The sequence below is a fragment of the Granulicatella sp. zg-84 genome (assembly GCF_010892375.1).
Taxonomy (GTDB): Bacteria; Bacillota; Bacilli; order Lactobacillales; family Aerococcaceae; genus WM01.
Window position 1 is genome coordinate 1 of record NZ_WNJX01000011.1, and the last position, 57671, is coordinate 57671.

A 57671-nucleotide genomic window follows, 5' to 3' on the forward strand; every position below is an offset into this window, starting at 1 on the left:
GTCAATAATTTTTTTGTATAATAATCCATGAGAAATACCTCCTTGTTTAATTGTGGTGATTTAATCATACAGGTATTTCTCTTTTTTTGTCCACTTTTATATACAAAATCGTGTTGGTGGATTATTCCCACCAACACGATTTATTATAGAGCCATTTTTTTAAGAGATTCATGTTCATTCTTTTTTCTTATGAATATGGAAGCGGCGGGAGTCGAACCCGCGTCCAAACATATTGCCACAATCAATTCTACAATTATAGTTTATCTATTTATATTTCACTTCTTTTTAGCCAATAAACAGGCATTAAAAGTTGCTAATCTGATAAATCTCTTTTACGCACTCCAGATGTAAGTTTGTAACGTATCCCATTCATTTAAGACCTGTCACTTACTCATGGGAGAAGTAAGGCAGATCTTCGCTCACTGTTTTTTACGCAGCGAAAGCGAAAGAATTATTTTGTGTTTTGTCAGTTATATTTAAACTGTGATGTTTTAACGTAGCCATCGCCTACGAATTGCCTTAACTGTTCAAACTATGCCTGTCGAATCCGTAACGCCCCCAAGTTATATAAATTCATTATATAGGAAAGTCATTAAAAGTCAAAGTAAAAAGCTACCGTCTTTTTCAGATGAAAAATAAATGCGACTCTAATAAATGGTATTTATCATTTTGAAAATATAATGATATGTATTATGAACGATTATTTTTTGGTATCATATAAAAATGTGTGTATTAAAGAAAGATTTATCGCCTAATATAATAAATTTAGTATTGTTTTATCAACCAAACTATAATTGTTGTATAGTGTTGGAAGTTAGGAAATAAAGAAAAGTCTAACATTTAATCACTTTGTATCAACGTTGGAGTGAAAAATATTAGTTATTTTTATGGTATACTCAGAAAAAATCATAAACTTATAGATTATATATAGCTTTTTGTTTTGTGTAAATTTTAACATAATTAATTTGAATAAAACTATCTACAAGACAATGTAGGGTATTGAAATTTTATTTATTATTAAAACAGTATTTCATATTTTTATAAAATAAAAACGCTTGCGAAAAGTAGGATTTTGATGTATGATTTAATTAAATAAAGGCAAAAAAGCTTTTTTTAATACATAATGTGAAAGTAATCACATAGAAAGAAGGAAATTATGAAAGTTTTTGCAAGTCCATCTCGTTATATTCAAGGAAAGGATGTTTTATTTACAAGCTTAGATCATATTAAAGCATTAGGAACAAAACCACTCGTACTTTGTGATGATGTTGTATATGATATTGTAGGAAAAAAATATTTAACTGCATTATCAGAAAATGAGTTCAGTGCAACTCGAGTAGCATTTAATGGTGAAGCATCAGATAATGAAGTGAATCGTGTTGTAGCAGTAGGGAAAGCAGAAGGAAACGATGTTGTCATTGGTCTTGGTGGTGGTAAAACATTAGATAGTGCCAAAGCGATTGCTGATTTAATGGGAGTACCAGTAGTTATTGCACCAACAATTGCTTCAACAGATGCTCCATGTTCTGCTTTATCTGTTATTTATACAGATGAAGGTGCATTTGATAAATATATTTTCTATTCTAAAAACCCAGAACTAGTCGTTGTGGATACAAAAGTTATTAGTCAAGCACCAACACGTTTATTAGCCTCAGGTATTGCTGATGGATTGGCAACATGGGTAGAAGCTCGTGCTGTTTTACAAAAAAATGGTGAAACAATGGCAGGAGGTTATCAAACACTTGCAGGTATTGCAATTGCACAAACATGTGAACGTACATTGTTTGCTAAAGGATTAGAAGCAATGGCAAGTAATAAAGCAAAAGTTGTGACAAAAGCATTAGAAGAAGTAGTTGAAGCTAACACATTGTTAAGTGGTCTTGGTTTTGAAAGTGCTGGTTTGGCAGCTGCACACGCTATTCATAATGGATTCACAGCTTTAACAGGAGATATCCATCATTTAACACATGGTGAAAAAGTTGCGTATGGTACATTAACACAACTTGTATTAGAAAATGCTCCAAAAGAAGAATTAGATAAATACATTCATTTCTATCAATCACTTGGATTACCAACAACATTAAAAGAATTACATCTTGAAAATGCAAGTTATGAAGACTTATTAAAAGTTGGACAACAAGCAACTATTGAAGGGGAAACGATTCATCAAATGCCATTCAAAGTAACGGCAGAAGATGTAACGGCTGCTATTTTAGCTGTTGATGCTTACGTGACAAATTTAGCGAAATAAATGTGTTAATGCAAGAGCGATAAGGTTGGCTTATCGCTCTTTTTTTGGGTTCTTCTTCAAATCGTATTGGTCCAATACGATTTGAAGAAGAACCTTTTTATTGGCTAAAATAGACAATAATTCCATATTGTAAACGGATATGATAAGATACGTATAGACAGATTGATTTAAGAAAGGAATGTCATCATGAAAATTGAAGTATTTGATAAATTAGTGAATGAAACTGATGATTTTGATACTCGACAAGAAGTACAACGTGTTGAGTTAATTCTTGAAGGCTTAGGTAGTTTAGATAGTTTTGAAACAGCTTATGTGGTTTATGGAAAAGATGTATTTCCTGAAAAAGTTGAAACATTGATAAATGAACAAACAAATAACATTTTACCTCTAACATATATTGATGATGTGTTAGTGAAACAATCAGCACATTTAACAAATGAAGAATTTATAACACATAGTGGCATTGAATTTAGTATCGAAGAAGAGCATGAACATGATTGTAATGGAGGATGTTGTTGTGGACATCACCACTAATTTTAAAACGCCTTTATATGTGTTTGAAGATAAAATGATGATTTCTGAACAACTATACCAACCATTTGCTTGGGGAGATGTTTTTTTACGTGAAGTAAATCGTAACATTAACCAAACAATTTTACACATTTGGCCAATGCAAGATACTGTTATTTTAGGTATGCTAGATAGACGCTTGCCATATTGTGACAAAGGCATTAAACATATTCGCACGCATGGCTATCGTGCTGTTGTACGAAATGTGGGAGGATTAGCTGTTGTTGCGGATGAAGGGATTTTGAATTTTTCATTTGTGATACCAAAATTAAAATATGACAAATTCTCTATTCAAGATGGTTATTTATTTATGACAACATTTATTCAGGAATTATTAAAACCATATAAAGCATCTGTGGAGTATCGTTTAATTGAACATTCTTATTGTCCTGGAGATTTTGATTTAAGTATAAATGGGAAAAAATTCGCAGGTATTGCACAAAGACGATTTAAAGAGGGTGTGTCTATTTCTGTTTATTTAAGCGTGTGTGGTAATCAACAAAAAAGAGGAGAACTTATTAGAGATTTTTACGTTTCAGGTTTGCAAGACGAAGAAACGACCTTTAAATTTCCAGAGGTTCACCCAGAGGTTATGGCAAATTTATCCGATTTATTGGACGTATCATTGACCGTCAATGATTTAAAAATGGCGATGATCGATTTATTAGTATCTAAAAATGTTGATTTAAAAACTTTTCAAATAACAGATACTCTAAGAAAAGAATACCACTCTTTTTATGAAAAAATGATTGAAAGAAATAAAAAAGTATAAGACCTATTTGAAATGATTTCGATAGGTCTTTTTATATACTATTTAAAATTTGTGCCATTTCTTGAGGTGTTTCATTTGCACCCGTTTTTATCCAATAAAGGATAATTGCCTCCATGCTGGAGAAAAAAACCTCTTTAGCATATAGGAACGGAAGACTTTTATATTGTGAAATTTTTTGATGTAAAACAGGTGCTACTTTTAATAATTCTTCTAGGAATTTTCGGATTTCTATTGCTAAATGGACGCTTTGGTTCATAGATAATGCATAAATGAAATCAAAATTTTTCTTTAAATAAGTTAAAGCCTCGATAATAATATCAATTGTATGTTCATTTGGATTATCAATAAGAATAATATTAAATAGATTAGAGGTCAATTCTTGTTTTAATTGTTCTAATAAATCGTATTTATCAAGATAATGCAAATAAAATGTGCCACGGTTGATACGTGCTTCTCGTGTTATCATGCTGATAGTAATAGTTTCAAAATCATGTTTTAATAGTAATGTTGTAAAGACTTTTTTTATAAGGGTTTTTGTTTCTGTGTGACGTTGTTGCATTGTATCTCCTTTATATGAACACTTTGAAATGGATTGTTTATTGCTTTTTAGATATGCTGATTATATACTGAAGGTAGTATTAAATCAACATGTTGTTTATTTAACAGAAAGAGGATATAAATGTCTTATATTGAAATGAAGCATAGCTATAAACGCTATCAAGTCGGAGAAACAGAAATTATTGCAAATCGTGATGTGACGTTTTCTATTGAAAAAGGCGAACTTGTGATTATACTAGGTGCATCGGGTGCAGGTAAATCAACAGTATTAAATATTTTAGGTGGAATGGATACGAACGATGAGGGAGAAATTATTATCGACGGTATTCATATAGAACGATATTCAAAAAAAGAATTAACGACATATAGACGAGAAGATGTTGGTTTTGTTTTTCAATTTTATAACTTAGTAGGAAATTTAACAGCAAAAGAAAATGTTGAATTGGCATCTGAAATTGTTAAAGATGCTTTAGACGCACAAATGGTATTAAAGGATGTTGGTTTAGAAAACCGTATCCATAACTTTCCTGCTCAATTATCTGGTGGAGAGCAGCAACGTGTAGCAATCGCTAGAGCAGTTGCTAAAAACCCTAAAATTTTATTATGTGATGAACCAACTGGAGCATTAGATTATCAAACCGGAAAACATATTTTGCAGATTTTACAAAACATGGCACGAGAAAAAGGAACGACAGTTATTATTGTGACACACAATAGTGCATTAGCCCCTATTGCAGATCGAGTGATTTATATGCATGATGCGAGTGTGAAGAATATTGTAGTGAATGAGAAACCTAAAGATATTCAAGAATTGGAGTATTAAAAGGTATGAAAAGAAAAATATTTTGGAAAGATATTCGGCAATCGTTTTCTAAATCAAAAGGGCGCTTTTTGTCGATCATTTCGTTAATGGCATTAGGTTCTTTTGCTTTAGTAGGTTTAAAAGTGACAGCACCAGATATGCAAGTAACCGGGCAACACTATTTTAAAACACATCAAACGGCAGATATAAGTGTGTTAAGTGACTATGGTTTAGATAAGGACGACCAAGATTTATTAGAAACACTTTTTCAACAAGCGTTCATTGAATATGGTTATTTTAGTGATGTATTATTAAAAGATACGACTCAAACGTATCGCTTGCTGTCAAAACCAAAAAATATTTCACAATACGAGCTGGTTGAAGGGCGCTTGCCTGAAAAAGAAGATGAAATTGCTGTGTTTGATATGCAAAAAGATAAAGTGGCACTATCGGATACATTGACTTTTGAAGCAAGAGAACAAGATAAATTAAACAATCATACATTTAAAGTGGTCGGGTATATACGGTCAACGGATATATTATCTAAAGTTGATTTAGGTGTGACAACTGTTGGAACAGGAGAGTTATCTGCTTATGGTATTGTGACAGAAAAAGTATTTGACAGTTCGGTTTATATGATTGCGCGTTTATCTTACCACGATTTAGTAGGTGCCAATCCGTACCAAGAAATGTATTTACAAAAGGTACACGCATACAAAGAAACAGTGCAAACATTGTTGAAGCAACAACCTAAAAAGAGATTGGATAGTATCGTATCTAAGACACAAGAAATAATCGATGAAAAAGAAAGTGACTTAAAGAATGCTAAACAAACGTTAACAGATGCACATTCACAATTAGAAGATGCCAAAGAACGTATTGATGAGGGGAAAGAAAAGCTTGAACAAGCCAAAGAAACATTACAACAAAGGAAAATTCAACTAGATAATGCACGTGAAGAGCTTGCCATTGCTCAATTTCAACTTGATGAAACTTATCAAATGCTACAAGAAAAAGAAGTAGCACTTCAAAAAGCGATTGCTATTTTACCAAAAGAACAATGGGAACAACAAGCTGTACAATTAGAAACTGGAAAACAATCTTATGAACAAGGACAAGCCCAGTTAAATGAACAAATAGAGCAATACACAAACGGTGTATCAGAGTATGAGCAAGGACTAAAAACTCTTCAAGAAAAAGAAAGAGATTTATCGATAAATGAAGAATCACTTACAAATAAACGGCAAGAGTATTTTGTACAAAAACAAAAAGCGGATGTTGATATAAGTGATGGAGAACAAAAATTAGCAGATGCTAAAGAAAAATTGAGCGTATTAGAAGAACCTGTTTATCATGTGTATACTAGACGAGAAACACCGTGGTCAGCCGGATATCGTTCGTATGAAAGTAATGCAAATGTGATTGATGCTGTTGGAAATATCTTTCCCATTGTTTTGTATTTTGTAGCTGCATTAGTAACATTTACGACAATGACACGTTTTGTTGATGAAGAACGTTTGATTATAGGGACGTTTAAAGCATTGGGTTATACCGATAAAGATATTTATAAAAAATTTATAATATACGGCTTTACAGCAAGTATGATTGGTACACTAATTGGTGTTTTACTAGGGCATATTGTTCTTCCGAATGTTATTTATGATACGTATAGTCATAGTGTAAGTATCCCCAAAATTGAACTATATATTTATCCGGAATATATTTTCTTGTCATGCCTGTTAGCTTTCATTAGTGCTGTTTTACCTGCGTATTTAGTTGTTAAAAAAGAATTAAATGCTAAACCGGCACAATTATTGTTGCCAAAACCTCCTGTCGTATCGGGGGCAAAAATTTTATTGGAGTATGTAACACCTATTTGGTCACGTATGAGTTTTACACAAAAAGTAACAGCTCGTAATATTTTCCGATATAAAAAACGTATGTTGATGACTATTTTTGGTGTATCTGGTTCGATAGCACTTTTATATACGGGATTAGGTATTCGTTCATCCATTGAAGAATTGAGTACAAAACAGTTTGGTGATATTGTGATATACGATATGATTGTGGCACAAAAAAATCATATGACATCACAAGAAAAAATAGATTTATCTCATGCATTGTCATCTTCTGATGTGTCATCTTTTTTACCGACATATTCTCAAACATTGATAAAAGTTGCAGGAGTAAAAAAAGATGAACAACAAATAACAATGATTGCTGTTGATAATGAACAAAAAACAGCTTTTCAAGAGTATATAAAACTTCAAAATCGGCAAACACAAAAATCGATTGATTTAACAGATAGAGGTATTGTTTTATCGGAAAGATTGGCAATGTTACTAAATGTTAAGATTGGTGATACAGTTGTATTTCTTGATGAAAACAAAAATGAATGGAGCATGAAGATTTCAGGCATTACGGAAATGTATATGGGGCATTTTGCGTTTATTACGAAACACTATTATGAAGAAGTGTTCAATAAGCCATTCAAAATAAATGCGTATTTAGTGAAATCCATGGTTCATACAGACGAAAACATTCAAAAGAAAGCAACTGATTTTATGATGTTGAGTGGTGTCAAAGCTGTGGCACAAAATACAACGTATAAAAATCTCATTCAAACAGTTGTGACATCATTGAATAAAGTCATGTCGGTCTTGATTATATCGTCTGTGCTATTAGCTATTGTTATTTTATATAATTTAACTAATATCAATGTTGCTGAACGTATTCGAGAATTGTCAACGATTAAAGTATTAGGTTTTTATGATAAAGAAGTAACTTTATATATCTATAAAGAAACGATGTATTTATCTATTATTGGTGTTTTTGTTGGATTTGGATTAGGACATCTTTTGCATCAATATATTATTGGCATGGTACCACCAGATAATATTATGTTTAATCCAAATGTGGCAATGTATGTTTATATACTTCCTACTATTTTGCTGATACTACTACTCATTGGTTTAGGATATATTGTTCATCGTTATTTAAAAAAAGTAGATATGCTAGAAGCTTTAAAATCAGTTGAATAAATAATAAAAGAGGTGTTTTAGACGAACATCTCTTTTATCTTGTTGTAAAGTGGTATATACTATGTAAAGAGTAAAGAAAAAGGAGATGTAACATGAATAAATTTGCGATTATTTTAGCCGCAGGAAAAGGGACACGTATGAAGTCCTCGTTATATAAAGTTTTACATCATGTATGTGGAAAAGCAATGGTGGAGCATGTTGTTTCTCAAGTTGAAAAATCAGGCGTTAAAGAAATTGTAACGATTGTAGGCCATGGTGCTAATGATGTGAAAGATTTGATGAAAGATCGTTGTGTTTATGCGTTGCAAGAGGAACAATTAGGAACAGGCCATGCTGTAAAACAAGCGAAATCATTTTTAGGTGATAAAGATGGTATCACGATTGTGCTATGTGGCGATACACCACTTATTCAAGCAGAAACGATTGAAAAAGCAATGGCATATCATTTAGAAAAACAAGCGAAAGCAACCATTTTAACTGCAATTGCAGATGATCCAACTGGATATGGACGTGTCATTCGTGATGGAAATGGGCATGTTTTAAAAAATGTTGAGCATAAAGATGCAACAGAAGAAGAACGTTTGATTAAAGAAATTAATACAGGCACATATGTGTTTGATAATCGTGCTTTGTTTGAAGCGTTAGAATATGTTAATAATGATAATGCACAAGGAGAATATTATTTACCAGATGTGCTTGAAATTTTGAAAAACAATCAAGAAATCGTGACAGCTTATCAAATGGATTCTTTAGAAGAAAGTTTAGGTGTCAATGATAGAGTTGCTTTACAACAAGCGAATGTACTAATGCGGAAACGTATCAATGAACAACACATGAGAAATGGTGTAACACTAATTGATGCTAATGCGACATATATTGATAGTGATGTACAAATTGGCTCAGATACGATTATTGAACCAAATGTTTACTTAAAAGGAAAAACGGTGATTGGACAAAATTGTTTCATTGGTATGAATTCTGAATTAGTTGATATGACACTTGAAAATCATATCACGGTAAAATCTTCTTGTTTAGAAAAATCTTATATCCATTCTTTCTCAGATATTGGTCCAATGGCACATATTCGTCCGAATACAATTTTACATGAGCGTGTCCATGTTGGAAACTTTGTTGAAGTAAAAAATACAACGATTGGTAATGATACAAAAATGGGTCATTTAACGTATGTTGGAGATGCAACATTAGGTGAACGTATCAACGTTGGTTGTGGTACGGTTGTTGTGAATTATGATGGAAAAAATAAACATCATTCAACGATTGGTCACGATAGTTTTATAGGATGTAACGCTAATATCATTTCTCCGGTAACGATAGGAGATGGTGCGTTTATAGCTGCGGGTTCAACGATTACAAAAGATGTTCCTGATAATGCTCTTGCGATTGCTAGAGGAAAACAAGAAAATAAAAAAGATTATGCGACTAAACTTCCTTATGCGAAAAAAGATTAAAAAAAGTATGGTTTTTACTGGAAAAACGGTACCAATAGGAGTATTATAAGGGTAGTGTTAAAAAATAATTGTTATAATCGGAGGAATTCATAATGGTACATTATTCTGATCCAAAGTTGAAGATTTTTTCTCTAAGTTCAAATAGACCTTTAGCCGAAAAAATTGCTGAATCTGTTGGAGTAGAATTAGGGAAATTAACGGTCTCACATTTTAGCGATGGAGAGATTAAAGTCAATATTGAAGAAAGTATACGTGGCTGTCACGTTTATGTTGTACAGTCAACATCACATCCAGTCAATGATAATTTAATGGAATTATTGATTATGATTGATGCATTAAAACGTGCGAGTGCGAAAACAATCAATGTGATTATGCCATATTATGGTTATGCAAGACAAGACAGAAAAGCAAAACCGAGAGAACCAATCACATCAAAATTAGTAGCCAATATGATAACTCAAGCAGGAGCAGATCGCTTATTAACAGTTGATTTGCATGCTGCACAAATCCAAGGATTTTTTGATATTCCGGTAGACCATTTGTTAGGTGCTCCGTTACTGGCAAATTATTTCTTGGAAAAAGATTTAGATTTAGAAGAAGTTGTCGTGGTATCACCAGATCATGGTGGTGTAACACGTGCAAGAAAATTAGCTGAATTCTTAAAAGCACCGATTGCGATTATTGATAAACGTCGTCCGAAAGACAATGTTGCCGAAATTATGAACATTATTGGGAATGTTGAAGGGAAAACATGTATTTTGATTGACGATATGATTGATACAGCTGGAACTATTTCTCTAGCAGCGAATGCATTAAAAGAAGTAGGACATGCAACAGACGTTTATGTATGTTGTACGCATGCTGTGTTATCTGGCCCAGCAATTGAACGTTTAAATAACTCTATTATTAAAGAAGTTGTTGTGACGGATACGATTGATTTACCAGAAGAAAAACAAGGCGGAAAAATTGTGACGGTATCTGTTTCTGAATTGATGGCAGAAGCAATTACACGTATTCATGAAAATAGACCAGTCAGTCCACTATTCATTGAAAAATTTTCAAAACATAAATAATGAGTTCAAAGATGTGAAACAACGTTGAGTTGTTTCACGTCTTTTTTTGTTATATCTATATTTTTGCTTGAGTATAGAAAAATAGACGGATTTATGGTAAAGTATAAAGTGAGTTTTACTGTCTAAAAGAGCTCTATAAAGGAGAAGTGTATGACACCTGAACAGTTTATATTATTACTTGAAAAACAGGGTATTCATTTAACAAAAGAACAAGAAAAACAATATGATACGTATTATCGTATGCTTGTGGAATGGAATGAAAAGATGAATTTAACGGCTATTACAGACCAAGCCGATGTGTACTTGAAACATTTTTATGACTGCTTAACATTAGCCATTCATACAGATTTATTAAATGAACCCATTCGTGTTTGTGATGTTGGTGCAGGTGCAGGTTTTCCAAGTATACCATTAAAAATTGCACTACCACATTTGCATATAACCATTGTTGATTCATTAAATAAACGTATTACCTTTTTGAATGAGTTAGTTCGTGTATTAGCATTAAAAGACGTTGTTTGTTATCATGATAGAGCAGAACAATTTGGTCAAAATAAAGTATATCGTGAAACATTTGATATTGTAACCGCACGAGCTGTGGCAAGATTGAACTTATTAACAGAATTTTGTTTGCCCTTAGTGAAAAAAGGTGGCTATTTTGTGTCGATGAAAGCTGCTAGTACACAAGAAGAAAAAGAAGAAAGTCAAAAAGCAATCACATTATTAGGTGGACAATTAGTAGATGATATTTCTTTTGAATTACCGCAAGATGCGGGAAGTCGGCATATTATTATTGTGAAAAAGACAAAAGAAACACCAAATAAATATCCAAGAAAAGCTGGTATACCGGCTAAAAGTCCAATTAGATAGGAGGATAGTATGGGAAAAGTTATTGCAGTTTCAAACCAAAAAGGTGGCGTTGGTAAAACGACAACAGCTATCAATTTAGGTGCGTCCTTAGCTTATTTAGGAAAAAAAGTATTGTTAATTGATAGTGATGCACAAGGAAATGCGACCAGCGGTCTAGGTATCAATAAAGCTGATGTTGAACATAAAGACATATATAGTGTTTTAGTCGATGACTTAAACATCAAAGAAGCTATTTTTGAATCTAGTCGTGAAAATTTATGGGTTGTACCAGCCACTATCAATTTAGCAGGTGCTGAATTAGAATTGTATGCTGTAGAAAGACGAGAACAATTATTAAAAAGAGCTATTCAACCGATTATTGATGAATACGATTATATTTTAATTGATTGCCCCCCTGCTTTAGGAGCATTGACGTTAAATGCTTTTACAGCAAGTGACTCTGTCTTAATTCCTGTACAATGCGAGTATTATGCGTTAGAAGGATTAGGACAATTATGGAATACAATTCGATTGGTGCATCAAAATTTCAATAAAGAATTAAAAATTGAAGGAGTACTTTTAACGATGTTAGATGCACGCACAAATTTAGGTGCAGAAGTAGTTGAAGAAGTACGTAAATATTTTAAAGAAAAAGTGTATGATACGATTATTGTGCGAAGTGTACGCTTATCAGAAGCACCAAGCTATGGACAAGCTATTATTGATTACGACAAACGTTCAAAAGGTGCCAAGCTATATTTAGACTTAGCAAAGGAAGTGTTAGATAATGGCAACTAAAAAAGAGAAACAAACAAAAGGTTTGGGAAAAGGTATTGGTGCTTTATTTTCTAGTCCAATGGAAGATTTTGAGACGATTGATTTAGATAATGAACAAGTCGAAGAAATTTTGTTGAGTGATATTCGTCCAAATCCTTATCAGCCAAGAAAAACATTTGATGAGCAGGCTTTAAATGAATTAGCAGAGTCTATTAAACAAACTGGCGTTTTTCAACCCGTTATTTTAAGAAAGTCAAGTATTAAGGGATATGAGATTGTTGCTGGAGAAAGACGTGTACGTGCGTCTAAATTAGCAGGGAAAGAAAGTATACCTGCGATTGTTAGACAACTTGATGAACCATTGATGATTGAAATTGCTGTGGTTGAAAATTTACAACGCGAAGATTTAAATCCACTAGAAGAAGCTCAAGCGTATCATACATTAATGACAAAATTGTCATTAACACAAGCGCAAGTAGCAGAACGTCTAGGAAAAAGTAGACCGTATGTAGCTAATTACATTCGTTTGTTAGGATTACCTCAAATTGTTAAAGTGATGTTAGAAAATCAAGAGTTGACAATGGGTCAAGCAAGAACACTATTAACCCTTGAAAAAGAGGAAGATATTGTAGCATTAGCCAAAAAGACAATTAAAGAAGGTTTGACTGTTCGTCAATTAGAGGAGATCGTACAAAAAATGTTAGTACCTCAACCTCATACAAAAACGAAAAAACAACGTGAAAGCAGACCGTATTATGTGGTTGAAAGTGAAGAGCGGCTAACGGATAAGTTTGGTACATCTGTACATATTATTGAAAAAGGTAATAAAGGTAAGATTGAAATCGAATATTTATCTAAAGATGATTTAACACGTATTTTAGATATATTAAATATTCAATTTGATTAGGAGAGTATTATATATAAAATAGTGGCATTATCAAATGAAGAAAGTGATATACTTGATGAATTGTTGCAAATATATGATGAACAATATATAACATACAAAAAAATAGGTGACATTCAAATTGGTATGAAACAAGATGATAAATTGATTGCAGGTTTATCGGCAACTTTGACAACATGCCGCATTTATATACCTCGAAAGTTTTTGTTGATGAAGCGTATAGACGTCAAGGATTAGGAAGAATGTTGATGCAAGAAATGGAAACTCGTGCAAAAAAATTAGGTGTCAATATTATTCGACTAGATACATTTAATTGGTAAGGTAGAGATTTCTATTTAGCACTAGATTACGAAGAAGTTGGTTTTTATGAGCAAATAGATGATGCGTACTCAGAGCATTTTTTTGTGAAACGACTATAACAAAAAAGAAAGGTAAAATCTATGGCAGTACAACAAAAGGTTTATGGCTTACATGATATTGTTGAAATGAAAAAGCCGCATGCATGCCAAACGAATCGTTGGGAAATTATTCGTATGGGCATGGATATTCGGATAAAATGTGAACATTGTGGGCATCTTGTGTTAATGCCACGCAATGATTTTAATAAAAAAATAAAAAAAGTATTGGTGAAAGTTGCACCGATACATACACAAACAGTGGAAAAATAAAGGAGAAAAAGAAATGGCTTTAACAGCAGGCATTGTTGGTTTACCAAATGTTGGTAAATCAACACTATTTAATGCAATTACAAAGGCAGGAGTAGAGGCGGCAAACTACCCGTTTGCAACCATTGATCCAAATGTGGGTGTGGTTGAAGTACCTGATTTACGTTTACAAAAATTAACAGAACTTGTTAAACCTAAAAAAACAGTACCGACAACCTTTGAGTTTACAGATATTGCTGGTATTGTACGTGGTGCAAGTAAAGGTGAAGGTTTAGGCAATAAATTTTTAAGTCATATTCGACAAGTAGATGCGATTTGTCATGTGGTGCGTTGTTTTGAAGATGAAAATATTACACACGTTGACGGAAAAGTAGATCCATTAGCAGATATTGAAACCATTAACTTAGAGCTTGTTTTAGCCGATTTAGAAAGTGTAGATAAACGTTTAGCGCGTGTGGCCAAACTAGCAAAATCAAAAGATAAGGATGCCATGATTGAAGCGGATATTTTAACACGTTTAAAATCTGCGTTGGAAGAAGGGAAATCAGCAAGAACAGTTGAATTTGCTGATGAAGAGTTACCGATTGTGAAAGGTTTATTCTTATTGACAACAAAGCCTGTTTTATATGTAGCAAATATTTCAGAAGATGATTTATCTAATGGTGGTACAAATGACTATGTTAAACATGTTGAAGCATTCGCAGAAAGTGAACATGCAGAAGTCGTTGTCGTATGTGCTAGAATTGAAGAAGAAGTTGCAGAATTAGAAGATGATGAAAAAATAGAATATTTAAAAGATTTCGGTATTGAAACGTCAGGATTAGATATTTTAATTCAAAAAGCCTACACATTATTGGGATTAGGCACTTATTTTACAGCAGGAGAACAAGAAGTACGTGCATGGACATTTAAACGTGGTATGAAAGCTCCTCAATGTGCTGGTATTATTCACTCTGATTTTGAGCGAGGTTTTATTCGTGCAGAAACGGTAGCGTATGATGATTTATTACATTATGGAAATATGCAAACAGCAAAAGAAGCTGGACGTGTTCGTTTAGAAGGAAAAGAGTATGTTGTTCAAGACGGGGATATTATGTTATTTAGATTTAATGTATAATCATTATATGAAATAACTGTATGGTCGTATTGTGCTAGGATAATATAAAAAGTAGAAGAAATAAAAAATAAAAAACTTTCTATGGATGGTATTTTAGAACAGTCAAAGAAAGATGATATGCAAACAGATATAAATGGAGGCGAGTAGTAATGGTAGCCAAAAAGAAAGAAGTTATTGAACACATTGATTATGCTAAAGAGAATGTAGTATTGGCGGGACAGTTAACAAAAAGAAATGAACAATACATTCATGATTTAGATAAAGCATTGTCTTTAGCGAATGTATCAGAATTAGACAGACAGCGTTTAGCCTATACAATGATGCAAGAACTTATTCAAAATCAAAAAACAGGTAAAACGGCAAGACAGTTGTATGGAACAGTTGCTGAACAGACAAAACGTATTTTAGAAGGGCCGAAAGAAGATGAAACAAAACCGTCTCCTGACTGGAAATTATTTTTAGACGGTGGACTACTTATGGGGTCATTCTTTATGATTATGACAGGAATTTCTGCTAATAGTCAGTCGTTAGGGATTGTGTCTATGTTGCTTAATTATGTGATTATGGGATTGGCGATGTTAGTATTAACGAAAGCATCTCCTAAGTATCAAGAAATGATGAAAGCATCGACGCATAAATGGGTTGCATTGTTTAAATATTTGATGATTACAATTTTAACGATGTTAATTTGTGTGTCGGGTATTTTTGTCACAAGTTTTATTCCAGCAGTCATCAACCCTGTTTTAGATAAATCTATTTATTTAATCATTGGAGTTATCACATTAGGTGCAAAATTCTATTTGAAGAAAAAATTAAATATTCGTGGTGGACTATTTTAACGAAAAAGTATGCTTGTAAGAATTTCTTACAAGCATACTCATTTAAAAGAGAGATAAGGAGGCATGTATGGAAACTTTTAAGCAATACCATTTTCCAGAATTTATAGAAAAAGCTTTGGAAAAATTAGGGTTTAAAACCCCAACACATATTCAAAAAGAAATTATTCCATTAGTACAACAAGGAAAAAATGTTATTGGACAATCACAAACAGGCTCAGGGAAAAGTCATAGTTTTTTATTACCACTCATTGCTAGTGTGGATGTAAGTAAACCTGATGTACAAGTAGTGATTACCTCTCCAAGTAGAGAGTTGGCTAATCAGTTGTTTAATGTTGCCAAACAGTTAGTTGAAGAAACGGATATTACAATTTCCAATTTTGTTGGTGGTACGGATAAACAACGCCAAGTGGCAAAATTAAATGCTAGTCAACCACATATTGTGATTGGAACACCTGGTCGGATTTTAGATTTAATGAAAGAGCAAGCGTTAAAAGTATATAAAGCGAAAACACTTGTAATTGATGAAGCAGATATGACATTAGATTTAGGTTTCTTACCAGAAGTTGATGAGATTGCTTCTCAATTCCCTAAAGAATTACAAATGCTTGTGTTTTCAGCAACTATTCCACAGAAATTAAAACCGTTTTTAAAGAAATATATGGAAAATCCAGTTGAAGTTAATCTTCAACCAGAAACAATAGTGGCGTCTACTATTCATAATCAGCTTTTGTCGACTAAAGGACAAAATGAATTAGATATTTTATACCAAATTTTAAATATTGGGCAACCTTATTTAGTCATGGTATTTGTGAATACAAAGCAAAAGGCAGAAAAAGTAACGACCACTTTGAGAGAGCGTGGATTAAAAGTAGCCATGATACATGGCGATGTTCCTGCTCGTGAAAGAAAACGATTGATGAAACAAATTCAGCAATTAGATTATCAATATATTGTCGCAACAGATTTAGCAGCAAGAGGTATTGATATTGAAGGTGTTTCACATGTTATCAATATGGATATACCTAAAGATTTAGATTTCTTTATTCATCGTGTGGGACGTACGGGGCGAAATGGATTATCTGGAACAGCCATTACATTTTATGCTCCAGATCAAGATCAGGCAGTACAACAATTAGAAAAACGTGGTGTTCAATTTACACCAGTAGTGTTGAAAGATAACGAGTTAGTTGAAACTTTTGATAGAAATAGACGTGAAAAAAGAGAAAAAATTGTTGAAAAAGAGCATGATACCGTTATTGCAGGTATGGTAAAAAAAGCCAAGCAAAATGTAAAACCTGGTTATAAACGAAAATTAAAAACACAAATTGAAAAACGTGAACGACAAAAACGTAGACAACAAAAAAGAAAATAAAGAGAAAAGTCGGTGTATAGAAAATATACGCCGACTTCTCTTTACAAAATATCTTTTAAAATACGGTGTTGTTGAAAAATAATGTAAGCCGTAGCTAATGCAATACCTATGGAGATATAAATACCAAATAATTCTAATGCAGTCATTATCATATAAGGTAAAGCAGATAAAAATAAACAAACTCTCCATAAATAATCACGTCTTATTTTACGTCTGGTTGTTAAAAAAAACATATTTGACGTTAAACTAAAAACAATATTGTTAACGAGTACCGTCAGTAAAGACGTAAGAATCATTAAAAATGGTACTAGAAGATACAATAAGTATAGACTATTATTAAAACCGTTGATTAGTTGGGTTAACCTATCTTTTGAAAAATCATTTGAAATAGTCATGTTTGAAACATTCATACCGACTGTATAAATACTTAATGTTTTATCATTTAAAATAAGAACCATTGTATTTTTAGAAATAATTGTTTCGATGGTGCTTTTAGAAATACTGTTTTGACTATCATATAAAAAATACACATTATCGGTTTGAATAGCTTGGCTCTTTTTACTTGTTTCATCAATGGCTTGATGATTTTTTAAGTAAAAGTCGGGTAATTGTGACGAAATTTTTGTTAAGTCATTTCTTAGTTGTGTTGTTGTATAAATATTTCTCGCCATACTTGGTAAAGAAATCAATACTGCTAAAAATAGTGTGAGTTGCACAATCATTTTTCTAGGGAGTAATGTTACTTGTAAAAGTAATTTTGGATTTTGAAATGATAAGAGTAGTACTTTTAACACATCAGACCTCCTTCTTTTTTTAACTTCTTTACTATACTTTATTTAGTATGTAATTTCAAATATTTCACTAATGAAATAAGAAAATAATGAGTTGTTGTCTTGCACCAAATACTATTTGATGTTATCATGATAATTGAGTTTTAATGGTCAAAAAATGCTTAAGGTGGGTACAATATGGTTATGATACCTGAAGAAAAGATACTATATATTAAACAGCATACCAATATTGTGGATATTATTGATCAATATGTTTCTTTGAAAAAAAGTGGTAAAAATCATTTTGGTTTTTGTCCATTTCATGAAGAACGTACACCGTCTTTTTCTGTATCCGAAGAAAAGCAAATTTATAAATGTTTTAGCTGTGGTAGAGCAGGAAATGTTTTTTCATTTTTTATGGAAAAGGAAGGAATTACATTTCCAGAAGCTGTTAAGAAAGTAGCTGATTTGAATCATTTACCATTAGAATTACCTGAGGACGTTATAGAGAAAAGTCCAAAAACGAAGCAAATAGATACCTTAAAAGAGATACATCATTTGGCTGCTGATTTTTATCATCATGTACTCGTACATACGAAAGAGGGCGAAGAAGCACTTTCTTATTTATACCAAAGAGGTATTACAGATGAAACCATTCGTACCTTTCAATTAGGTGTTGCACCACATTCAAGAGATCTTTTAACAAAGTTATTGATACAAAAAGGTTATACGAAAGAACTAATGGAACAATCCGGTTTATTTTCCATTTATCAAGAAAGTTTTTTAGATAGATTTTTTGATAGAATAATGGTGCCATTGCGTAACGATAAAGGTGAATGCGTAGCGTTTTCTGGTCGTATTTATTTAGATACGTCCGAACAGGATGATAAAAAAGCACCTAAATATTTAAATAGTCCTGAAACATTGATTTTTCAAAAAAGCGCGTTCTTATTTAATTTAGATTTAGCTAAAGCAAATATACGTAAACAAACAGAGTTTATGCTTTGTGAAGGGTATATGGATGTCATTGCGACGTGGCAAGCGGGTATCACAAATAGTGTAGCATCAATGGGTACGAGTTTGACAGTGGAACAAATCAACATGTTGCAACGATTAGCAAATAAGGTACTAATTGCTTATGACGGTGATCATGCAGGGTTAAATGCAACGGATAGGGCCATTCAACTATTTAGAGAGCATGGTAAATTTGACATTTATGTTTTACCTATGTTGGACGGCATGGATCCAGATGAACTTATTCGTTCAAAAGGGAACCAATACTTTTTAAATTATATTGCTCATGATCAAGAAACAGCTTTTCATTTTTATAAGCGGTTTTACCGAATGCAATATACATTGGATACACAACGTAGCCAAATTGATTACTTAGATGATTTATTAAAACAAGTATTATTTGAAACAAGTTTAACCACACGTGCTATGTACATTCAAGATTTAGCAGATGAATTTCATTTGCCGATGAATGCGTTAAATCAACAATTAGCTGTATTTGAAAAGAAAGAGCGTCAAAAAAATAAAAACAAAGAGCGGTATTATCAAAAAGATGTGTCTATCTTAGATATTTCATTGTTACAACCTAGTCAAACAATTTTAAAAGCTAGAGATAAGGCACAACGACAGTTGCTCTATCGCTTGTTTACAAGTCAAGAGGCTTTTCAAACGGTACAAACTTTACAAGATATTCCATTTTTAGATAATGTCTATCAAAACGTTTATTTGTACTATGTTGACTATAGAAAAACACATCATTTTGATGACAATATTTATGACTTTTTAGATTATGTACCGAGTAGTGAATTAAAAAATACTGTCGCAAGTATACTAACCGATGATTTTCAAGAAACCGTATCTTCAGAGGAAATGCAAGATTTATTAGAGGTTTTGCGAATTGAACAGTTAAAAGATGAGAGAGCGGTCTTAGTTGCTCAGGTGAGCGAAGCTGCAAAATCAGTAAATAAAGATGAAGTCACTCGTTTACTGGAAATGATACAAGTATTGGATAAAAAAATAAATAAAAGGTGGAGAGTGTAATATGGCAGAAAACAAAATAACACAAACAAAGGAAGAAGCTATTGCGTTACTACTTTCAGAAAGAAAAGTGTTTGGAACAGTCACTTATGAAGAGTTAGCCGACCGTATTGCCATTCCTTATGAATTAAACGCTGATGATGTGGATACGCTTATTCAACGTTTTGAAGATAATGCTGTAAGTGTTGTTGATGAAACAGGAAATCCAACTGCTAGACAGTTAGAAAAAGAAGAAGATGAAGTCGTACATTTATTAGAAGATAGTATTCAAGATGATGATTTAGATTCAAGTATTAAAATCAATGATCCAGTCAGAATGTATTTAAAAGAAATTGGTCGTGTGCCATTGCTAACAGCTGATGAAGAAATTGATTTAGCTTTACGTATTGAACAAGGTGATCATGAAGCAAAACAACTTTTAGCAGAGGCAAACTTAAGATTAGTTGTGTCTATTGCGAAACGCTATGTTGGACGTGGTATGCAGTTTTTAGACTTGATTCAAGAAGGTAATATGGGCTTGATGAAAGCCGTTGAAAAATTTGATCATACAAAAGGATTTAAATTTTCTACATATGCAACATGGTGGATTAGACAAGCTATTACACGTGCGATTGCCGATCAAGCTAGAACAATTCGTATTCCAGTACACATGGTTGAAACAATCAATAAATTAGTGCGTATTCAAAGACAACTAGTTCAAGAATTAGGGCGTGAACCATCTCCAGAAGAAATTGGAGCCAAAATGGATTTACCTGCGGATAAAGTAAGAGATATTTTAAAAATTGCACAAGAACCGGTATCATTAGAAACACCTATTGGTGAAGAAGAAGATTCACATTTAGGAGATTTCATTGAAGATGATGGTGCAACAAGTCCAGCAGAGCATACAGCCTATGCTTTATTAAGAGAACAGCTTGAAGAAGTATTAGACACATTAACGGATAGAGAAGAAAACGTACTACGCTTACGTTTTGGATTAGATGACGGTAATGTGCGTACACTAGAGCAAGTTGGGAAAGTATTCGGTGTAACACGTGAACGTATTCGTCAAATTGAAGCAAAAGCATTGCGTAAATTACGCCATCCAAGTCGCTCAAAACAATTAAAAGACTTTTTAGAATAAAATTTCTTCGTCAAATCGTGTTGGTGGATGACATCCTACCAACACGATTTTTTAAATAAAAAGGATTCTCGTTAAATTAAGGTAGTTTGGAGACATGTTTATATTGGTTTATTCAAATAGAGCAATAGAATTTGTATGGTTCAAGTATTATTCTCAGTAGAAAAGTCAATATATAATAGAGGTAAACTAATGCTTACAAATGTTAGTTTACCTCTTTAGTATAGTACTGTAAATTTTTTGATAATTTTATTATTTATAATGGTACGTGATAAAAGACAATAAATGCTAATAAATCAAAAACATAGTGAATCATAAAACTTACCCATATACTATTAGATTTTTTCCAAAAAATATTTAATAGTAGTCTAACTGGAAAAATAGTCAACAAAAGATAAAAATATTGATTATGAAATACTGGTAAATGCCACATCGCGAAAAGAAAAGAAACAATCGTTGTACTCATATAAAAAGGTAGTTTTAAACCAGAAAAAGCAATGAGTAAATTAGTGCTTAAACATTCTTCTCCTATTAGCATAAAAGGAAGTGCATATAAAAGAACTTGCCAAGACAGTTGTGATGAGAAACGATTGATAGGTGGAGTACCAATATATTGACTATATAAATAATGCCCTATATATGCAACAAGAGTTACAAGAAGAATACCACATAGTGTTGATACGATAGAAAATTGTTTAAACTGAGATAAAAAAGCATGCCATGATAATAGTAGACCGATAAGTATGCATAATGTCATGTTCCAAAGAATACTTATATAAGGTTGATAAGGTGTAAAAATAGAAAAAGTATGTAATTGAAGATATGTAAATCCAATTATACAGGTGGATAGCAAAAGTAAAAGATGACGTATTGTTTTCATAATATCTACTCCTATATTATTATAAAAGAAGGTATAGAAGAAGCTACACTCCAAAGATGCAGAGTGTAGCTTTTATATATTAGTTACTAGTACTTCTAAATGTGTAGCGGCTTAAAAAGTCTCTCCAATTTTCTAATGATGTTGATGAATCGGTAGATTCTTCGTCCTGATGTTTTTCTTTTTCAGCCTTTTCACGTTCTTCTTTTTCTTTCTTCTCTTTTTCTTCTTTTTCTTTTTCCTCTTTCTCTTTGTCTCCGTTAATGAGTTTGTTCCAAAAATCTGTTAAATCTTTATCACTTGCCCCCGGTGAGAAATAATAAGAAATAGGGAATGGCGGTCTTGATTTTGAGAATAGATCGACAACTTTTTCTCCTGAAACAGGATGTTGGGAACCATCCGGTGCAGCAATACTTCCCTCTAATGTTCCTGTTGAAGCTAATACAGCTTGTTGTGTAATAGACGGTGGAGCAGGGCTAAATCGTTGTGATGTATCAAAGTATTCAGGTTTTGCCGCTCTCATTGCATTTGCAATATCTGCCCATACTTGTTGTGTTCTCACAGACACATTTCCGTATGCATTATCGATTGGAAAGACGTGTTTGACACCATGATTATTGTCCCAACCAGCCCATTGACCGATAGTAATTTGTGGTGTGCTAATAATAGCCCACATATCTAAGTAGAAATCAGATGTTCCTGTTTTCCCATAAGCTTCTGGGAAAGAGAAATTTAGATATTGTTTAAAGTATTGTGTCGTACCTCCATTGATAGAGTCAGTTAACATACTTCTCATTAAATAAGCTGTATCTTCAGTAAATACTCTATTTTTAGTAGATTGGTGTTCGTAAACGACATTACCTTCTCTGTCTTCAATGCGTTCAATCATATATGCTGGTACATATTCACCGTTATTAGCAAATGTTGTAAAGGCACTTGTTTGTTCTAAAACAGTTGGTCCAGTTGAAAATCCTCCAACAGATGCCGCTTCATTTGCATATTCATTTGCAGGAATAGCTGTAATTCCCATGGCATTCATATATGTATTTGTTTGAATACCTCTTGCAAGCATCGAACCATATAAATGAATAGTTGGATTATTTAGAGATTGTTTCAATGCTTGACGTGCAGAAATAAATTGATTAGATACGCTACCGCTAGCATTTAAAGGGGTCCAGTAAGTACCGTCTTGTTGTAATCTAGAAATTTGCGTATCAGCTAACATCGTTGCTGGATAAATTAAATTATTTTCAATCGCTGGTGCATAAACCAATAAAGGCTTAATTGTAGAACCAGGAGAACGTCTTGTAGCAAATGCGTGGTCAATTTGGGATGTGTTAAAATCTGTTCCCCCGATAAATCCTAAAATTTTACCTGTTTTATTTTCAATAGCAACAGAACCGAGTTGAGGTGGTTCATTTACTGTTGTCGTTTCATTTGTTTCAGGATTTGTGTATGGTGTTTCATAAGTTGGTCCTAATTTTACAGCACTATTTGAAATAGCTGTTTGCATAGCGTTATAAATGTCTTTGTCAATCGTTGAATAGATTTTATAGCCAGATGAAGCTAAAGTATCGGCTGCTCTAAAATAATACTCATTGTATAAGTCAACAGAACTGCTGATTGTTTCCCATGATCTGCCTTCTTTTTCGACTTGCTGTTGCATTAAGATTTCAATGGCTTCTTTATGAATACGTTGATATAAATACGTTTGAGCAGGACGTTGTTTATTTGTTCGTTCGATAAAATCTTGTGAAATATCATAGTTATATGCTTCTTGATAGTCTTGTTCAGAAATGTAACCTTGACGTTTCATAGCATCTAGGACGATTTTCATTTTTTGAATACCGTAAGAAAAATCTTCTTTTTTTGTTCCTGCATTTGTATATGGCGTATAGACATAAGGAGATTGAGGTAAACCGACTAAAAAAGCAGCTTGTGCTAATGTTAAATCTTTGGCAGATTTTCCAAATATACCTTCAGCAGCAGTTTCAATACCGGCAATATTTTGACCGTCACTATTTCTACCAAATGGCGATACATTTAAGTATGCTGTTAAAATTTCGTCTTTTGAAAAATATTTTTCGACACGCATTGCCAATAAAATTTCTTTTGCTTTTCGTGTAAATGTTAATTCATTTGTTAATAATTGCTGTTTAACTAGTTGTTGTGTCAGTGTAGAGCCTCCTGTTTGGCTACTTGCTCCAGACACTTCTTGTAAAGTCGCACGTAAAACGGCTTTAGGTACGATACCATTATGTTCATAAAAATAACTGTCTTCAGTTGCAATAATACCTTTTTTTACGTAATCAGAAATATCTTCTGAAGAAACGATTTTTCGTGTTAAATCGGACTGTACTTCAGAAATCAATTCGCCGTTTTGATAGTATAAGCTAGAAGCTTGATTTAATTGACCTAAACTTGTTTTTAAAGATGTTTCTGAAGGAATATCCGTATGTGAAATAATATTGGCAAAATAACCTAAACCAATCCCTAGTCCACATACACCGAGTAAGACAAGGCCTAGCGTACCAATTAAGATTAGTCTTTGAATGACAGTATAACTAATATTAAAAATAGATTTTCCAGTTTGACTAAATGGACTATTAAAAAATCGTTTGATACGATTAAACAAATTATTTTCGTTCATAAAATACCTCACTTTGCTGACAATTATACCAAAAAAACTTGTTTATGGCTATTCTTTATCAGTTGTTTGATACTGTTTCCAAAGTTGATATAATTGATGCTCATATTTTCCAGTATTACCAGGTACATAGTAAGTTTGATGCTGTAAAGTCGTTGGTAAATATTGTTGAGAAACAAAATGATTTGGATAGTGATGTGGGTATTTATAAGTTAGACCATGCCCACGTTCATTAGCACCTTTATAATGATTGTCTTTTAAATGAGCAGGTATCTCTAGATTTTCAAATAATGCTAAATCAGCCAGTGCCTTATCAATCGCTGTAATACTTGAATTTGATTTAGGTGATAATGCTAAATCAATAACAGCCATAGATAAAGGGATTCTTGCTTCGGGAAAACCTAGTCTTTCTGCTACTTGAACAGCATTGAACGTCCTATCCACAGCTGTAGGGTTTGCCAATCCAATATCCTCGTAAGCAATGACGAGTAATCTTCGAATAATGGATATTAAATCTTGTGATTGAATAAGTCTTGCTAAATAATGCAAAGAAGCATCTACATCGCTACCTCGAATTGATTTTTGAAAGGCTGAAATAGTATCGTAATGAGCATCTCCGTCTTTATCATGTACTAACACTTTTTGTTGTAAGCACTCACTGATAACTTGTGTATCAATATCAATGGTGTTATCAGCATTTTTTTGTGTGGATAGAACTGCTAATTCTAAAGCATTTAAGCATCGACGTAAATCACCATGCGTTGCTGTTGCTAAAAATGTCACAGCATCTTCTGTTATGTTTACGGCATAATTCCCTAAACCGTCTTTAGTATCTGATAAAGTTTTATAAATGGCTTTTTTTATATCTTCTGATGAGAGTGGATATAATTCAAATAGTTGTGTTCTACTACGAATAGCTGGATTAATTGAGATATACGGATTTTCAGTTGTGGCACCAATCAAAATAATAGAGCCTTTTTCTAAGTGAGGAAGTAGAAAATCTTGTTTTACTTTATTTAAACGATGAATTTCATCTAGCAATAAAATAACTGTTCCGCTTAACTTAGCTTCTTCCACAATAACTTCTAAATCTTTTTTGCCGTCTGTTGCAGCATTTAATATTCTAAATGCATATTGTGTTGAACCGGCAATAGCACTGGCAATACTTGTTTTTCCAATACCTGGAGGGCCGTATAAAATCATTGATGATAATCTTTTAGCGTTTACCATACGACGAATGATTTTGTTTTGACCAACGAGATGCTCTTGTCCGACAATATCATCAATATGTGTTGGACGCATCCGAAATGCTAAAGGTTTAACCATGACATACCTCCTATCTTTTCTTGTTAAGTATAACAAATAACCTATAAAAAAACACTTTTATCCTATTGATAAAAAAGAGTTAAACCGAAAGTATCGATTTAACTCACTGGTAGTCTATTTTAGTGTGATGCACACTGTTTAACAAAATCTTCGAATAAGGCACGAGATTGTTCATGATGTTCTTGTAATAAGATTTCAGGGTGCCATTGCACAGCTAATAAGTATTGGCTATTATTTTCCCATTCAAACGCTTCGATAAATCCATCTGGTGAAAAAGCCGTTGCACGTAAAGAGGAACCAAGTGTTTTAACAGCTTGATGATGAAAGGTATTCACATATGTTGTTTCTGTTTGCCAGATACGATGTAATAAACTATCTTTTTCGATAGATAAACTATGTGCAACATAATGAGGATCTGTTTTTTGTAAGTGTTGAATGGTTGAGTTTGTTTGTTTATGAATATCTTGGTAAAGAGAACCTCCTAAAAATACATTTACAAGTTGTAATCCTCTACATATTGCAAAAACAGGTTTATTTTGTTTTAGTGCTTCTTCTAAAAGCGAAAATTCGAATGCATCTCGAATGGGTAAAGTAGTACCTAACTCTAAAATAGGTTCTTCTCCATAATAGCTAGGAGAAATATCTTGACCACCTGCTAAAATCAATCCGTCAATAGCATTTATATAATCTTTTGCATGTTTAGAATCTTGAATGGGTAACATAACAGGAAGTCCACCAGCTTGACAGACACCTTTTACAAAATTGAGGGGTGTATACGCAATCCCTAAATTATTGATCAATGTTGTGTCGTTTGTGAGCTGATTTCCGGCAATGCCAATTATTACTGGTTTTGTCATGGAATGACCTCCTAAATTAAAATAGTATGAGAATATCATACACGATTATAAAAATAATGCAACTAAAGTATGATGAATTGATACAAAAAAAGTGTATACTTTTTAATGAAGAAAGGGAGCGAGAAATATGCAAAATATCAGTCAAGCATTAAATATTGCTTATACACTTAGAGAAAAATTAGTTATAACAAAAAATATATTATCATCCGCGAAAAATTGGGGAATATACGATTTATGGTCTGGTGGTTTTTTCACATCTCTGGTAAAACGTGAAAAAATGGATAATGCTTATAAAGACTTAAAAGAAGTAGAAAAATTATGCAATGAATTATCCTCTTATTTAAATGGAATTACTTTAACACTTAGTCCAAATATGCTCAATGCCGATAAAAATAGAGGGTGGGATATTTGGTTTGATAATCTATTTACAGATTTCAAGGTTCAAAGAGATATTAAAAATACTCTTGAAAAAGTGTGTGATTTGCAAGATGAAGTTGAGGATATTATTGATATTTTAACAGAAAACTTGAAAAAGCAGTCTTAAAATTTAGACTGCTTTTTTTTGTGTTTGTATCCAAAAGGAACTTTTGATTCAGTTTTTTGTCGAATGCGTTCAATATTAGAACGGTGTCGATAAATGATAAATACTGTTAATGAAAAACAAAAAATTGTAAAAATAGTATCTTGTAAAAATAAAGAAGCTAAACTTAATAAAAATGCTGTTAACATACTTGATAAACTAACCATACGTGAAAAGTAGAGTAAGATTAAAAATAATAAAATACCACTTAAAAGAAAAAATGGATAAATGGCAAGGATAACACCTGCGCTTGTTGCTACTGCTTTTCCACCTCTAAAATTGGCAAAAAGAGAAAATGTATGTCCTAAAATAGCAAATAATCCAATGATTAAAGGATTGATATCTGTTTTAATAAAAAAGTTAGCTAATAATGTTGGAATCGTACCTTTTAAGATGTCTATAAGAAGTACAATAATGCCTGCTTTTTTTCCTAAAACACGGAAGGTATTGGTGGAACCACTATTTCCACTGCCGTGTTCTCTAATGTCTATTTGGTAAAAATACTTTCCTATCCAAATACCAGATGGGATAGAGCCCAGTAAGTAGGCTAAAAGAATAAAAATAATGACCATGTAAGGCTCCTTTGCGTCATGATGTGCTGGAATTAGTGTAGCATTTTTTAAATAAAAAGAAAAGTCATACTTCAGTCTTTTGGCTGATGTTATCAAGTCTTTTGAAATGTATACTTGAATAGTATATAATTATAAAAAAAGAAAAGGAGAATATTATCATGGTATGGTTAATTATTTTAGGTATCGTCGCAATCGTTGTTTTGTGGGGTATCGCAACATATAATGGTTTAGTAAAATCAAGAGGTTGGATTAAAGAAGCATGGGCACAAGTAGACGTTCAATTAAAACGTCGTAATGATTTAATTCCAAATGTAGTGTCAACAGTAAAAGGATATGCAAAACATGAGCAAGAAACATTAGAAAAAGTGATTGCTGCACGTAATCAATTAGTGAACATGCAAGGTGCAACACCACAAGAAATTATGGAGACATCTAATCAAATTACAGGTGCATTAAAATCTATTTTTGCATTAAGTGAGTCTTATCCTGAATTAAAAGCAAATCAAAATTTCTTATCCTTACAAGAAGAATTAACAAATACAGAAAATAAAATTGCTTACTCAAGACAACTATATAATTCAAGTGTTGTCAATTACAATATTAAAGTACAATCTATTCCAACAAATATTATTGCTTCTATTGGTGGTTTTAAAGAAGAAAGTGTTCTTGAAACACCACAAGAAGAAAGAAATGTTCCAAAAGTATCATTCGATTAGAGGAAACGTATGTTACATCAACAAATTATACAAAATAAGAGAAAAACAATTCTTGTTTTACTTGTTTATACATTGTTATTTTTAACAGTTGGTATTGCTATTGGATACTTTATGTTTGATGATATTTTAATTGGTACAATAATTGCTACTGTATTAGGTGGCATATATGCTATTGCTATGCTTTCTCAGTCAACGGAAATTGTATTGAAAAGAAATCATGCACATCAAATAACCGAAGAAATGTATCCAATGTTATGGCATATTGTTGAAGATATGGCGATTGTGGCACAAGTACCTATGCCAAGTGTTCATGTCATTCAAGATGATTCACCAAATGCATTTGCTACAGGTATGTCACCAGATAAAGCAGCAGTAGCTGTTACAACGGGATTGTTAAAACGACTAAATCGTGAAGAATTAGAAGGTGTCATTGCACATGAATTTTCACATATCAAAAATTATGATGTTCGTTTACAAACAATTTTAGTTGCATTAGGAACAGCCATTGCATTATTAATTCAATTTAGTTCCTATGGCATGCGATTTGGTGGTAGACATAAGTCTAATAATAATGATAAAAATAGTGTACTCGGTATTGTTTTATTCATTGTGTCGATATTAGCGATTTTTTTAGCACCGTTATTATCAACACTTACGCAATTAGCTTTGTCGAGAAATCGAGAATATTTAGCAGATGCAACGGCGGTTTCGTTTACAAGAAACCCTCAAGGTCTTATATCTGCTTTACAAATTATTTCTCAATCACCTGATATGAAAGGTGTTGACCCACAAAGTGCAGCCTTATATATTGCGTCACCAATACATAAAAAAGAAAAAGATTCTCTGTTTGCGACACATCCGTCAACAGCCAATCGTATTGCTAGATTAAGAAATATGTAATAAAAAGCCCTTTGATAGTCACTGACTGTCAAAGGGCTTTTTCATATGTTGCTGAGATTTTACATAGTCTTTTTTCCATGAGTGTGGAGATTGGTTAAAAAATTTTTTAAAAGCAGCCGAGAAATTAAATTGGTTTGAATAGCCGACAGCTTCTGCGATAGATGCGATACTATCATTTGTGTGTTTTAGTAAATCGCATGAACGAATTAGTCGATAATGTATTAAAAACTGCTGGGGTGTCATGTTCATATTTTCTTTAAATAATCGACTGAAATAAGAGCGATTTAGATGACAATGTGCGGCAATATCCTCAATACAAATATTTTCAGCATAATGCTGTTCAATATATTGGAGTGCTTCGGTAATATATAAATCATTAGCGGTATATTCTGGCACGTTTACTTGATTGGTTGCAAGTGATATGAGAGCATCCATAAAAAGATACACATGTGCAATGATATTGGCGCTGTATAATTGATAATGTTGAAAAATATATTCCATTTCTTTATAGACATCATTTTCAGTAGGTGGTAATGGTTGTGTGAAAATATATTCTGTATCCATTAAATGAGCTTTTTTGAAATAGTGTTCGGCTTTTAATCCGTCTAGTTCAATCCAAATGTATGTCCAAGGATCATCTTTATCGGCTTCGTAGCTACAAATTGTATTTGGAGGAATTAAAAATCCTTGTCCGGCATTTAAATGATATTCTTTTTGTTTTTCTGTTTGGAAAAAGGTACCTTTACCAGAGATAATGTAATGAAATAAATAATGTTGTTTAATAGATGGACCAAAAGAGTGGAGTGGTTCACATGCTTCTTTTCCAAATTGAATTGGATATAAATCAACATAAGAATGATTATTGAAAATGTGAAATGTGGCATTGTTTGACATAGATAATCCCCTTTCTTGAAAACGTTATCTGTAAATAGTATATCATTTATATGAAGATTTGACAAAATATATAAAAAAGAGCATAAAATGGTCTTTGGTCATATATTAGAGTCACGTCATCGTATCGTGTAGAAAGCGTTTTTATATTATAGTAAAGATACAAATAAATGAAATTCTTTGTTTGTAATTTTTAATGAAGTGGAAGGGAAAAATTATGAGAAAAATAATGTCTTATATTGGTGCTATTTCAGCAACAGTTATGTTGGCAGCATGTGGGAATGGTGCACAAAATACATCGAATAAAACAGAATCAGAATCTAGTGGTACAAAATCAGAAATCACTTATGCAATTTGGGATTCAGGACAAGAAAAAGGATTGAGAAAAATTGCAGATAAGTTTGAAGAAAAAAATAAAGATATTAAAGTTAAAATACAAGTAGTGAATTGGGATGCGTATTGGACAATGTTAGAAGCAGGTGCAACAGGAGGCACATTGCCAGATACATTCTGGATGCATTCAAATGAAATTTACCGTTATGGTTCAAATAATATGTTATTGGGTTTAGATGATTATTTAGCAAAAAGTAAAGATGCTAAATTGGAGAATTTTCCAGAGGGGTTAAATAAAATTTATAATGTTGGCGGTAAACAATATGCTGTACCGAAAGATTATGACACGATTGGTCTATGGTATAACAAAAAAATGTTCGATGAAGCAGGCGTTGCTTATCCAGATGAGTCATGGGATTGGAATAAATTATATGAAGTAGCTAAAAAATTAACAAAAGAAGATGGTAGTCAATATGGATTTTTAGCACCTTTACATAATCAAGAAGGTTTTTATAATTTTATTTATCAAAACGATGGAACAGTAATTACACCTGATAAAAAATCAGGGTATGACAATCCAAAAACAATTCAAGCTTTAGAATATTACATGCGTTTTGTGAAAGAAAAATTATCTCCAGAAATTACAGATGACAAAAAACGTGCAGAAGCACTTCAAAATGGTCAAGTTGCTATGGCGTTATTCGGTTCATGGAATTTAAGTTCATTTAATGATAATGAATACATTAAAAATAATTTTGATATTGCTGTATTACCAAAAGGAAACACAGGTAAACGTGTGACAATTTTCAATGGATTAGGAAACGCTATTTCTGCCAACACAAAACATAAAGAAGCATCTTGGAAATGGGTTGAATTTTTAAGTTCAAAAGAAGGTCAAGATATGCAAGCAAGTTTAGGTGTAGCGATTTCTGCTTATAAAGGGGCAGCGACAACTTGGGTAGATTCAAATAAAAATTTCCATATTAAATCCTTTATTGATATGGTAGATGATGCACAAATTAGACCTTATTCTAATTCAACATCAAAATGGGAAGAAAAATCTTATGAATTATTAAAACCTGCTTACTTAGGACAAAAAACAGTTGAAGAAGCATGTAAAGATGTTGCTAAAATGATGAATGAAGAACTTTCTTCTGAAAAATAAGCATAGATAAATATGGAAGAAGACAGCAACTGTTTAAAGTCAATGTCTTCTTCCTTTTTATAACAGGCTTTGTTGAAAGTGAGGAAAAATCGATAATGAAAAAAAGAAATAAAAAGTGGAACGAATACTTTTGGGGATGGTTTCTCGTAGCACCGACAATTATCGGACTAATCATTTTAAATATTATACCTATTTTTGAAACATTACGTATGAGTTTTTTTAAGAGTGGTGATTTTGGGAAAAATAATATTTTTGTTGGATTGGATAATTATAAACGTTTATTTGAAGATACTCAAGTATGGCAAGCAACGTGGAATACAATTCAATATACACTCTTGGTCGTACCGATAACAGTTATCTTTGCTCTTATTTTAGCAACACTTTTAAATTCTAAATTAAAAGGGAAACATGTATATAGAACGATTTATTTTTTACCTATGGTTGCTGCACCAGCTGCGGTTACAATGGTTTGGAAATGGCTTTATAATACTGATTTTGGACTAATCAATTACCTTTTGAAACAAATTGGATTAGGACCTGTGAACTGGGTAGAAGATCCAACGATTGCTATTTATTCAATCGCTATTATTGGTATTTGGAGTACTGTGGGGTATAGCATGATTTTAATTTTAGCTGGTTTACAAGAAATTCCGAAAGACTTCTATGAGGCAGCAAAAATAGATGGTGCAAGTGCCACGAAACAGTTTTTTCATATCACGTTACCACTTGTATCGCCAACCTTATTTTTTGTTGTTGTAACAAGTATTATTCAAGCAATGCAAGTGTTTGATTCAATTTATATGATGGAGAGTGTGACAAGTCCTGCTTATGATAAGACTGTTTCATTAGTTTATTTATTCTATAACAATTCATTTAAATATGCAGATAAAGGCTATGGTTCAGCTATTGTAATGTTGTTATTAGCCATTATTTTGATTATTACAGTTATTCAAATGAAAGCACAGAAAAAATGGGTAAACTATATGTAGAGGAGGTAAATAATGAAAAAATATTATACATCAATACTGACACATGCTTTTTTAATCTTTGTTGCTTTAGGCATGATCGTACCATTTATTTGGATGGTATTGACATCATTTAAAACAGTGACAGAATCTACACAAATGAATCCATTTCAATTATTTCCTAGTCAATTAAGAACAGAGAATTATACAGAAGTCATTCGTTCTAATAATTTTATTATGCTGTATTTTAATACGATTATGATGATGTTATGGAGAATTATTAGTTCTGTTTTATTCAGTGCAATGGCGGCATATGCTTTTGCACGATTAGAATTTCCAGGACGTAATCTGTTATTCGGTTTAGTGCTATTTCAAATGATGGTACCAAGTCAATTATTTGTTATTCCACAATATTTAATGATTAATCAATTAGGTATGCGTAACACAATTTTTGCCTTAGTCTTTCCTGGATTGGTAAGTGCATTTGGTACATTTTTATTAAGACAATTTTTCATGGGATTGCCTAAGGAATTAGAGGAAGCAGCCAGATTAGACGGCTGTAATATTGGACAAACTTTTTTCAAAGTTATGTTACCTTTAGCCAAATCTGGTCTAATTGCACTAGGTATTTTTACAGCATTATTTGCCTTTAAAGATTTATTGTGGCCCTTAATTGTGAATTCTGATGCAAGTGCAGCAACGCTTTCTTCGGCGCTTTCTAAAATACAGGGTGCATACTCTGTGAATTATCCACAGTTGATGGCAGCATCGGTGTTAGCTATTTGGCCAATGGTTATTATTTATATTTTATTTCAAAAACAATTTATTCAAGGGATTGCTACATCAGGTAGTAAATTATAGAGATAAGGAAGAAAAAAATGTCAATTTCTGTTCAGCTAGAAAACAAAGAATTTCATTTATATAATGACGAAATAAGCTATATAATGCATCTTTTACCAAATGGGCATATTGGACATTTGTATTATGGAAAAAGAGTAAGTGAAAAAAAATCATATCAACATTTATTTCAGGGAGTATCAAGACCTTTAGGAGCATGTGTTTTTGATGATGACGACACATTTTCTTTACACTATACAAAACAAGAATATGCTTGTTATGGTACAACGGATTTTGGATTACCAGCTTTTTCATTACGTCAATCAGATGGTAGTACATTATCGGATTTTAAGTATAGAGAGCATCGTGTTTTACAAGGGAAACCGCATATAAAGGGGTTGCCACACACATATACAAATGATGATTTAGAAGCGCAAACATTAGAAATTATTTTAGAAGATAATATCTCAAGTACGATATTGTATTTATATTATACTATTTTTGAAAAATATCCTGTTATTACTAGACATGCCTCATTTGAACAGCTTGGACAAGAAAGTGTATCGATTGAAAAGGCGATGAGTATCTGTTTAGATTTGCCAGATTCTGTATATGAATGGATGCACTTAGACGGTGCATGGGGAAGGGAAAGACATCTCATCACTTCTAAACTTCAATCGGGGAATCAGTCTATTTATAGCTTAAAAGGAGCGAGTAGTTCAGAACATAATCCGTTTATTGCATTAAAAAGACCGTATACAACAGAAGATATAGGAGAAGCCATAGGATGCTCTCTTGTATATAGTGGCAACTTTTATGCAGGAATAGATGTCAAAACACATGGTATCAGTCGTTTGTTAATGGGGATTCATTCAGATTATTTTTGTTGGGAGTTAAAACCTAATGAACGTTTTGATACACCAGAGGTTGTACTAGTTTATTCAGATTGTGGATTAAATAAAATGAGTCAAATTTACCATGCTTTTTATCGAGAACATTTGATAAGAGGTACTTGGAAAGAAAAACCTCGTCCAGTATTATTAAACAATTGGGAAGCGATGTCCTTTGATTTTGATGAATCGAGTATTCTAGCTTTAGTAGATGAAGCAAAACAAGTAGGTATGGAGTTGTTTGTACTAGATGATGGTTGGTTTGGACATCGTAATCATGATGCATCAGGATTAGGGGATTGGACTGTTAATAAAGAAAAATTACCAAATGGCTTAGAGAGTATTATTTCTCATGTTCATTCATTAGATATGATGTTTGGTTTATGGATTGAACCGGAAATGGTTAATAAAGATAGTTTACTTTATCGAGAGCATCCGGATTGGATAGTACATCATCCGAATAGACGACAATCTCCATCAAGACATCAACACACACTTGACTTATCTAGAGAAGATGTCTATCAAAATATTTATAAGCAACTACATACTTTATTATCTACGAACCAAATCGACTATATTAAATGGGATATGAATCGATATATGACTGAAACATATAGTCTATATTATGATGCACGTCATCAAGGTGAACTTTTCCACCGATATATATTAAACGTCTATCGTTTATATGAGGCACTTACAACAGAATTTCCGCATGTTTTATTTGAATCTTGTGCAAGTGGAGGTGCTAGATTTGATGCTGGTATGCTTTATTATGCTCCTCAAACTTGGACAAGTGATAATACGGATGCTATTGAAAGATTGTTTATTCAATATGGGACGTCTATGGTTTATCCGCTTGTCAGTATGGGATGTCATGTGTCGGAAGTACCTAATCAGCAAGTTAATCGTGTAACACCGTTACACACAAGAGCAAATGTTGCTTTTTTTGGTAATTTTGGATACGAATTAGATTTATCTAAATTAACCGTAGAAGAGAAAAATAGTGTGCGAGAGCATATACAATTTTATAAAACATATCGTGATGTTTTTCAAAAGGGAACATTTTATCGTCTGTTATCGCCATATACAGATATAGATACAGCTTGGCAAGTTATATCAGAAGATAAAAAAACAGTAATTGTTGGATATTACCAGCAATTAACGAGAGCAAATAGAGGGTTTAGACGATTTGTTTTAAAAGGAGTATCTCCGGAGAAAATGTATCAATGTCAAAAAGGTGTTTTTTACGGTAATGAACTAATGTGTGTAGGTTTACCAATAGATAATCAAGAGCATGACACAGATTTTTCATCTGTTTTATATGTTTTAAAAGAAATAGAAGAATAAAGGAGTATATTATGGCAACATTATCATTAAAACATATCCATAAACGATATGAGAATGGGTATCACGCCGTCGATAATTTTAATTTAGAAGTTCAAGATAAAGAATTTATTGCATTAGTTGGTCCTTCAGGGTGTGGTAAATCAACTTTATTAAGAATGATTGCAGGATTAGAAGATATTTCTGAGGGGGAATTTTATATTGATGATTTATGTGTGAATGATGTTGAACCTAAAGATAGAGATATTGCAATGGTATTTCAGTCATATGCTTTATATCCACATATGACTGTCTATGATAATATGGCGTTTGCTTTAAAACTGAAAAAAATAAGTAAAGACGAAATAGATAGAAAATTAAAAGAAACAGCACAAATTTTAGGTTTAGAAAATTTATTAGATAGAAAACCTAAGGCTTTATCTGGTGGACAAAGACAACGTGTGGCACTGGGACGCGCGATTGTTCGTTCTCCAAAAGTCTTTTTAATGGATGAACCTCTTTCTAATTTAGATGCGAAATTACGTGGAGATATGAGAACGGAGATTATCCGTATTCATAATGATTTACAAGCTACAACCATTTATGTTACGCATGACCAAACAGAAGCGATGACAATGGCACATCGTTTAGTCGTTATGAAAGCAGGTGTGATACAACAAATTGGGACACCAAAAGAGATTTATGATTTTCCAATCAATTTATTTGTTGCAGGATTTATTGGTGCTCCTACGATGAATTTTATTGAAGGAACACTTGAAAAAGGTTGTTTTAAAGTAGATGAAACAATTTCTTTAGAGTTACCTTTGGCACAATATCAACAATTAAAAGAAAAGGGTTATGAAAATAAACCAATAGTATTAGGGATTCGTCCAGAAAGTTTATCTAATGATCCATTTGTGATGCAAACTTATGAAAAAGCAATGATAACGTCAAACGTTATGGTAGCTGAATTACTTGGTGCTGAATATATTGTGCATACGCAAATCGGTTGTCAAAAGATAAAAGCAATTGTACATAGTAGACAACATATTCAAATGGATCAAGAGATTACCTTGGCATTCGATATGAATAAGGCACATTATTTTGATAAGAATACAGAACAAAATATTTTGTTATCATAACGATATTTATTAGAAAGAGAGGGATAACGATGAAAAAATGGGTGTTGAAAATAGGTGTAGTAGCACTGGTGGGTTTATCTTGTGTATCCAAACAATCCAATGTATATGCACAGTCTAGCGAAAAATTAGTAGAGTCAAATGTTTTATTGGGAAAAATACCAACGTCCAATGCAACTACGAAAATTGGTTCTGGTGATTCTACAACACCGCAAGTTCAGATTTTAAATCCAGAAGGAGCTACTGACGGGCAAATTAGTCAATCAGATGATGCGATGTCTACAAAAGTGATTGTAGGGAATGAAGTTGGTGGAGATGATAATGGATATAATCAATGGCAACATGTATATTTGCAATACGATTTAGAAAAAATAAGAGAGTTAAAACGATTAAAATTATATCGGAATAGTTATCCAAATGCTGTATCTACGTTTAAAGATGTGAAAATAGAAGTATCTCAAACTGCAGATTTTAAACAATCAACGACGGTATTTAACACAACAGATGTCATTGAAACGCCTGAAACAAAAGAAAAACCACAAATTGTAGATTTAGAAAATCCTATTCAAGCGAGATACATTCGTATTTGGGGGAAAGGGCATTATATTCAAAATACGAATAGCTCATGGAAAGGATACAGTAATGGCATATTGTTTTCAGAAATTGAAGCTATTGCGAATGTACCTGAATCTGAAGTGGTTGTGCCAAAAGAGTTAGAATTGCGTAATATAGCTCTTGGAAAACTTCCTTTTGTGAAAGGGTTAACACCCGTAGATATTGAAAAGATAAGTGATGGTAAACTGAATACAGGGTATGCTATTCATCAGACACCTGGAGAAAATCAACTTCAATTTGAATATAAGAATGTATATCAAATCAAAGAAGTTCATTTTAAATTAGAAGAGGGAACATATAAACATGTTAAAATAGAGGTAAGCTCTTCTCCAACATCACTTGGAACAACTATTTTTTCCAAACAGCAATTTACCCAAGGGAAAGATATAGAGAAAGTTATTTTAGATAAAGCGTTATCTGGGAAAATTGTGCGATTTACTGTTGAAAAAGATGCACAGTCACCTGTTAAATATAATGAAGTTGAAATTTTAGCATCAGGAAAGGATTTTGATGAAACAAGACCAGACTATATGATGCCAGAAACACCTTATAATAAACTAGTTTGGTCAGATGAATTTAACGAAGATACTATTGATGAAAGTAAGTGGCAAATTATTGATGGTATGGTAAATCATGCTGCTATTTATAATCGTAAAGCAGTTAGTATTGTGAAAGACGGAGATAATAGTTATTTAGCGATTAACAGTCGTAATTATAATAGTACACAAGCGCTTATTGATGCAGTTGGTATTGATAGATATACAAAAGATAATATTCCAAGTAAAGTAACATGGTCGTCGGGTCGTCTTGAATCTAAAGATAAATTTTCGTTTCAATTTGGGCGTGTAGCTGTTAGAGCAAAAGTGAATGATTCAAAAGGGATTTGGCCAGCTATTTGGAAGATGAAACAGGACATGATGAAATTGATATTTTAGAGTATTTAGGTCAAGATTCATGGGATGCTTGGACAACCAATCATTATGGTATTTTAGCTAAAAACAAAGGTTCACATGGAGTACCGACAAAAAATTATGAAGCGTGGAGTCAAGCATTTCATGTATATGAAGTAGAATGGTCACCAACACATATTTCATGGTACATAGATGGTAAAAAAGTGTTTACATCTACTCAAGGACAAGAGTTAGATAGTATGCATCATCGTCCAATGTTTCCGATTTTAGAAACACAAGTTGGTGACGGTTGGGTTGGTGATGTCGATTATAGCAAACGTTTAACAAAACAAGACAGTAATTATTTGATTGACTGGATAAGAGTGTATCAAACAGAAGATGCACCGATAACACGATTTGATAATCTTGATACACCAAATGAATCAACACCATACCATATTCGTCCAATCGTTAAAACGGACGGTCTAACCTTTGTGTCACATGGTGAACAACAATATGAAAATAAAAATAATTTCTTCTATGGTGGACAACCACGATATGAAAATAGTCGATTGTATGTAAAAGAAGGATCAGAAAATCAATCGCTTATTTATAAAGTAAATGGTGTTAAAGATGTGCATTTAACGACTTATTATCAAACATTAAGTGATGTTTCTCAATATAATTCTAGAGCATGGGCAAATGAAGGTGCATCTATTCGATCAACTGTTGTTCAAAAAGATTCATTAGATTTTAAAATTGAAACATCATTAAATGGAAAAGATTGGACGCCGTATCAATCATTACGTGTTGTTGATAATTTTGTAGATGCTTATCCAGCCTATGCACGAACAACATTTGATGCGTATGATTTGCCGAGTGGAACAAAATATGTAAAAGTTATTTTCCCGAATTACAAAGGTGCAATGTATACTTTGAGAAATGGATCTGTTCAATCGGTTAAACATACTGATATTCAATTAGCAAAAGTTACTTTTTTAACAGATAATATTATAGATAAGTCTGATTTAGAAGCATTGAAAAATAAAGTAGAGGCATTGGAAAAAGATTCGTACATAAGTGGAATGGAGAAACTAGAACAAGTTTTAAAACAAGCAAAAAATGTACTATCATTATCAACAGCTACTCAAGAAGATATAGATGATGTGACAAAGCAATTAGAAGAGGCACTTGGACAACTTATTGAAAAAAAAGTGTTTATGTTAATAGATAAAAAAGTAACGGTTACAACAGCTAAAACGGAAAAAACAGATGACCTCTCTTTTGTAGTGAAAGATGCGACAGAAGAATTAGAAAAACAATTTGATAAGCAAGTAGATATATACGATATGTATTTTGTATCAAATAAAACAAAAGAAAAAGTATCGTTTGAACAAGAAGCACATGTTAGTGTCATGAAAAAAGATGACCGTAAAGTAGAACAAGTCTATTTCTTAAATGGGGATAAAAAAGAACCAATACCTTTTACTGTTACAGATAAAGAAATCTTATTTACTGTTAAACATTTTAGTCATTATGCAGTGGTTTATAATGAAGGTAAAACGAAAAAACCATTTGCTATCAAATCAGAAATTACTAAGTCAAATACAGTGTCCATGAGTAGTTCTTTATTAAAAAATAAAGTTTCTGAAGAGAGAAAGTTACCGAAAACAAATGAAGAAAAATCTTATGTAGGTGTACTCATTGGTAGTTTATTATTAGGATTAGGATGCTTTGTTTTTAAAGTAAAGGATAATAGAATTTAACATATATACATATATAAAAAGGATTGATATGATAATGTATCAATCCTTTTTATGATGCTTTATGTTATAAAGTTAAAATAGTTTGTTTTTATTTTATACAGGATTGATGAAAGAGTATGTTTTTAAAAGTATATGCCTTTCCCGATATCTCAAAAAGTGGTATGATAAAAAAGAGTATAAATTTTTAAGATAGAGGTAAAAAAATGACCGTAACTGTTCAAGAGCTAGTGAATACATTAAGATTGAAGGTACAGCATGGGGAGGCATTTTTAGAAAGACATATTTTTACTAGTGAATTATCTAGGCCGGGTGTTGAATTAACGGGATACTTTGAATATTATGATGAGCGACGTATCCAAGTCCTAGGAATGACTGAAATATCGTTTATTCAAAAATTAGATAAACAAGAAGCACTTGATGTTATGAGAAAATTATGTGCGCATGAAACACCTGCATTTATTATTGCACGTAATTTAGAAGCACCGATGTGTTTAGTAGAAGCTGCTGAAAAGGCGTGTATTCCGATTTTACAAACATCAAGTAAGACAACGAGCGTCATTAGTAATTTAACCAATTATTTAGAAAGTAAATTAGCAGAGCGTGTTTCTATGCACGGTGTGTTTATTGATATATTTGGTGTTGGTGTATTGCTTACAGGAGATAGCGGTGTTGGAAAAAGCGAGACAGCTCTTGAGTTGTTACAACAAGGGCACCGTTTAGTTGCAGATGATAGAGTTGATTTTTATCAAGTGGATGAGTTAACGCTTATTGGAGAGTCTCCGAGTATTTTGAAAAATTTATTAGAAGTACGCGGTATTGGTATTATTGATGTGATGACATTATTTGGTGTCGGTTCTGTTCGTGATACGAAAAAATTAGATTTAATTGTTAGACTTGAAGTGTGGAATGAACATAAAACATTTGATCGATTAGGGAATGGGCAACAAAGAGTTCGTATTTTAGACGTAGATGTGCCACAAATTTCTATTCCAGTTAAAATGGGACGTAATTTAGCGAATATTGTTGAAGTAGCAACGATGAATTATCGTGCTAAAGGAATGGGATTTGATGCAACAGAAGTTTTTCAAAATAATTTAAATAAACTTATTCAAGAAAATACAAAAAATTAAGGAGATTATAATGACATCATTAGCTATAAATCCAGAAATTGTATCTTTTTTTGGCCTGTCTATTCGTTGGTATGCCGTCATTATGGTATCCGGTGCTTTTTTAGCAACTATTCTATCAAATAGAGAAGGACAACGAAAAGGACTTCCAAAAGATTTTTTTACAGATTTAGTGTACTATTTATTTCCAGTTGGAATTTTAGGGGCACGTATTTATTATGTCGTCTTTAAATTTGAAGATTATCAACATGATTTATTACGTATCTTTTATATATGGGAAGGTGGCCTAGCCATTTATGGAGGATTGCTTGCTGGTATTGCCTTTTTATATTGGTATGCTAAGAAATTTAATATACCAACTTTTATTTTGCTAGATATTATTACACCGGGTGTGTTATTGGCACAAGCGATAGGAAGGTGGGGTAACTTTGTCAATCAAGAAGCTTATGGTGCCCCAGTTACACGTGCTTATTTAGAGCAACTACATTTGCCTAACTTTATTATTGAGCAAATGAATGTGAATGGACAGTATTATCAACCAACTTTTTTATATGAATCTGTTTTAAGTGTGATTGGCTTTGTGTTGTTAATGGTGCTTCGCCGAAAACTAAAAGGATTAAAAATTGGAGATACGACACTGTTTTATGTTATTTGGTATGGTATAGAGCGTTTCTTTGTAGAGGGTATGCGTTCAGATAGTTTATGGTTAGGGCCATTAAGAGTATCTCAAGCATTATCACTTGTATTAGTGGTTTTATCCATCTGTATGTATGTATATCGTCATCGTAAAGATGTATCGCTCTATGAAATGTATCAGTATGAAAACCAGTTAGGAAGTGTGTAGATGAAACAAAAGATTGCTGTATTAGGTGCTGGTTCTTGGGGAACGGCATTGGCGACTTGTTTAGTCGAAAATGGGCATGATGTATGTTTGTGGGGAAACAATCAAGATGATATTGATTGTATCAATGAATACCATAAAAATGAAAGATATTTAAAAGATATTTTATTGCCTGAACAATTAAGAGCTACTATAAATTTGAATGAAGCACTTGAACAGGTGGATTGTATTTTATTTGTTGTGCCTACAAATGCTATTCGACAAGTAGCACAACAAGTGAATATGGCTATAACGTCTAAACCTTACATTGTACATGCAAGTAAAGGTTTGGAGCAAGGTAGCCATAAACGTATTTCGCAAATTTTATCAGAAACATTAGATAAAGATGTGTATAAGGATATTGTGGTGTTGTCTGGGCCAAGTCATGCAGAAGAAGTGGCTAGAAAAGATTTAACGACGATTACGGCTGCGTGTCAAAATAATCAATCGGCAAAATATGTACAATCATTGTTTATGAATAAGTATTTTAGAATTTACACAAATGAAGATGTTGTCGGTGTTGAATATGGAGCAGCTTTAAAAAATATTATTGCATTAGGTGCTGGTATTGTAGCTGGACTAGGATATGGTGACAATGCCAAAGCAGCACTTGTGACGAGAGGACTTGCTGAAATTACGAGATTTGGTATGTATTTTGGTGCAGAACCATTAACATTTATCGGATTAAGTGGTGTTGGTGATTTAATTGTGACATGTACGAGCGTGCATTCGAGAAATTGGCAATTAGGTTACCGATTAGGAAAAGGTCTTTCTTTACAAGAAGCAATGGAAGAAATTGATATGGCAGTTGAAGGTGTTTGGACAACGAAAGCAACTTATGAAATTGCACATCAAGAACAAATAGATATGCCGATTACAAAGGCAATTTATGAAGTGCTATACCATAATAAAAATGTGAAGCAAGCGATTGTTGAATTGATGGCACGAGATGGAAAAAGTGAAGAAATAAAGGAGATATCATGATGAAAAAAGTGAAAAAAGCGATTATTCCAGCCGCTGGATCAGGGACACGTTTATTACCGGCTACAAAAGCAATGGCAAAGGAAATGATGCCAATTGTTGATAAACCAACTATTCAACTGATTGTGGAAGAAGCTGTTGCATCTGGTATAGAAGATATTTTAATTATTACTGGTAAAGGTAAACGACCTATTGAAGATCATTTTGATGCAAATATTGAATTAGAAGCAACATTGCGTGAAAAAGGTAAATATGATTTGTTGAAACTAGTGGAATCAACATCAGGCGCTAATATTTATTTTGTACGTCAACCGTATCCAAAAGGATTAGGAGATGCTGTTTTACAAGCTAAAGCATTTGTTGGTGATGAACCTTTTGTTGTATTATTAGGTGACGATATTATGCATGATGAGGTACCATTAACAAAACAGTTGATTGATAGCTATGAAAAAACACATACAGCACAAATTGCTGTCATGGAAGTTGAACCGCACCAAACAGGTAGTTATGGCATTATTGATGTCGATTCTGAATTAGAAGAAGGTTTATACAATGTGAAACGCTTTGTAGAAAAACCAAAACCTGAAGAAGCTCCAAGTAATTTAGCGATTATTGGACGTTATTTATTAACGCCAGAAATTTTTGAAATTTTAGAAACATTGGAACCAGGTGTTGGAGGAGAAATTCAACTAACGGATGCGATTGACCGTTTAAATCGTACACATCGTGTTTTTGCAAAAGTATTCCGTGGGATTCGTTATGATACAGGGAATAAATTAGGCTTAATTACGACGAATATTCAATATGGTTTATCTCACCCGGAAGTCAAAGAAGGATTGAAAGAATATATCATTCAATTAGGTAAAATTTTAGAACAAGAAAATTAAGGAGTATATATGGATAAAATATTTGATGTCATTATTATTGGTGCGGGTCCTGGAGGGATGACGGCGGCATTATATGCTTCACGTGCCAATTTATCAGTGCTGATGTTAGAACGCGGTGTTCCAGGAGGAGAAATGCTGAATACATCAGAAATTGAAAATTACCCTGGATATGTGTCTATTTTAGGCCCAGATTTAGCAAATAAAATGTATGAAAGTGCGATGCACTTTGGTGCAGAATATGCTTATGGAGATGTGACAGACATTACACTCGAAGAGGATATAAAAGTCGTTCATGCAGGTAAAAAAACATACCGTGCTTATGCTATTATTATTGCGACAGGATCACATCATCGTTTATTAGGTGTTGATGGAGAAAGTCAATATAGCGGCCGAGGTGTTAGCTATTGTGCTGTTTGTGACGGTGCATTTTTCAAAGATAAAGAATTGATTGTTGTTGGTGGAGGAGATTCTGCTGTTGAAGAAGGTACATATTTGACGCAGTTTGCATCAAAAGTAAGTATTGTACATCGTCGTGATGCATTACGTGCACAAAAGATTTTACAAGATAGAGCTTTTAAAAATGATAAAATAACATTTATTTGGGATAGTGTTGTTGAAGAAATTTTAGGAGAAGATAATGCTGTTAGTGGTGTTCGTTTAAAAAATGTTAAAACGAATGAAGTTTCAACAGTATCTGCTGCAGGCGTATTTATTTATGTTGGATTGCTGCCAAATACAGAAGCATTTAAAAATTTAGGCATTACAGATGATGAAGGTTGGATTTTAACAAATGATCAAATGGAAACAGTCATTCCGGGTGTGTTTGCTATTGGAGATGTTCGACAAAAAACATTACGTCAAGTAGCAACAGCTGTTGGAGATGGTGCCCAAGCAGGTCAAGGTGTATATCATTTTATTGAAACACTAAAAGAAAAACAAGCACAATAAGGAGATAAAATGGGCAGACGAGAACAAAGATTACAAAGAGAACGACAAGAAAAACGTCAAAAAGGAGCACGTTCAAATAAATGGGTAACAGCACTAGCTATATTATTAGCAATCATAGGTATAGTGTTGATTTTCTCAAATCAAATTCGTAACATGATGTTAACACATCAGATTACACAACAAAAACCTGTCACGGTTAGTGAAATTGCTGAAAACAAAAAAGTAGAAGCGAATTTTGATTATGCAGATATTCATCCAATTAGTTTTGAAACAGTATTACAAGCAAGTTTAGCCAATGCTAAAGTACCGTCTATTGGTGAAATCGCTGTACCGTCCGTAGGTATTAAGTTGACGATTGCTAAAGGCGTGAGTGATTTGAATATGTTAGTTGGTGCTGGAACACTTCGTGCCGATCAAGAAATGGGAAAAGGGAATTATCCATTGGCTAGTCACTATACAACAGCCGGAGATGGTAAAATGTTGTTTACACCATTATTAAATATTCAAAATGGGGCAAAAGTTTACTTAACTGATTTAGAAAATGTTTATGAATATGAAGTATACTGGCATGAAACAGTTGCACCAGAGCGTGTGGAATTAGTGGATGATACACCAGATGAAGATATTGTGACGTTGATTACATGTGCTGATTTAGAAGGGCTACAACGCTATGTTGTGCGTGGACGTTTGAAGAATAAAACGAGTGTTAAAGATGCACCACAAGAAGCTAAAGATGCTTTTAATTTAGAAAGTAGAACATTCTAATAGGAGAACTATATGAAAACATTATTTTTAATTTATGGTGGGAAAAGTCAAGAACACGATATTTCTATTCTGACAGCATTTAATATCTTAAAAGCTATTTCTTATGATACTTATACAGTAAAACCAATTTATATTCAAAAAAATGGAGATTGGATTTTAGGGCAGACATTAACACAACCTGTTGAAAATGAAGCTGTTTTAACATGGGAAAAAGTAGGACAATCTGTTTTACCAACGGTTGTAAAAGAAGAAAATGCCGTTGTCTTTCCTGTGTTGCATGGGCCAAATGGAGAGGATGGTACTGTTCAAGGTTTATTTGAAATTCTTGATACTGCTTATGTTGGGACAGGTGTTTTAGCAAGTGCATGTGGTATGGATAAAATTATTTCAAAAAAATTATTTGCACAAGCTGGTTTACCACAATTACCTTATGTGACTATTTTGAAAAAGCAATGGTTATCTAGTGCTGAAACAGTCGTGACACTTTGCGAAAAAGAATTAACGTATCCAATGTTTGTAAAGCCAGCTAATTTAGGTTCAAGTGTAGGGATTTCAAAAGCAACGAATAAAGATGAGTTAATCAAAGCGATTGAATTAGCTTTATCCTTTGATAGACGTGTTGTCGTTGAAAAAGGTGTGATTGCTAGAGAATTGGAAGTTGCTGTCTTAGGATATGATGATATAAAAGCATCTGTTGTTGGTGAAGTAGTAAAAGTGGTTGATTTTTATGATTTTGAAGAAAAATATAAAAACAATCAAGCAACTTTACAAATTCCAGCACAAATTCCAGAAGATATTAGCGAAACATTACGACAATATGCTATTCAAGCTTTTGAAGCGATTGATGGCAGTGGTTTAACAAGATGTGACTTTTTCTTAACGGAAGATAATAAAATTTATATCAATGAAGTAAATACTTTGCCAGGATTTACACAATTTAGTATGTATCCTTTATTATGGGAAGCTACGGGTATCCCTTATGCTGATTTAGTGAATATGCTATTAGATTTAGCTGTTAAAAGATATGAAGAAAAAAGAGTATATCAAATGGTAGAATAAATAAAATTCCACATCTAACGATGTGGAATTTTTATAATAATGAATTGAAAAGGAAAGTATCCACTGATATACTTAGTTTAATGTTAAATGAAATGAGTGAAGAATATGAGAGAAATGACGATTGTTGAAATCGTGAAAGCTGTAAGAGCCATTGATTATACATCAAGTAATCGTTTTGCACCTGTTACAAATGTACAATTTAATACATCACTTTGCAAAACAGGGAGTTTATTTGTCCCTTTAAGAGGAAATAGTGACGGGCATGATTATGTTGAAAAAGCAATTGAACAAGGTGCGACTGTGACATTTTGGGACAGATCACAAGATGAAGCACCAGAGGGGATTGCGTGTATTTTTGTGGATGATACATTACAAGCATTTCATGATTTAGCAAGTTACTATTTAGAAACAACTCAGATGAAAGTGGTGGCCATTACAGGAAGTAATGGAAAAACAACAACAAAAGATATGGTTGCTGCTATTTTAGAAACGTCTTATTCTGTGTATAAAACACAAGGAAACTATAATAATGAAATAGGTGTACCAAAAACAATTTTAGATGCTCCTGAACAAACGGATATACTTGTTTTGGAAATGGGTATGGATGGATTTGGACAAATCGAGCAATTATCTACATTAGCAAAACCGATGATAGCTGTGATTACATTGATTGGCGATAGTCATTTAGAATTTTTAGGTTCTCGAGAAGGAATTGCTAAAGCCAAATTAGAAATGACAGCTGGTTTACGCGATAAAGGTATCCTTATTGTACCTGCTGATGAACCATTATTACAAAATAAGTATCCTTTTACACAAACATTTGGTGAACAAAAAGATGCTTTCTTGTGTATTGAAAATATTTCAACTAATCAGTATGGAACGCACTTTACACTAAAAAATAGTGACCAATCTATCCAATTGAAGATTATTGGTAAATATAATGCAAAAAATGCTGCAGCTGCTATATTGGTAGGAAACTTTTTCCAAGTTCCTATGGAAACGCAAATTCAAGCATTAGCAACATTTACACTAACCGCTAATCGAACAGAATGGGTGGATGGGATTTATCATACAACATTATTAAATGACGCATATAATGCTAGCCCAACATCTATGAAAGCAATATTGAAAGATTTCCAAACCTTAAACGTATCTGGAAGAAAAATTGCTGTGTTGGGAGATATGCGTGAATTAGGGCAAGAAAGTGATATCTTACATGCTAGTATCGCAAGTGTTATTGATGAACATCATTTAGATTGTTTATATTTATTTGGTGAACATATGCGAGCATTAAAAGAGGTGCTAAGCACTAAACAAATACCTGTATTTTATGAAAAAGACAATCACGATACATTCATTCAATTATTGAAAAATACATTACAAGAGAAAGATACAATTTTAATAAAATCCAGTTTTGGCACGAATTTATTATCCGTCGTAGAAGCATTAAAAAATCCAAACAATTAAGGTGAATGGTTTGAAAAATATATGCTAAAACGTTATACTAAATGATGACTTTATATGAAAGGTAGAGGTGTAAAATATGAGAGTAAGACGAACAGAACGACTAATTGATATGACACAATATTTAATATCTAATCCGATAAAATTGATTCCACTATCTTTTTTTGCCAGTAAATATGACGCTGCAAAATCATCGATTAGTGAAGATTTATTCATTATTAAAGAAACCCTTGAAAAAAGAGGAACAGGGACTGTTGAAACGATTCCCGGAGCTGCGGGTGGAGCACGGTATATTCCGCTGATGTCCATTTATGACGCCAAACAAACATTATCTTTTTTACAATCTAAATTAGAAGATCCTGAGCGTGTACTTCCGGGAAATTATGTCTATATTTCAGATTTACTAAGTGACCCTAATTTATTATCACGTATTGGAAAACTTATTGCGACATTATACATGACAAAACGTATTGATGTTGTTATGACCGTTGCAACAAAGGGTGTTCCTCTTGCTCAAGCTGTTGCACACGAATTAGGTGTACCGTTTGTTATTGTAAGACGTGACTCAAAAGTAACAGAAGGGGCTACTGTGAGTGTGAATTATGCATCACCAACATCGACACGTGTGGAAAGAATGGAATTATCTAAACGTAGCTTAAAAGCAGGTGAACGTGTCTTAATTGTAGACGACTTCTTAAAAGGAGGCGGAACAGTGAATGGTATGTATAGTTTAGTTGAAGAGTTTGAAGCAAAAGTAGCAGGTATTGCTGTTTTGATTCAAGCAAAATTCCAAGGTAAACTAGAAGTACCGTCATTTACGTCTTTATTAAAAATTGACCAATTAGATTATCGTACAAAATTTATTAAAACAAGTTTAGGTAACTATATAGAAAAACGTACAAAATAAAGCTATATGGAGAATAAGATGATACAAGAAGTGACATCCTTACAAAATGCACAAGCAAAATTGTGGAAAAAATTACTCACGGCAAAAGGTCGAAAAAAAGAACAACTATATGTCCTTGAGGGGTATCATTTAGTGTTGGATGCGTTAAATAGTCAACAAGCCTTATATTGTATGATGTCGAAAGAGGTATATGAACGATTAACCATACAGATTGATGTTCCAATATATATTTTATCTGAGAGTATCTTGAAAGAAATTTCAGAAACAACAACGTCACAATCTATTTTTTGTGTCGTTAAGATGTCTAAAAAAGTATTAGAAAAACCAAAAGGGAAGTATATCTTATTAGACAGTTTACAAGATCCTGGGAATGTTGGAACGATTATTCGGACAGCAGATGCAGCGGGCTTTCAAGGTGTTGTGATTGGGAAAAATTGTGTCGATATTTACAACGGAAAAACAGTACGTTCGATGCAAGGGAGTCAGTTCCATATTCCGATTTATCACATGGATTTATGTGAGTCTATTGCTTTATTCAAAAAAGAAAACATATCTGTTTTTGGTACAGAATTAAATCATAAAGCTATACGTTTGCAAGAGGTTCCATATCAAGAACATTGTGCAATTATTGTCGGAAATGAAGGAAATGGTATTCAAAAAGACATTTTAAACATGACAACACAAAATGTGTATATTCCTATTTTAGGACAAGCAGAATCATTAAATGTTGCCGTGGCTGCTGGGATTATGATGTATCATTTTGTAAAAAAATAGGAGGGTATTATGGTTGTTGATATTATTGCAGGAGCGTATGCTTTATTTATATTATTTGCGATTGCAACAAGTTGGAGAAGAATTCCGAAATCAGCTTTAACAAGTTTATTTTCAGGAGCTGTTTTATTAGCTTATTGTGTAGTGCTACATATCAATCAACAGTTAGTCAATCACACATTTGTCGTGATACTATCTGTGACATTATTGCAGTTAGCACCATTTGAGATTGCATTACGAAAAGGACGTATCAACTGGCTACATCATACGATACGCTTTGCATTACATGCGTATATCGTATGGGCGTTAGTATTTTAATGAGAAAGGATATTATACATGGCACACGTTTTATACTACAGTTCACTTTGTCCAGATACTCCACCATTTGTAGAAGCATTAAAAGAAAGAAATATTTCATACGAAGCGGTAGATATTACAGAAAGTATGAAAAACCTAAAACGTTTTTTACAGTTGCGTGATGAACGTGCTGAATTCAATGAACGAAAAAAATGGGGATTTGTTGGAGTTCCTGTGCTAGTCACTGAAAACAATCAATTTATATTTGATTTTAATGATATTTTAGGGACAACATGCACACCACCAGTTATTTAATGGATAAAAAAGTGAGTATATGGGTAGCGAATGGTATCTACCATTCACTACCTTTTTCTGCACTTAAAATGGTATTGTAGCATTAAAATATATTGTCTTATCTGATGAAGACGTAAAAATATAGTCTTTTATCTGATTTTTTTATTTTAGTATGCTTTTATGAAAATAATTGATTAACTAAAGAAAATACTTGAAAAAGTTATCAGTATTTGATAATATATATCAGTACGTTTGTACAGAACGTAGGCGTGGGAGGGGAAATCTTTTAAACCCCATTAAACCACATCACGGACTTAATCAAGGAGGAATGTTTCGTGGCTAAAAAAGTTGTCAAAATTGTTAAATTGCAAATCCCTGCAGGAAAAGCAACACCAGCTCCACCAGTAGGGTCAACATTAGGTCAAGCACAAGTAAACATCATGGGATTCTGTAAAGAATTCAATGCACGTACAGCTGACCAAGCAGGTTTAATTATTCCTGTTGTTATTAGTGTTTATGAAGATCGTTCATTCGATTTCGTAACAAAAACACCACCAGCTGCAGTATTATTGAAAAAAGCAGCTAAAGTAGAAAAAGGTTCTGGAGAACCTAACAAGAAAAAAGTAGCGACAGTTACTCGTCAACAAGTTAAAGAAATCGCTGAATTAAAAGCACCAGATTTAAACGCAGCAAGCGTAGAAGCTGCTATGCGTATGGTTGAAGGTACAGCACGTTCAATGGGCTTCACCGTAGCTGACTAATCAGTCAAAACCGACACAGACAGCTTCTCATACTAGATTAAAACAAGGTCTTTAATCTGTGGGAGGTCAAACCGTTAAAACCACAATAGGAGGAAGAAAAATGGCAAAGAAAAGTAAAAAATTCCAAGCAGCTGCTGCGAAAATTGATGCAACAAAATCATATTCAGCAGAAGAAGCAGTTGCATTAGTAAAAGAAACAGACTATGCAAAATTTGACGCAACAGTTGAAGTTGCTTACCGTTTAGGTATTGATACAAGAAAAGCAGACCAACAATTACGTGGTGCTATCGTATTACCACATGGTACTGGTAAAACAGCTCGTGTATTAGTATTTGCTAAAGGCGAAAAAGCGAAAGAAGCAGAAGCAGCTGGAGCAGATTTTGTTGGTGAAGTTGACTTAATCGAAAAAGTTGCAGGTGGATGGTTCGACTTCGATGTTATCGTTGCAACACCTGATATGATGGGTCAAGTTGGTCGTTTAGGTCGTGTATTAGGACCTAAAGGCTTAATGCCAAACCCTAAAACTGGTACAGTAACAATGGATGTTACAAAAGCTGTTGAAGAAATCAAAGCTGGTAAAGTAACATACCGTGCTGATAAAGCAGGTAACTTGCACGTAACAGTTGGTAAAGTATCATTCGATAACGAAAAATTATTAGAAAACTTAAAAGCAATCCATGAAACAGTTGTTCGTATCAAACCATCAACTGCTAAAGGACAATACATTAAAAATGTATCATTAACATCTACATTAGGACCTGGTGTTCGTGTAGATAGCAACACATTATAATAGAAGATATAAGACCAGTAGATTTCTCTACTGGTCTTATTGATTATGAAAAAAGGTTCTTCGTTAAATTCTGTTATCAGGAGTAATCCATCAATATGATTTAACGAAGAGTAAAAAAAGCTTAAAATCAACATATTTAAGATGTTGATTTCAAGCTTTTTATTGATATAATTCTATTTTATTGTTCGTTTTTAATAGCGAGTGCAATACCAATACCACCACCAACACAAAGTGTTGCTAATCCGTATGTTCCTTTTGTTTCTTTTAGTTGATGTAAAAGAGAAACAACAATTCTCGCTCCGGAAGCACCGATTGGGTGTCCTAAAGCAATAGCTCCACCAGACATATTAACTTTTTCTTGATTTAATCCAAGTTCATGTATCACGGCAAGACTTTGAGCGGCAAATGCTTCATTCAGTTCAATACAATCAAAATTCTCGAGAGTGAGGCTAGTTTTTTGACATAGTGTATGAACAGCATTAACGGGAGCCATTCCCATATAGTCTGGGTCATTTCCAATTTCAGAATAACCGAGTATACTTGCTAGTATAGGTAAGTTGTGTTGTTGTGCATAATCACGTGTTGTTAAGAGTAATGCTGCTGCACCATCATTTAATGGAGAAGCATTTCCTGCTGTTACCGATCCGTTTTTATCAAAGGCGGGAGGGAGTTTCCCCAGAGAATCTAATGAGATATTTAAACGAATACTTTCGTCTTGAGTTAGTTCATCAATAGCACATAATGACTCGTGTTGAATATGTTGAATGGCTTTTTGATGTGAGTAGAATGCAAAATTATCCTGTTCTTCACGTGTAATGTGGTATTTTTTAGCAATATTTTCAGCGGTAAGACCCATGTGTTGCTGACTAAAAGCATCTGTCAATCCGTCGACTAAAATACTGTCGAATAATGATTGATGTCCATATTTAGCACCTGTTCGTTCATTTATTGCGTAGTGTGGAGCATTTGACATGCTCTCTGTACCACCGGCTAATATCATGTTTGCATCACCTAAAGCTAAAGATTGATAAGCTAACATAATCGCTTTTAAGCCTGAGCCACAAACTTCATTAACCGTCACGGCAGGAGTTTGTTGGTTTAATCCACTTTTTAAAGCAATTTGACGAGCAGGATTTTGTCCATTATTCGCTTGTAGAACATTGCCAAAAATAGCGTAATCAACAGAATCTTTATTTATTTTTGTTTTTTCAAGTAATGTAGTGGATACTATTGTACCTAGTTCAACAGCAGAATATTGACGTAATCCTCCTAAAAATTTACCGATAGGTGTCCGTAATGCACCAACAATGACAATATCTTTCATAATTATTCATCCTTTTTAAAATCTCTTGTTTACCATAACATATTCTAATTTTGTGGTATAGAGTTTTAAAGAATTTTTAAATTTTCCAAAATGGATATGACGCTAAAGATACTTTTATTTCTTTTGTTTTAGTAGCACTCACTTCACCGTCTATTTGCATCGTAGCATGTTTAGGTAGATGCAATGTTGCAGAAATATCATGATGATTGAAAAGAACTTTATCATTTAAATGTTTTTGTTGAAATAGTTTTGGTATAAAGCGGAGAATATCTTTAAAACCGACATCGTGTAAGACAACAATGCTGAATTGATTGTCCATTAAAGATAAACTAGGCTCCATATATATACCACCACCAAAATAAGGATTATTCATCACACAAACAAGGAAAGCGTGATCGAATGTTTTGGTAATGCCTGATGACGTTTCAATGGTGCATGTAAATGTTTTAAAGCGAAATAATGCTCTTAAAACATTGATAAAATAAACTGCAAAACCAAGTCCGATTTTATTTAATTTTTCTTTAAGCAAAGATTGTTCAGTCATAGCAACCACTTGCGCATCAAATCCGACACCAAAGCTATTGATAGCAATACCGTTTTCTGTTTGTAAGATAGGGACTTGTATCGTTTCTTTGGCGTATAATAATTTTTTCAAGTGGGAAATAGGGGACTTGGTGCTAGGGAAATATCTCGAAAAATCATTTCCCGTACCGGCAGGTATAAAACCAACGGGTATATGTAAGTTCATGCTGACAAGTGTTTCGATGACTTCGTGTAATGTGCCGTCGCCACCAATGACTAAAAATAAAATATTTTCTTGTTGACAATATTCTTTGGCGATGCGTCTTGTTAAGGAATAAGCATGTTCTTTATAGGCTGTTTTAAACAGAATATAAGGGATATGAACACGAGATAAATATGCTGTGACCTCGTTTGATAGGTGAAGTCCTTTTCCACCACCTGATTGTTCATTCACTAGAATATAGACTTTATCTTTTGACATAGTTGTTCTCACTTCCATAGAATATGTTTATTTTACGATATTTTTTTTAAAAATGCTAGAAAACTTGAGGAAGTGACAAAAATGTGACAAAATAAGAAAGACAAATAAAAAGGAGGCAAAATATGTTTACACCAGCACAAATGATGACAGCCTTTAGTTTGCTGAAAAGTCCTACATCTATATCGCAATATGTGACAGATGCAAAAGAAAAAGGGTATACAACACTTGTACTAAGTGAATGGCAAACTTTATCCAGTGCTGTATCATTTTTTAATGAGTGTCAAAAACAACATGTCAAACCAATTATCGGACTAACATTTCCAATAGATCAAATGATTCTTGTAGCTATTTCGATGAATGAAAAAGGATATTTAGAGCTCGTTGATTTATCAAGTCAACTATTGCTAGAACAATTTTCTGTAAAGCAATTATCAAATTATCAGCATATTACGTTTTTAACAACACAAAATATCACAAGAGAACAGCTGACATATCTATGTGAGTATATTGATAAAAAGTTTTTACGTATTAGTGTATATGCTGATGACACTAAACACATATCTCTTGCACGTGAGTATCAAATTGATACGATTGCCAATCGTGTTGTGAAATATTTGAACCCGACAGATTATTTAACACTTAAAGTATTACAATCTATTGAAGATAATACAACTATTGAGGAAACAATGACAGGGCAAACGGGAGCAGATTATTTACCTTATGCACAACAATTTAAAGAAAACTTTCAAGAGTATTCTGATATTTTGTATCAAACAGAACAATTTTATGAGAGTATTGATACGCATATTCCTTTACATCAATTACTACTTCCAAAATTTAGTACGCATGCTTATGATGAATTAAGACAGATTGCTTATGCTGGATTAGAAAAAAGAGGACTACAGTTATCTGTTTATCAAGAACGTTTGGAAAAAGAACTATCAATTATCAATCAAATGGGATTTTCAGATTATTTTTTAATTGTTTGGGATTTGATGACGTATGCACATCAAGAGGGTATTATGACAGGAGCAGGGCGTGGGTCATCTGCTGCTTCATTAGTGTCTTATTGTTTAAATATTACACAAGTAGATCCTATTCAAAATCAGTTACTATTCGAGCGTTTTTTAAATCCAGAAAGGTATACTATGCCCGATATTGATTTAGATTTTCCAGATAATAGACGTCAAGACATGTTACAATATGTTGCGAAAAAATATGGAGCAGATAAAGTGGCACAAATTGCAACTTTTGGAACCTTTGCAGCGAAACAAGCTTTGCGTGATGTTTCTCGAGTATTAGGATGTACACAAGTAGAATTGAAAAAATGGTCATCTAGTGTGCCAAATAGTTTGAAAATAACACTAAAACAAGCGTATGAACAATCTGTTTCTTTGCAAAAACTCGTCGAAAAATCTGAGAAAAACAAACTGATTTTTGATTTAGCTTGTAAAATTGAAGGATTGCCTCGTCATGTATCCACACATGCTGCAGGTGTAGTTATTAGTGACAGACCTTTAACAACCATTATTCCAATTCAACAATCAGAGCCATTGCATTTAACGCAGTTTGCTATGCAAGATGTGGAACAAGTCGGATTGTTAAAAATGGATTTTTTAGGATTGAAAAATTTATCTATTTTAGCAGATGCTCAAAATGCAATACAAAAAATAAATCCACAATTTAATGTATGGCATATTGATTTCCAAGATGAAAAAACATTAGATATTTTTAGGAAAGCAGATACGGAAGGTGTTTTTCAGTTTGAATCACCGGGTATCAAACGTGTCTTGCAATTTGTTTCTCCAAATTCACTTGAAGAAGTAGCTGCTGTCAATGCATTGTATCGTCCGGGGCCAATGCAGCAAATTCCTCATTTTGCCGATAGAAAGCATCAAAAAGAATTGGTCGTCTATCCTCATGATGACTTAAAAGATATTTTAGAAGAAACGTATGGTATTATTGTATATCAGGAACAAGTCATGCAAATTGCAAATAAAATGGCAGGATTTTCATTAGGGCAAGCTGATTTGTTAAGACGTGCTATTGGAAAAATGAAAAAAGATGTTCTACTTGCTGAAAAAGAGCATTTTATTATGGGAGCTATTCAAAACGGTTATTCAAAAGAGATTGCCACAACTGTTTATGAATATATTGAAAAATTTGCCAATTATGGTTTTCCAAAATCACATGCCTTTGCCTATTCGGTATTAGCTTATCAGTTAGCCTATATGAAAGCCCATTATCCACATGCTTTTTATTTAGCATTATTATTACATGTTAATGCTAAAAGTGAGCGATTTACAAGTTATTTAATGGAAGCCAAACAACATGGGGTGACATTTTTATTGCCTCATATCAATAAAAGTCATATAGAGCATACAGTTCAAGGTGAGGGAACGATTTTATTTGGGCTATCGGCTATTCAAGGTATTTATAAAGATTTACGGTATGCGATTGTGAAAGAGCGTTTTGCTCATGGCATATATCAATCTTTTGAAGATTTTGTGTCGCGTATGGATAAACGTTATTGTAAAAAGGATATTTTGGAAACATTGATTTTTTCTGGGGCTTTTGATTGTTTTGGTAAAACAAGAGCAACCCTTGTATCAAGTATTGATGCTGTTTTAGATAATACGTCTTTATTTTTAGGTATCTTACCGTTGAAAGAAGAAAGGCTTGAAGAATATGATGAGGATACCATTCGAGAAAAAGAAAAAGAAATTTTAGGTTATGCCTTTTCAAATGATGCACTTGATGCCTTCATGCCATATTATCAAACAGGACAATTACAAAAAACAGCAGATATAGTATCTCATCAGCAGGTTATATTATTAGGTTATTTAAGAAAAATCAAAAAAATTACAACTAAAAATAATAAACGTATGGCGTTTGCTGTTTTAGAAGATGCCTTTGGAAAAGTAAATATGACCATATTTCCAACAGTGTATGTTGCGAATATGTCACATATAGAAGAAAATGAATTGATTGTTGTACATGGTAAAATTGAGTGGACAGAAAGAGAAGAACTTACATGTATCGTGCAACGTTTTGAAACAGTAGATGCTTTTTTACAAAAAGAGAATCAATGCTTTTTAAAAATAGAAGATAGTACAATGTTGAAAG

Annotated in this window: 51 protein-coding genes, 1 other RNA gene and 1 pseudogene (1 of these 53 running past the window's edge); 42 read left to right on the top strand and 11 right to left on the bottom strand. The window is 32.9% G+C overall.

The window, feature by feature from the left end; all coding sequences use genetic code 11:
- Positions 1–193 precede the first annotated feature (193 nt).
- Positions 194–560, bottom strand: a transfer-messenger RNA (tmRNA) gene (gene ssrA, locus GMA06_RS03580).
- A gap of 596 nt (positions 561–1156) precedes the next feature.
- On the opposite strand from ssrA, the gene GMA06_RS03585 reads away from it, so the two are divergent.
- The 3 genes from GMA06_RS03585 (at position 1157) to GMA06_RS03595 (ending at position 3593) form a co-directional block, all read left to right on the top strand.
- Positions 1157–2251, top strand: a complete 1095-nt coding sequence (locus tag GMA06_RS03585) for a glycerol dehydrogenase (RefSeq protein ID WP_163545914.1) — start codon at positions 1157–1159, stop codon at positions 2249–2251.
- 186 nt (positions 2252–2437) lie between these two features.
- Positions 2438–2785, top strand: coding sequence for an arsenic metallochaperone ArsD family protein (locus GMA06_RS03590; RefSeq protein WP_163545915.1), 348 nt, complete (start codon positions 2438–2440; stop codon positions 2783–2785).
- Entirely contained in the window at positions 2745–3593 is an 849-nt protein-coding gene (locus GMA06_RS03595) for a lipoate--protein ligase family protein (RefSeq protein WP_163561729.1), read from the top strand. The genes GMA06_RS03590 and GMA06_RS03595 overlap by 41 nt, the downstream gene beginning before the upstream one ends.
- 31 nt (positions 3594–3624) lie before the next feature.
- On the opposite strand, the gene GMA06_RS03600 is transcribed toward GMA06_RS03595, so the two are convergent.
- Positions 3625–4152 carry a TetR/AcrR family transcriptional regulator C-terminal domain-containing protein gene (locus GMA06_RS03600; RefSeq protein WP_163561730.1) on the bottom strand — a complete coding sequence of 176 codons (528 nt, stop codon included), beginning with the start codon at positions 4150–4152 and terminating at the stop codon, positions 3625–3627.
- Between the two features lie 120 nt (positions 4153–4272).
- Between GMA06_RS03600 and GMA06_RS03605 the strand changes: the two genes are divergently transcribed.
- The 12 genes from GMA06_RS03605 (at position 4273) to GMA06_RS03660 (ending at position 17059) form a co-directional block, all read left to right on the top strand.
- A complete protein-coding gene (locus GMA06_RS03605) occupies positions 4273–4974 on the top strand; it encodes an ABC transporter ATP-binding protein (protein WP_163545918.1) in 702 nt (233 codons plus the stop codon).
- A gap of 5 nt (positions 4975–4979) precedes the next feature.
- Positions 4980–7994, top strand: a complete 3015-nt coding sequence (locus GMA06_RS03610; RefSeq protein ID WP_163561731.1) for an ABC transporter permease — start codon at positions 4980–4982, stop codon at positions 7992–7994.
- Positions 7995–8086: 92 nt separating this feature from the next.
- Positions 8087–9463, top strand: coding sequence for a bifunctional UDP-N-acetylglucosamine diphosphorylase/glucosamine-1-phosphate N-acetyltransferase GlmU (gene glmU / locus GMA06_RS03615; RefSeq protein WP_163561732.1), 1377 nt, complete (start codon positions 8087–8089; stop codon positions 9461–9463).
- Positions 9464–9552: 89 nt separating this feature from the next.
- Complete coding sequence (locus GMA06_RS03620; RefSeq protein WP_345940869.1) at positions 9553–10536, top strand: ribose-phosphate diphosphokinase; 984 nt, start codon at positions 9553–9555, stop codon at positions 10534–10536.
- 150 nt (positions 10537–10686) lie between these two features.
- On the top strand, positions 10687–11406 hold the full coding sequence (gene rsmG / locus GMA06_RS03625) for a 16S rRNA (guanine(527)-N(7))-methyltransferase RsmG (RefSeq protein WP_163561733.1): 720 nt from the start codon (positions 10687–10689) through the stop codon (positions 11404–11406).
- A gap of 9 nt (positions 11407–11415) precedes the next feature.
- Positions 11416–12183, top strand: coding sequence for an AAA family ATPase (locus GMA06_RS03630; protein ID WP_163545923.1), 768 nt, complete (start codon positions 11416–11418; stop codon positions 12181–12183).
- On the top strand, positions 12173–13069 hold the full coding sequence (locus GMA06_RS03635; RefSeq protein WP_163561734.1) for a ParB/RepB/Spo0J family partition protein: 897 nt from the start codon (positions 12173–12175) through the stop codon (positions 13067–13069). Before GMA06_RS03630 ends, GMA06_RS03635 begins: the two co-directional genes overlap by 11 nt.
- Positions 13070–13242: 173 nt before the next feature.
- Positions 13243–13386, top strand: a complete 144-nt coding sequence (locus GMA06_RS08480; RefSeq protein ID WP_240328830.1) for a GNAT family N-acetyltransferase — start codon at positions 13243–13245, stop codon at positions 13384–13386.
- Between the two features lie 120 nt (positions 13387–13506).
- Positions 13507–13734, top strand: coding sequence for a DUF951 domain-containing protein (locus tag GMA06_RS03645; protein WP_163545925.1), 228 nt, complete (start codon positions 13507–13509; stop codon positions 13732–13734).
- A gap of 13 nt (positions 13735–13747) precedes the next feature.
- Complete coding sequence (gene ychF / locus GMA06_RS03650; protein ID WP_163561735.1) at positions 13748–14848, top strand: redox-regulated ATPase YchF; 1101 nt, start codon at positions 13748–13750, stop codon at positions 14846–14848.
- Between the two features lie 149 nt (positions 14849–14997).
- Positions 14998–15687 carry a DUF1129 family protein gene (locus tag GMA06_RS03655; RefSeq protein ID WP_163545927.1) on the top strand — a complete coding sequence of 230 codons (690 nt, stop codon included), beginning with the start codon at positions 14998–15000 and terminating at the stop codon, positions 15685–15687.
- Positions 15688–15754: 67 nt separating this feature from the next.
- Positions 15755–17059: a DEAD/DEAH box helicase gene (locus tag GMA06_RS03660; protein WP_163545928.1), complete on the top strand. Its 1305-nt coding sequence runs from the start codon at positions 15755–15757 to the stop codon at positions 17057–17059.
- Between the two features lie 41 nt (positions 17060–17100).
- Here the strand turns inward: GMA06_RS03660 and GMA06_RS03665 are convergent, their stop codons facing one another.
- Positions 17101–17853: a DUF1189 family protein gene (locus tag GMA06_RS03665; RefSeq protein WP_163561736.1), complete on the bottom strand. Its 753-nt coding sequence runs from the start codon at positions 17851–17853 to the stop codon at positions 17101–17103.
- A gap of 174 nt (positions 17854–18027) precedes the next feature.
- Between GMA06_RS03665 and dnaG the strand changes: the two genes are divergently transcribed.
- Both dnaG and rpoD read left to right on the top strand, forming a co-directional pair.
- Positions 18028–19881, top strand: coding sequence for a DNA primase (dnaG, locus tag GMA06_RS03670; RefSeq protein WP_163561737.1), 1854 nt, complete (start codon positions 18028–18030; stop codon positions 19879–19881).
- Between the two features lies 1 nt (position 19882).
- Positions 19883–21001, top strand: coding sequence for an RNA polymerase sigma factor RpoD (gene rpoD, locus GMA06_RS03675; RefSeq protein WP_163545931.1), 1119 nt, complete (start codon positions 19883–19885; stop codon positions 20999–21001).
- 253 nt (positions 21002–21254) lie between these two features.
- On the opposite strand, the gene GMA06_RS03680 is transcribed toward rpoD, so the two are convergent.
- The 4 genes from GMA06_RS03680 to GMA06_RS03695 all read right to left on the bottom strand — a co-directional run bounded on the left by GMA06_RS03680 (position 21255) and on the right by GMA06_RS03695 (position 26705).
- A complete protein-coding gene (locus GMA06_RS03680) occupies positions 21255–21878 on the bottom strand; it encodes a CPBP family glutamic-type intramembrane protease (protein ID WP_163545932.1) in 624 nt (207 codons plus the stop codon).
- Positions 21879–21957: 79 nt separating this feature from the next.
- Positions 21958–24525: a transglycosylase domain-containing protein gene (locus GMA06_RS03685; protein WP_163545933.1), complete on the bottom strand. Its 2568-nt coding sequence runs from the start codon at positions 24523–24525 to the stop codon at positions 21958–21960.
- Between the two features lie 48 nt (positions 24526–24573).
- Entirely contained in the window at positions 24574–25848 is a 1275-nt protein-coding gene (locus GMA06_RS03690; RefSeq protein WP_163561738.1) for a replication-associated recombination protein A, read from the bottom strand.
- 119 nt (positions 25849–25967) lie between these two features.
- Complete coding sequence (locus GMA06_RS03695) at positions 25968–26705, bottom strand: gamma-glutamyl-gamma-aminobutyrate hydrolase family protein (protein WP_163561739.1); 738 nt, start codon at positions 26703–26705, stop codon at positions 25968–25970.
- Between the two features lie 127 nt (positions 26706–26832).
- Between GMA06_RS03695 and GMA06_RS03700 the strand changes: the two genes are divergently transcribed.
- Positions 26833–27249 carry a hypothetical protein gene (locus tag GMA06_RS03700; protein WP_163561740.1) on the top strand — a complete coding sequence of 139 codons (417 nt, stop codon included), beginning with the start codon at positions 26833–26835 and terminating at the stop codon, positions 27247–27249.
- Here the strand turns inward: GMA06_RS03700 and plsY are convergent.
- Entirely contained in the window at positions 27246–27857 is a 612-nt protein-coding gene (gene plsY / locus GMA06_RS03705; protein ID WP_163561741.1) for a glycerol-3-phosphate 1-O-acyltransferase PlsY, read from the bottom strand. The two genes, GMA06_RS03700 and plsY, sit on opposite strands and share 4 nt — an antisense overlap.
- 158 nt (positions 27858–28015) lie before the next feature.
- Between plsY and GMA06_RS03710 the strand changes: the two genes are divergently transcribed.
- On the top strand, positions 28016–28573 hold the full coding sequence (locus GMA06_RS03710) for a LemA family protein (RefSeq protein ID WP_163545938.1): 558 nt from the start codon (positions 28016–28018) through the stop codon (positions 28571–28573).
- Positions 28574–28582: 9 nt separating this feature from the next.
- Entirely contained in the window at positions 28583–29473 is an 891-nt protein-coding gene (htpX, locus tag GMA06_RS03715) for a zinc metalloprotease HtpX (RefSeq protein WP_163545939.1), read from the top strand.
- Between the two features lie 18 nt (positions 29474–29491).
- On the opposite strand, the gene GMA06_RS03720 is transcribed toward htpX, so the two are convergent.
- On the bottom strand, positions 29492–30367 hold the full coding sequence (locus GMA06_RS03720; RefSeq protein ID WP_163561742.1) for an AraC family transcriptional regulator: 876 nt from the start codon (positions 30365–30367) through the stop codon (positions 29492–29494).
- Positions 30368–30581: 214 nt separating this feature from the next.
- On the opposite strand from GMA06_RS03720, the gene GMA06_RS03725 reads away from it, so the two are divergent.
- From GMA06_RS03725 to rplA, 21 genes and pseudogenes are all read left to right on the top strand, one after another.
- Positions 30582–31862 carry an extracellular solute-binding protein gene (locus GMA06_RS03725; RefSeq protein ID WP_163561743.1) on the top strand — a complete coding sequence of 427 codons (1281 nt, stop codon included), beginning with the start codon at positions 30582–30584 and terminating at the stop codon, positions 31860–31862.
- Between the two features lie 95 nt (positions 31863–31957).
- Positions 31958–32851: a sugar ABC transporter permease gene (locus tag GMA06_RS03730; protein WP_163545942.1), complete on the top strand. Its 894-nt coding sequence runs from the start codon at positions 31958–31960 to the stop codon at positions 32849–32851.
- Between the two features lie 12 nt (positions 32852–32863).
- Complete coding sequence (locus tag GMA06_RS03735; RefSeq protein ID WP_163545943.1) at positions 32864–33688, top strand: carbohydrate ABC transporter permease; 825 nt, start codon at positions 32864–32866, stop codon at positions 33686–33688.
- 17 nt (positions 33689–33705) lie between these two features.
- Positions 33706–35901: an alpha-galactosidase gene (locus GMA06_RS03740; RefSeq protein WP_163561744.1), complete on the top strand. Its 2196-nt coding sequence runs from the start codon at positions 33706–33708 to the stop codon at positions 35899–35901.
- Positions 35902–35912: 11 nt separating this feature from the next.
- On the top strand, positions 35913–37019 hold the full coding sequence (gene ugpC / locus GMA06_RS03745; RefSeq protein WP_163561745.1) for a sn-glycerol-3-phosphate ABC transporter ATP-binding protein UgpC: 1107 nt from the start codon (positions 35913–35915) through the stop codon (positions 37017–37019).
- Positions 37020–37291: 272 nt separating this feature from the next.
- Positions 37292–38841 (top strand): annotated as a pseudogene (locus tag GMA06_RS03750) (family 16 glycosylhydrolase); the annotation flags it as partial.
- Between the two features lie 1296 nt (positions 38842–40137).
- Complete coding sequence (locus GMA06_RS08485; protein WP_240328832.1) at positions 40138–40287, top strand: LPXTG cell wall anchor domain-containing protein; 150 nt, start codon at positions 40138–40140, stop codon at positions 40285–40287.
- A 203-nt stretch (positions 40288–40490) separates the two neighbouring features.
- Positions 40491–41417, top strand: coding sequence for an HPr(Ser) kinase/phosphatase (gene hprK, locus GMA06_RS03760; RefSeq protein ID WP_163545947.1), 927 nt, complete (start codon positions 40491–40493; stop codon positions 41415–41417).
- A 10-nt stretch (positions 41418–41427) separates the two neighbouring features.
- Entirely contained in the window at positions 41428–42258 is an 831-nt protein-coding gene (lgt, locus tag GMA06_RS03765; protein WP_163561748.1) for a prolipoprotein diacylglyceryl transferase, read from the top strand.
- Positions 42259–43278: an NAD(P)H-dependent glycerol-3-phosphate dehydrogenase gene (locus tag GMA06_RS03770; RefSeq protein WP_163545949.1), complete on the top strand. Its 1020-nt coding sequence runs from the start codon at positions 42259–42261 to the stop codon at positions 43276–43278.
- On the top strand, positions 43278–44162 hold the full coding sequence (gene galU, locus GMA06_RS03775; RefSeq protein WP_163561760.1) for a UTP--glucose-1-phosphate uridylyltransferase GalU: 885 nt from the start codon (positions 43278–43280) through the stop codon (positions 44160–44162). Before GMA06_RS03770 ends, galU begins: the two co-directional genes overlap by 1 nt.
- Positions 44163–44171: 9 nt before the next feature.
- A complete protein-coding gene (gene trxB / locus GMA06_RS03780) occupies positions 44172–45110 on the top strand; it encodes a thioredoxin-disulfide reductase (RefSeq protein ID WP_163545950.1) in 939 nt (312 codons plus the stop codon).
- Positions 45111–45119: 9 nt separating this feature from the next.
- A complete protein-coding gene (locus tag GMA06_RS03785) occupies positions 45120–45875 on the top strand; it encodes a class A sortase (protein ID WP_163545951.1) in 756 nt (251 codons plus the stop codon).
- 12 nt (positions 45876–45887) lie between these two features.
- The gene (locus GMA06_RS03790; RefSeq protein WP_163561749.1) at positions 45888–46934 is read left to right on the top strand and encodes a D-alanine--D-alanine ligase; all 1047 of its coding nucleotides are present in this window, start codon (positions 45888–45890) and stop codon (positions 46932–46934) included.
- Positions 46935–47039: 105 nt separating this feature from the next.
- Positions 47040–48401 carry a UDP-N-acetylmuramoyl-tripeptide--D-alanyl-D-alanine ligase gene (murF, locus tag GMA06_RS03795; RefSeq protein ID WP_163561750.1) on the top strand — a complete coding sequence of 454 codons (1362 nt, stop codon included), beginning with the start codon at positions 47040–47042 and terminating at the stop codon, positions 48399–48401.
- Positions 48402–48477: 76 nt separating this feature from the next.
- Positions 48478–49305 carry a pur operon repressor gene (gene purR, locus GMA06_RS03800; RefSeq protein ID WP_163545954.1) on the top strand — a complete coding sequence of 276 codons (828 nt, stop codon included), beginning with the start codon at positions 48478–48480 and terminating at the stop codon, positions 49303–49305.
- 18 nt (positions 49306–49323) lie between these two features.
- Positions 49324–50079, top strand: a complete 756-nt coding sequence (locus GMA06_RS03805; RefSeq protein WP_205426208.1) for an RNA methyltransferase — start codon at positions 49324–49326, stop codon at positions 50077–50079.
- Between the two features lie 9 nt (positions 50080–50088).
- Positions 50089–50394, top strand: a complete 306-nt coding sequence (locus tag GMA06_RS03810; protein ID WP_163561751.1) for a hypothetical protein — start codon at positions 50089–50091, stop codon at positions 50392–50394.
- An 18-nt stretch (positions 50395–50412) separates the two neighbouring features.
- Positions 50413–50688 carry a glutaredoxin domain-containing protein gene (locus GMA06_RS03815; protein WP_163561752.1) on the top strand — a complete coding sequence of 92 codons (276 nt, stop codon included), beginning with the start codon at positions 50413–50415 and terminating at the stop codon, positions 50686–50688.
- A gap of 314 nt (positions 50689–51002) precedes the next feature.
- Complete coding sequence (rplK, locus tag GMA06_RS03820; protein WP_163545957.1) at positions 51003–51428, top strand: 50S ribosomal protein L11; 426 nt, start codon at positions 51003–51005, stop codon at positions 51426–51428.
- Positions 51429–51528: 100 nt separating this feature from the next.
- Entirely contained in the window at positions 51529–52218 is a 690-nt protein-coding gene (gene rplA, locus GMA06_RS03825; RefSeq protein WP_163545958.1) for a 50S ribosomal protein L1, read from the top strand.
- 178 nt (positions 52219–52396) lie between these two features.
- Here rplA and GMA06_RS03830 read toward each other — a convergent pair whose 3' ends face one another.
- Both GMA06_RS03830 and GMA06_RS03835 read right to left on the bottom strand, forming a co-directional pair.
- On the bottom strand, positions 52397–53542 hold the full coding sequence (locus tag GMA06_RS03830) for an acetyl-CoA C-acetyltransferase (protein ID WP_163561753.1): 1146 nt from the start codon (positions 53540–53542) through the stop codon (positions 52397–52399).
- Positions 53543–53618: 76 nt separating this feature from the next.
- Complete coding sequence (locus GMA06_RS03835) at positions 53619–54545, bottom strand: YegS/Rv2252/BmrU family lipid kinase (RefSeq protein ID WP_163561754.1); 927 nt, start codon at positions 54543–54545, stop codon at positions 53619–53621.
- A gap of 122 nt (positions 54546–54667) precedes the next feature.
- On the opposite strand from GMA06_RS03835, the gene GMA06_RS03840 reads away from it, so the two are divergent.
- A protein-coding gene (locus GMA06_RS03840; protein WP_163561755.1) for a DNA polymerase III subunit alpha crosses the window boundary here: on the top strand, positions 54668–57671 show its 5' portion. The gene runs 182 nt beyond the window's last position; the window shows 3004 of its 3186 coding nt (coding positions 1–3004); the start codon lies at positions 54668–54670; its stop codon lies off the right edge, out of view.

Coding starts and splice junctions, on each gene's coding strand:
- GMA06_RS03585 (WP_163545914.1), top strand. CDS start 1,157: ATGAAAGTTTTTGCAAGTCCATCTCGTTATATTCAAGGAAAGGATGTT.
- GMA06_RS03590 (WP_163545915.1), top strand. CDS start 2,438: ATGAAAATTGAAGTATTTGATAAATTAGTGAATGAAACTGATGATTTT.
- GMA06_RS03595 (WP_163561729.1), top strand. CDS start 2,745: ATGATTGTAATGGAGGATGTTGTTGTGGACATCACCACTAATTTTAAA.
- GMA06_RS03600 (WP_163561730.1), bottom strand. CDS start 4,152: ATGCAACAACGTCACACAGAAACAAAAACCCTTATAAAAAAAGTCTTT.
- GMA06_RS03605 (WP_163545918.1), top strand. CDS start 4,273: ATGTCTTATATTGAAATGAAGCATAGCTATAAACGCTATCAAGTCGGA.
- GMA06_RS03610 (WP_163561731.1), top strand. CDS start 4,980: ATGAAAAGAAAAATATTTTGGAAAGATATTCGGCAATCGTTTTCTAAA.
- glmU (WP_163561732.1), top strand. CDS start 8,087: ATGAATAAATTTGCGATTATTTTAGCCGCAGGAAAAGGGACACGTATG.
- rsmG (WP_163561733.1), top strand. CDS start 10,687: ATGACACCTGAACAGTTTATATTATTACTTGAAAAACAGGGTATTCAT.
- GMA06_RS03630 (WP_163545923.1), top strand. CDS start 11,416: ATGGGAAAAGTTATTGCAGTTTCAAACCAAAAAGGTGGCGTTGGTAAA.
- GMA06_RS03635 (WP_163561734.1), top strand. CDS start 12,173: ATGGCAACTAAAAAAGAGAAACAAACAAAAGGTTTGGGAAAAGGTATT.
- GMA06_RS08480 (WP_240328830.1), top strand. CDS start 13,243: ATGCCGCATTTATATACCTCGAAAGTTTTTGTTGATGAAGCGTATAGA.
- GMA06_RS03645 (WP_163545925.1), top strand. CDS start 13,507: ATGGCAGTACAACAAAAGGTTTATGGCTTACATGATATTGTTGAAATG.
- ychF (WP_163561735.1), top strand. CDS start 13,748: ATGGCTTTAACAGCAGGCATTGTTGGTTTACCAAATGTTGGTAAATCA.
- GMA06_RS03655 (WP_163545927.1), top strand. CDS start 14,998: ATGGTAGCCAAAAAGAAAGAAGTTATTGAACACATTGATTATGCTAAA.
- GMA06_RS03660 (WP_163545928.1), top strand. CDS start 15,755: ATGGAAACTTTTAAGCAATACCATTTTCCAGAATTTATAGAAAAAGCT.
- dnaG (WP_163561737.1), top strand. CDS start 18,028: ATGGTTATGATACCTGAAGAAAAGATACTATATATTAAACAGCATACC.
- rpoD (WP_163545931.1), top strand. CDS start 19,883: ATGGCAGAAAACAAAATAACACAAACAAAGGAAGAAGCTATTGCGTTA.
- GMA06_RS03680 (WP_163545932.1), bottom strand. CDS start 21,878: ATGAAAACAATACGTCATCTTTTACTTTTGCTATCCACCTGTATAATT.
- GMA06_RS03685 (WP_163545933.1), bottom strand. CDS start 24,525: ATGAACGAAAATAATTTGTTTAATCGTATCAAACGATTTTTTAATAGT.
- GMA06_RS03690 (WP_163561738.1), bottom strand. CDS start 25,848: ATGGTTAAACCTTTAGCATTTCGGATGCGTCCAACACATATTGATGAT.
- GMA06_RS03695 (WP_163561739.1), bottom strand. CDS start 26,705: ATGACAAAACCAGTAATAATTGGCATTGCCGGAAATCAGCTCACAAAC.
- GMA06_RS03700 (WP_163561740.1), top strand. CDS start 26,833: ATGCAAAATATCAGTCAAGCATTAAATATTGCTTATACACTTAGAGAA.
- plsY (WP_163561741.1), bottom strand. CDS start 27,857: ATGGTCATTATTTTTATTCTTTTAGCCTACTTACTGGGCTCTATCCCA.
- GMA06_RS03710 (WP_163545938.1), top strand. CDS start 28,016: ATGGTATGGTTAATTATTTTAGGTATCGTCGCAATCGTTGTTTTGTGG.
- htpX (WP_163545939.1), top strand. CDS start 28,583: ATGTTACATCAACAAATTATACAAAATAAGAGAAAAACAATTCTTGTT.
- GMA06_RS03720 (WP_163561742.1), bottom strand. CDS start 30,367: ATGTCAAACAATGCCACATTTCACATTTTCAATAATCATTCTTATGTT.
- GMA06_RS03725 (WP_163561743.1), top strand. CDS start 30,582: ATGAGAAAAATAATGTCTTATATTGGTGCTATTTCAGCAACAGTTATG.
- GMA06_RS03730 (WP_163545942.1), top strand. CDS start 31,958: ATGAAAAAAAGAAATAAAAAGTGGAACGAATACTTTTGGGGATGGTTT.
- GMA06_RS03735 (WP_163545943.1), top strand. CDS start 32,864: ATGAAAAAATATTATACATCAATACTGACACATGCTTTTTTAATCTTT.
- GMA06_RS03740 (WP_163561744.1), top strand. CDS start 33,706: ATGTCAATTTCTGTTCAGCTAGAAAACAAAGAATTTCATTTATATAAT.
- ugpC (WP_163561745.1), top strand. CDS start 35,913: ATGGCAACATTATCATTAAAACATATCCATAAACGATATGAGAATGGG.
- GMA06_RS08485 (WP_240328832.1), top strand. CDS start 40,138: ATGAGTAGTTCTTTATTAAAAAATAAAGTTTCTGAAGAGAGAAAGTTA.
- hprK (WP_163545947.1), top strand. CDS start 40,491: ATGACCGTAACTGTTCAAGAGCTAGTGAATACATTAAGATTGAAGGTA.
- lgt (WP_163561748.1), top strand. CDS start 41,428: ATGACATCATTAGCTATAAATCCAGAAATTGTATCTTTTTTTGGCCTG.
- GMA06_RS03770 (WP_163545949.1), top strand. CDS start 42,259: ATGAAACAAAAGATTGCTGTATTAGGTGCTGGTTCTTGGGGAACGGCA.
- galU (WP_163561760.1), top strand. CDS start 43,278: ATGAAAAAAGTGAAAAAAGCGATTATTCCAGCCGCTGGATCAGGGACA.
- trxB (WP_163545950.1), top strand. CDS start 44,172: ATGGATAAAATATTTGATGTCATTATTATTGGTGCGGGTCCTGGAGGG.
- GMA06_RS03785 (WP_163545951.1), top strand. CDS start 45,120: ATGGGCAGACGAGAACAAAGATTACAAAGAGAACGACAAGAAAAACGT.
- GMA06_RS03790 (WP_163561749.1), top strand. CDS start 45,888: ATGAAAACATTATTTTTAATTTATGGTGGGAAAAGTCAAGAACACGAT.
- murF (WP_163561750.1), top strand. CDS start 47,040: ATGAGAGAAATGACGATTGTTGAAATCGTGAAAGCTGTAAGAGCCATT.
- purR (WP_163545954.1), top strand. CDS start 48,478: ATGAGAGTAAGACGAACAGAACGACTAATTGATATGACACAATATTTA.
- GMA06_RS03805 (WP_205426208.1), top strand. CDS start 49,324: ATGATACAAGAAGTGACATCCTTACAAAATGCACAAGCAAAATTGTGG.
- GMA06_RS03810 (WP_163561751.1), top strand. CDS start 50,089: ATGGTTGTTGATATTATTGCAGGAGCGTATGCTTTATTTATATTATTT.
- GMA06_RS03815 (WP_163561752.1), top strand. CDS start 50,413: ATGGCACACGTTTTATACTACAGTTCACTTTGTCCAGATACTCCACCA.
- rplA (WP_163545958.1), top strand. CDS start 51,529: ATGGCAAAGAAAAGTAAAAAATTCCAAGCAGCTGCTGCGAAAATTGAT.
- GMA06_RS03830 (WP_163561753.1), bottom strand. CDS start 53,542: ATGAAAGATATTGTCATTGTTGGTGCATTACGGACACCTATCGGTAAA.
- GMA06_RS03835 (WP_163561754.1), bottom strand. CDS start 54,545: ATGTCAAAAGATAAAGTCTATATTCTAGTGAATGAACAATCAGGTGGT.